Consider the following 55,662-nt stretch of genomic DNA (forward strand, 5'->3'; position numbering starts at 1 on the left):
ATCCACCCTCTTGAATGCCCTCAGCGGCCGAGACGTTGCGATCGTCACCGACATTGCCGGCACGACGAGAGATGTCTTGAGTGTCGACATCAATCTGGAAGGTTATCTGGTCCGGATCTTCGATACGGCAGGAATACGGGAAACACAGGATGTCGTGGAACTGGAAGGTGTTCGGCGTGCGGTTCTGACAGCGGAAACGGCAGATATTATTCTACTGCTGCAAGATAATGATTCGCCCCCGAAACAGCATCTCGAATCATTCAAAAATCGGAGCTATCTCCGGGTTAGAACAAAAGCTGCACTTCGTCCCACTACATTGGACGATCAATTTGATTTGTCTATCTCAGCCAAAGAGGGAATAGGCCTGAACGAATTGCGTTCGGTGCTCAAGCAGGAGATAGAAAAACGCGTCGGCGCCGGCCAGACTTTGTTTCCCGCCCGTGCCCGTCATAAAAAACGACTTGAAGAGACGCTGAACTATGTTAGTGATGCGCTCGATTCCGCGACCCCTGACCTTGCTATAAGGTCGGAATATTTAAGGCTCGCCGCGACATCGCTCGGACGGATCACTGGCCGTGTTGATGTGGAAGATTTGCTGGGCGTGATCTTCTCGGAATTCTGCATAGGAAAATGATTCACGTGAAACATCGGCGGCTGAGACCGGGATGTTGATGCTGACGGAACAGGGCGCAAGGATATGCACCAGTCATTCGATGTCATTGTAATTGGTGGTGGTCACGCGGGCAGCGAAGCCGCAGCCGCAGCTGCAAGGCATGGCGCAAAAACCGCCCTTGTAACCCACAAGCGCGAGACGATTGGCGTGATGTCCTGTAACCCCGCTATTGGCGGCCTCGGCAAGGGGCATCTCGTCCGTGAGATCGATGCGCTGGACGGTTTGATGGGCCGCGTTGCCGATGCGGCGGGTATCCAGTTCCGCATGCTCAATCGCAAGAAGGGTCCCGCTGTTCGCGGGCCGCGCACACAGGCCGATCGACGGCTTTATCGAGAGGCGATGCAGCGTGAAATCGATGCGATTGAAAACCTGACGATTATTGAGGGTGATGCTTTCGATATTGAAATGGCCGATGATCGGGTCGCGGCGGTTGTCATGAAAAACGGTAGCCGGATTCCTTGCAGCGCCGTTGTGCTGACGAGCGGCACTTTCCTGCGTGGTCTCATTCATATCGGTTCCGAAAAGATTCCGGCGGGGCGCGTAGGAGAAATGCCGTCTCTAGGTCTCTCGGATACGCTCTCGCGGCTCGGTCTTGTTATGGGTCGTCTGAAAACAGGGACCCCTGCCCGACTGGACGGACGTACGATTGACTGGAATGCGGTGGATCGCCAGGCGGCTGATGAGGATCCCGTACCGTTTTCCTTCATGACGGATCATATTGTTAATCCCCAGATCGAGTGTGGCGTCACTCGCACCACGCCTGCTGGTCACAGGATTATCAAGGACAATATTCATCTATCGGCAATGTACTCCGGTCAGATCGAAGGGGTTGGTCCGCGTTATTGCCCGTCAATTGAAGACAAGATAACCCGTTTCGGCGAGCGGGACGGTCACCAGATATTTCTCGAGCCGGAAGGCCTCGATGATCACACCATCTATCCGAACGGCATATCGACTTCCCTGCCCGCTTCCGTGCAGGAGCAATTTATCAGGACGATACCCGGGCTTGAACAGGTTACAATTCTCCAGCCTGGCTATGCGATCGAATATGATTATGTCGATCCGCGCGGGCTGAAGCCGTCTCTGGAATGCCGCAAGATTCCGGGGCTGTTTCTTGCCGGCCAGATCAACGGCACGACCGGTTATGAAGAAGCGGGTGCCCAGGGCCTCGTGGCCGGTCTGAACGCTTCGCTTTATGCGGGCGATGCTGATCCAGTCTATTTCAGCCGCACCGAGTCCTATATCGGTGTCATGATCGATGACCTGACGTCAAAGGGTGTCAGTGAACCCTACCGGATGTTTACATCAAGAGCGGAGTATCGCCTCTCGCTGCGCGTGGATAATGCGGATCTGCGACTTACACCCGTCGGCCAGATGGTGGGCATTGTCGGTCGTGAGCGGCAGGAACGGTTTGCAAAGTTCATTTCCGATCTGGATCGTGGTCGTGAGTTGATGAAGGCAATCTCCATCAGTCCGTCCCAGGCGGCAAAACAGGGATTGAAACTCAATCAGGACGGCCAGCGCCGTTCCGTTTATGAATTACTCGCCTATCCTGATATGACGTTGGAGACCCTCACCGGACATTGGCCTGAATTGGGCGCGCTTGACAGGAAAGTCGCCGAAGTCTTGCAGATCGAAGCGAGCTATGCGGTCTATATGCAGAGGCAGAGCGCTGATATCGTTGATATCAAACGGGATGAAGACAGGAAAATTCCCGACGATTTCGACTTTAAGGACCTCTCCGGCCTCTCCAATGAGCTTAAACAAAAGCTGGAAAAAGCCCGTCCCGAAAATATTGCGCAGGCCGCCCGTGTTGACGGCATGACACCGGCTGCGATATCGCTGCTGCTCGCGCTTCTGCGGAAGGACTCCGCAACGCGAAATGAAAAATTGCGCATGCACCAATAGCGAGTCGGATTATGAAGATAAACGGCCAGAGTGTTTCACGTGAAACACAGGAGAGGCTCGAACATTTTGTCGAGCTTTTTAAGAAGTGGAACAGAACCACAAATCTGGTCGCGCCCTCCACTCTCACCGAGCTTTGGAGCCGGCATGTCGCCGACAGCGCGCAGATATTTCAGCTCTCCCCTCGGCCAAAAAACTGGATTGATCTTGGAAGCGGCGGCGGATTCCCTGGCGTCGTCACTGCAATTTTTCTGGCTGAGCTTGGCGATGGCTGGGTCGATCTCGTTGAAAGCAACAATAAAAAAGCGGCATTCCTGCGAATTGCACTGAAGGAAACCGGTGCAAGAGGTGCGGTACATCCTGTCAGAATCGAGAGGGCACCCGAAGTCATCAAGAATTGCGACGCCGTTTCAGCGCGCGCGCTCGCCGAACTGGACCTGCTTTTCGATTATATTCACCCCTGGGCGCGGAATAATCCAAATCTGAAGGCCTATTTTAATAAAGGCCGGGATTATGATTCCGAAGTGCAGAAAGCACGTGGTCGCTGGGAGTTTGATCTGGTAAAACATCAGAGTGCCATTGAGGCAGATTCTGTTGTTCTTGAAATCAGCAACCTCGTTTTGAGGCGCTGACGAACTGGCCAGGTGCGGTATGACTTTTGAAAAAAACCGGATTATCGCAGTTGCTAACCAGAAAGGCGGCGTTGGTAAAACAACCACCGCCATTAATCTGGCTACCGCGCTGGCGGCTATTGGTGAGCGGGTGCTGATCGTGGATCTGGACCCGCAGGGTAATGCGAGTACCGGCCTTGGAATCGACCGCAAGGAGCGCAAGCTTTCGTCTTATGATCTTCTGGTGGGAGATCATGGAGTCGCGGAAGTTGCTGTTCCCACGGCAGTTCCCAATCTCGATATCGTGCCTTCCACGATGGATCTGCTCGGTTTCGAGATGCAGGTCGCGAATGTTTCCAACCGCGTTTTTCTGTTGCGCGCAGCCATGGAAACACAAGAAGCCAGAGGCTATTCCTATATTCTTGTTGATTGCCCCCCTTCTTTCAATCTTCTGACCATGAATGCGATGACGGCGGCGCATTCTGTACTCGTGCCACTGCAATGCGAGTTCTTTGCGCTGGAGGGCCTTAGTCAGCTGCTGGACACGGTCAGTCAGATTCGAGGGTCGGTCAATCCGCAGCTTGATATACAGGGCATCGTTCTGACGATGTTCGATGCGCGGAACAATCTTGCGCAACAGGTTGTGTCAGATGTGCGCACGCATCTTGGAGAAAAGGTTTACCACACGCTCATTCCACGCAACGTGCGTGTTTCCGAAGCGCCTTCTTATGGTAAACCGGCAATTCTTTACGATCTGAAATGCGCCGGCAGCCAGGCCTATTTGCAGCTGGCGTCCGAAGTGATCCAGAGAGAGCGTCTGCGTAAAGCCGCCTGACGTTTGCCGGAATGTATGGAGTAATATCTTATGAGTGATGATCTTTCCAAGCGTCGGCTGGGGCGCGGTCTTGCTGCATTGATCGGAGAAATGGATCAACCAGTGCCGGTGGGTGAGCCTCAGCGCGCTGTTAATGCTGACCGTACCATTCCGATCGAATTCATCGCTCGCAGCCAGAGAAACCCCCGTCGTCATTTCGATGAGAATGAGCTGCAGGATCTGGCCGCCTCCATTCGTCAGCACGGAATTGTTCAGCCTGTGGTCGTGAGAACAGTTGGAGTCAACCGCTACGAGATTATTGCGGGTGAAAGACGCTGGCGCGCGGCGCAGCTGGCGGGCTTTACCGATGTCCCTGTCATCGTTCGCGACGTGGATGATCGCACGGCGCTGGAATTAGCGATTGTCGAAAACGTACAGCGTTCAGATCTCAATCCGCTCGAAGAAGCGATGGGATATGAACAGCTGATCGCCGAACACGGCTATACGCAAAATGATCTCGGCGAAATCATCGGCAAGAGCCGAAGCCACGTTGCCAATAGCCTTCGGCTTCTCAAGCTTCCAGATTCGGTACGTGATATGCTGGCGGATGGTTCGCTTTCCGCAGGTCACGCGCGTGCGCTTGTTTCCACATCCGATCCGGCGACGCTTGCCAAAACAATCGTGTCCAAGGGACTTTCGGTGCGTGATGCCGAGCGTCTGGCGCAGAACGATATCAAGTCGCAGGGTGATGTAGCGGAGAAGCGACCTGCTGCGGAAAAAGATTCCGACACGATCGCGCTCGAACGCAGCCTGTCCGATGCTCTCGGACTCGATGTGAAGATCAGCCACAAAGGTGGATCCGGGCAAATCCGCATCGGTTACCGGACGTTGGAACAGCTTGAAGCGGTATGCCGCCTTCTGGAGCAGAAGTAGTAACTAATTGTTTTTAATTATAAAATACCCGCCAAAGGCGGGTATTTTTATTTGTGGGCTCAAAAATCGATGGCCCGGCCTTTTATTTCGTAATCACCGAAACGCACGGGTTCAGCGCCACCGCGACCGCCCGTTTCCGGCGGCAATTGAAGATCGGCCTGTTGTCTGCGCCGTTCTTCTGCTTCCTTCAAAGCCCGTTGCGCCGCCGGCGAAAGCTGCTTGGCCCTTTCGGCGTCGTCCGTGGCATTGTCATTATCCGCATTCTGCATGAAATCCTCCCTATGACGGGATATTGAAATACGTTTGCCGCTTACCAGATTATATAATCTGATGGGCTTTATAAACCCCGGAATATTCCCGGTGAGTGAGAAGGAGAGTTTAACGGATGAACATGATGCGCACGGCAATGCTTCTGGCCTTCATGACCGCATTGTTCATGGGTGTCGGTTTTCTGATTGGCGGCAAGGGCGGCATGATGATTGCGCTGCTTATTGCGGCCGGTATGAATCTTTTCTCCTACTGGAATTCTGACAAGATGGTCCTCTCCGCCTATCATGCGCGGGAGATTGATGAGGCCAATGCGCCTGAGTTTTTTGATATGATCCGCGATCTGTCGCAGAATGCCGGTCTGCCAATGCCAAAGGTCTATATTTACGACAGCCTGCAGCCCAATGCCTTCGCGACTGGACGAAATCCGCAGAACGCCGCTGTTGCGGCTTCGACCGGGTTGCTGGAGCGCTTGACCCCTGAGGAAGTGGCCGGTGTCATGGCGCATGAACTCGCACATGTGCAGAACCGGGATACGCTGACCATGACAATCACCGCCACGCTGGCGGGGGCCCTTTCCATGCCCGGCAATTTTCCCTCCTTCTTCGGCGGCAACCGGGGGGACAACAACAACCCCTTGGGCTTTTTCGGTGGGCGGGTTGCGATGATTGCCGCGCCGCTGGCGGCAATGCTGGTGCAGATGGCGATCAGCCGCACGCGTGAATATTCCGCCGACCGCCGCGGCGCGGAAATCTGTGGCAACCCGCTCTGGCTTGCCTCCGCCCTGCAGAAGATTTCGGGCATGGCGCAGCGCATTCACAATGATGATGCCGAGCGCAACCCGGCGACGGCGCATATGTTCATCATCAATCCGCTTTCCGGCGAGCGCATGGACAATCTCTTTTCCACGCATCCGAACACGGAAAACCGCGTGGCGGCGCTCCACGCCATGGCGCAGGAGTTTTCTCCGCGAGGATCGACGCCGCCGTCATCGGGTGATAGACCTCTGCGCAAATCAAGCTCTGTTCCCAAAACAGGCTGGGGACGAGGCAATGAAAACGAGCGCAAGGGGCCGTGGTCTTGACATCCGATATTCAGAATAAGCCGGCGCGGTCCAGAAAACCGAGACCTGCAAATGGGAGGGGCCGTGAAGACGGCCCTTCGTCTTTCCAGGATAAGCCAGGCCTTGCCGCGCGCATTGCCGCCACCCGCATTCTGGCGGCCGTTCTGGAAAAGAAGACCTCGCTGGACGGGATGCTTGATAGCGAAAACGGCAATCCCGTCTATCGAGCCCTGTCGCTTGCCGACCGGGCGCTGGTAAGGGCCATCGTCAACAGCGCGCTTCGCCACCTGCCCCGGATTGAAACGGCATTGTCGATGCTGCTCGATGGGCCGCTGCCGCAGGGCGCGCGATCGCTGCACCACGTCCTTGTCGTCGGTGCAGCCCAGATGCTCTACCTCGATGTGCCGGATCATTCCGCTGTCGACCTCGCCGTGGAGCAGGCTCACCGCGATCCGCGCAACAAGCGTTTCGTCAAGCTGGTGAATGCCGTTCTCAGAAGGCTCGGTCGTGAAAAAGCGGAGATCGAAAAGGCTGTCGCCGATGTTCCCGTGCTGCCGGACTGGTTCTATGCGCGGCTTGTTTCGGCTTACGGAAATGAGGCAGCTCAAAGGATTTCGCAGGCGCAGCTGACACCCTCCTCCATTGATCTCACGATCAAGGCGGATCCCGCTCTTTGGGCGGAGAAACTGGGTGGTACGCTCATGCCGAACGGCAGCGTGCGACTGGGTGAATTCGAGGGACAAATCCCATCGCTCGAAGGTTTCGCCGAGGGTGCATGGTGGGTGCAGGATCTTGCGGCGAGCATGCCTGTCAGGTTACTGGGCGATATCTCCGGCAAGCGTGTCGCCGATCTCTGCGCGGCCCCGGGCGGCAAGACCGCCCAGCTTGCGCTGGCGGGTGCCAAGGTGACGGCGCTGGATCAGTCCGGCAACCGTCTTCGTCGCCTCAGGGAAAATCTCGATCGACTTGGCCTAAATGCCGAGACGGGGGAGGCGAATATGCTGAAGTACCAGCCGGAACAGCTTTTTGACGCGGTTCTCCTTGATGCGCCATGTTCTTCCACCGGGACACTTCGCAAACATCCTGATGTCTGCTGGACCAAGGATGAGAACGATATCGCCAAATTGGCCGCTCTTCAGGGCCAGATGCTGCGGCAGGCGCTGACCCTTGTTGGTCCCGGCGGTCTCGTGGTCTTCTCCAATTGCTCGCTTGATCCTTCCGAAGGGGAAGAGATGATTGCCGAGGTTCTGGCGGAAAATCCCGGCGTGGAGCGTGTTGCCGTCCGCCGCGAGGATTGGCCCGGAATGGAAGCGGCTATCAGCGCCGATGGCGATCTTCGTACGACGCCTGATATGTTCGGCGGCGTCGATGGGTTTTTTAGCAGTGTCTTGCGTAAGAAGTAGAAAAAAGCCAAGCTCTCGCGAATCATTAGATATTTATCGAAAACGTTCCGGTCGTCGCGGTTCACTGATAAAAACAAAACATGTGAAACGGGAAACACAGCTTGTTAGGGTCCTTTGCAGGCAGCATGAATGCCGCCGGTCTTCTTTCGCGGATGGCGTATCGTCATTTGTGTGTCGGCCTTACGCCCTTGCGCCTGCATGTGTCGCGATTTGCCAATCGTGTGCCCGATGGTCTGGTGGCGGCGCCGACCGATCTCAGAGCGATCGATCCCTATTTCGCCGAGGAATTGTTGCGGGGCCGCATCGCGTTGGCCGGGCGTGTCGTCGAAACCGGCGGAGCTTCGCCCTTTCAGGTGGACTACCCCTCGGCGGTTTTTGAAGAACGGCTGCATGCATTCACTTGGCTGCGGCATATTCGTTCCGATAAATCGAGCGAGGCCTGTAAGCGGGCTCGCCGCATCGTCGCCGAATGGATGGTGATCCATGGCAGACGGCTTGCGGGTATCGCCTGGTCGCCGGAAATCGCGGCGCAGAGGTTGATAGCCTGGCTCTCGCACTCTCCCGTGGTTTTATACGAGGCTGATGCCGGTTTTTACCGCCGTTTCCTGAAAAGCCTTGCCTTTCACGTGCGGTATCTCGAAAGAATCGTCAGACATGCGCCTGACGGCGAAGCGCGGCTGAGGGTTAGGATCGCGCTCGCCATGGCCTCTATCGCCATGCCTACCCGCCTGTCGCGCATCAACCGGAACGGAATGAAGCTGGCTCAGGAAATGGAACGCCAGATTCTACCCGATGGCGGGCATGTTTCCCGCAACCCACGGGTCATGCTGGATTTGCTGCTCGATCTCCTGCCGCTGCGACAAAGCTATATCAATCTGGGCCATGATCTCCCCTCCGGTCTGGTGCCGGCGATAGACCGCATGTTTCCGGCGATCCGGTTCTTCCGGCATCAGGGCGGCGATCTCGCGCTGTTCAACGGCGCCACGGCCACGCTGGCCAATGAGCTTGTTTCCGTGCTGCGCTACGACGAAACGGCTGGCCGGCCCTCCAAAGTCCTGCCGGATGTGAACTATCACCGGCTTGCGACGGACGATACGGTCATCATCGTCGATACAGGGTATCCCGGTTCGGCGGAGCTTTCACGCAATGCCCATTCGGGTTGCCTTTCGTTTGAAATGTCCTGTGGCAAGAACCGCTTCATCGTCAATTCCGGTTTTCCGCGCAATGCCGCGCCGGAATATCAGCGGGCCAGCCGTTCGACGGCCGCGCATTCCACTGTCACGCTTGCGGATACATCATCCTGCAGACTGTCGCGCTCGAGGCTGCTTGGTCCGATCATGGTATCAGGTGTCAGCCAGGTTGACAGCCGACGTGGAACGGACGCAAACGGCAATGACATCCTGTGGGCGTCTCATGACGGTTATTTGCAGAATTTCGGCTGTTATCATGAGCGGGAAATAGAATTGAATGCGGCCGGCACCAAGATAAAAGGCCGGGATCTGCTTCGGGCTGATGAGAATGCCGCAAAAACGCAATTGCAGTCGATCTCCGCGGTTTCGCGTTTCCACATTCATCCTCACATTCAGCTGCACCAGCGGGACGAAGAGTCGGTCTACCTGGAGGCGGCGGATGGAACCGTCTGGCTGTTTTCGGCACCCGGGCTGGAGCTTTTCGTCACCGAGGATGTGTTTATGGCCGATGCGTCCGGCATGCGGCCCTCTCAGCAGATCGAGCTCCCCTTCAATCTTGCGAATACGCGGGAAATCCGCTGGCTGATTGAACGCCAGGCCTAGGAAATTTCCGGCGGCGCGGGGCAAAAACCGCCATAGTTTACGCCGTTCAGCATCCCCGCTGTTTATTAATCCGGTAAGCTGTGTTAACGCGGCGGCAATTGCTGGATCAATCCCATTCCAGCCTGTCCTCCCCGTTTAACGGAGTATGCCTGATGGCCGTCGTGTCCAAGAAAATCCCCGCCCCCGACAAGGTCAAAATCCGCACGGCGCTTCTTTCCGTGTCTGACAAGACTGACATTATAGAGCTGGCGACGGTTCTGTCGAAGCTTGGCGTCAAGCTCCTGTCGACCGGTGGTACGGCGAAAGCCATTGCGGAAGCAGGCCTGCCGGTGACGGATGTCTCCGACGTGACGAATTTTCCTGAGATCATGGACGGCCGCGTCAAGACTCTGCACCCCAATGTCCATGGTGGGCTGCTGGCTATCAGGGATGACGCGGAGCATGTCGAGGCGATGAAGGCGCACGGCATCGAGGCGATCGATCTCTCGGTCATCAATCTCTATCCCTTCGAGGAAGTTCGCGCCAAGGGCGGCGATTATCCGACGACGGTCGAAAACATCGATATTGGTGGCCCGGCAATGATCCGCGCTTCCGCCAAGAACCATGCCTATGTCACTGTTGTTACCGATCCGTCCGATTACCCTGACCTGGTTGAAGCCCTGCAGGCTGATGACGGCCAGACCTCCTATGCGCTACGCCAGCGTTTTGCCGCCAAGGCCTATGCCCGCACGGCTGCCTATGACGCGGTGATTTCCAACTGGTTTGCCCAGGCGCTCGCGATCGAGACGCCGGATTACCGCGCCATCGGCGGCGTGCTGAAGGAAAAGATGCGCTATGGCGAAAACCCGCACCAGAGCGCAGGCTTCTATCTGACGGGTGAGAAGCGCCCCGGCGTGGCGACCGCCACTCTGCTTCAGGGCAAACAGCTTTCCTACAACAACATCAATGATACGGACGCAGCTTACGAGCTTGTGGCGGAATTCCTGCCGGAAAACGCGCCGGCCGTTGCCATCATCAAACACGCCAATCCCTGTGGCGTTGCGACCGGCCCGACGCTTGCCGAAGCCTATCGGCGCGCGCTGGCATGTGATTCCGTTTCCGCCTTTGGCGGTGTCATCGCCTTGAATCGCACGCTTGATGCGGAAACGGCGGAAGAGATCGTCAAGCTCTTCACGGAAGTCATCATCGCACCTGACGTGACGGAAGAAGCCAAGTCCATCATCGCCCGCAAGCCGAACCTGCGCCTGCTGACCGCCGGTGGCCTGCCTGATCCGCGCGCGGCCGGGATTACGGCGAAGACCGTTTCGGGTGGCCTGCTGGTGCAGAGCCGCGACAATGGCATGGTCGAAGATCTGGACCTCCAGGTGGTCACCAAGCGTGCGCCGACGCTGCAGGAACTTGAAGATATGAAGTTCGCTTTCAAGATCGCCAAGCATGTTAAGTCCAATGCCGTTATCTATGCCAAGGACGGGCAGACCGCAGGCATCGGTGCCGGCCAGATGAGCCGTGTGGATTCCGCCCGCATTGCCGCCCAGAAGGCGGAAGATGCCGCCAAGGCTCTTGGTCTTTCCGAGCCGCTGACACGCGGCTCTGCCGTCGCTTCGGAAGCATTTTATCCCTTTGCTGACGGGCTGCTCGCCGCGATCGCCGCAGGTGCTACCGCTGTTATCCAGCCGGCTGGCTCCATGCGCGATCAGGAAGTGATCGACGCTGCGAACGAGCACAATGTGGCAATGGTCTTTACCGGCATGCGTCACTTCCGCCACTAAGTGCGGAACAGGCAGAAATGACAAAGGCCCGGAAAGTGATTTCCGGGCCTTTTGTTTCACGTGGGACAGTCTGGTGTCGCAGGTTCAGGTCACAGCCCCAACCTGCCAAGGCACAAATTCGTTGTCGCCGTAGTCGTAAATCTCGCTGACGGTCTTGTCGCCGGATGCGACGGCCAGAATATGCTCGAAAATTCGTTTGCCGGATTCTTCGATGGTTTCGTTGCCGGTGACGATCTCGCCGCAATTGATATCCATGTCTTCCTTCATGTGTTCATACATTTCGGAATTGGTGGCGATCTTGATGCAGGGAGCCGGCTTGAAGCCCGAGACCGAGCCGCGGCCGGTGGTGAAACAGATGACGTTGCAGCCGCCCGCGACCTGGCCGGTGACGGCAACGGGATCATAGCCTGGTGTATCCATGAAGACGAAACCCTGCTCCGTCACGGTCTCGGCAAATTCATAAACCGCCTTCAGCGGCATGGAGCCGCCCTTTGCGACTGCGCCGAGTGATTTTTCCAGAATGGTGGTCAGGCCGCCGAGCTTGTTGCCGTGGGAAGGGTTGTTGTTGAGTTCGTCACCGTTGCGGGCGGTATAATCCCGCCACCAGTCGATACGCTGCAAGAGCTTTTCGGCCACAGCAGGGGTGACTGCGCGCTTCGTCAACAGATGCTCGGCGCCGTAAATCTCCGGCGTTTCGGATAGGACTGTGGTGCCGCCGTTGCGGACGATGAGGTCGGAGGCATAACCCAAAGCGGGGTTGGCGGAAATGCCGGAATAACCATCCGAACCACCACATTCCAGCGCCACCTTCAGCTTGGAGAGCGGTTGCTCGGTGCGGCGGGCGGCGTTGACCATTGGCAGCATGGCCTTGATCTCGGCAATCGCCGCATCGATCGTCTTGCGGGTGCCGCCATGCTGCTGGATCGTCATGGTACGCAGCCGCTCACCCTCTTCCATCTTGTAATGTTCGAGGATGGGGGCGATCTGGTTGGTTTCACAGCCGAGGCCGATCAGCAGAATGCCGCCGAAATTAGGATGACGGGCATAACCCTGAATGGTGCGGATCAGCAGGCGGTAACCTTCCGATTTTGTGTTCAGCGCACAGCCGCCCCCATGGGTCAGCGCCACGACGCCATCGACATTGTCGAAACCATCAAGGCCGCCCTGCTTGTTGAAATAATCAGCGATGTAACGCGATACCGTGGCGGAACAGTTCACCGAAGCGATGACGCCGATATAGTTTCTCGTTCCGACGCCACCGAGGCCGCGGTCATACCCCTTGAACGTCCGGCGCTCGGCTTCCGGCAGCATGCCCTTTTCTTCAATATCGACACTGAACTGATGGGCGTGTTCGGACGGCACCATGGCAAGATTGTGCAGGTGAACATGCCGGCCGGGCTCGATATCCTGTGTGGCGATGCCGATCACCTGTCCGTATTTCAGTACCTCGTCTCCGGATTTGATGAGTTTGAGGGCCACCTTATGCCCGCGCCCGATCAGCTCGAGCGCCGCCAGATCTCCCCTGCCCGTTGCGCCGCCGGCCGGAATGGACCGACGCGCCACCGCGACATTGTCGTTGGCGTTCAGCAAAATGGTTGCCTCGGAATTCTCACTCACGGGTTATCCTCCTCCCGATATATATTGTCTGCTATGTTTCGAAATTAGCTTTCCACCCAGCGTCTCTTCGAACCTTCCAGATGGGTATGCATGGCTGCCTGCGCCAGCAGCGGGTCTTTAAGCTCAAGCGCCGCCAGAATGGCTTCATGTTCCTGAAGCGCATGGGTCCAGGTATCGCGGTCTTCAAATTTCACGCGAAGCTGGGCCGAAATCGGGCTGTGGCGCTCGTCGAAAAGGTTCGCCACCATTCGGGCCAGAACGCTGTTACCGGATTGCTCGGCTATGGTGACGTGAAACAGCCGGTCCTGATCCAGAGGTTTGCGACCGGCCTCGATTTCCCTTTGCATGGTGTTGAGTATCTGGCGGAGGGTCGCGATCGTCTCATCGGTCATCCGGCTTGCCGCCAGCACGATGGTCGCGCCCTCCAGCGCGGCCCGCGCCTGCATCAGTTCGGAGGGGCTGTCGCCAAGCGATTTGGTATGATGGGTCGTCTGCAGAGCTTCCGCCGACACATAGACGCCGGAACCCATGCGAATCTCGACGGTGTTGTCAATTTCAAGCGCAATCAGCGCCTCGCGCAACGAAGGCCTTGATACACCGAGCTTCTGGGCCAGTTCCCGTTCGGCGGGAAGCCGCGTACCGGGCAGGAATTCACCTATATCGATGAGTTCACGTATCTGATCCGCAATCTGCTGATAAAGCCTGCGCGGTTCCGCTATTTTGGCCTGACCACTCATGTGTTTTCCGACGAGCCCTCTCTGCAATCCGTATTTGGCCTTACCGTAACGCCAAGCGTATCAATGCGCAAGGAATTACTTAATCATATGAAAATACATACTTATTACCGATACGATTTCGATACGCTGTTTCCGCTTCGGATGCAGGATAGCAAATTTTGACCTAATTGGCTTGACCATTCTGAAAAACCGGCCTAACCATTCGACCTGTTCATGAACCCCGGTGGAGCGGGGATACGGGTGGGAGGTTTCCAGATGTCGCAGGGCGCATCGACAATTCGGGGCGATTTTTCGCCTGAGGAGATGGCGCGCGCGGAGCGTTCGGCCCTTCTGCGTCTCGACAATATCAGCAAGGAATTTCCGGGCGTCAAAGCGCTGTCCAACGTGCATTTTGATTTGCGCGGCGGTGAAGTGCATGCCGTCTGCGGCGAGAATGGTGCGGGAAAATCGACGCTGATGAAAATCATCAGCGGCGTTTATCAGCCGAGCGACGGCACGATCCTGCACAAGGGCGTGAAGGTGCAATATGCATCACCGCTGGAATCCGAAGCCGCCGGCATCGCCATCATTCACCAGGAACTCAACCTCGTTCCGCATCTTTCCGTTGCCGAGAACATCTATCTTGCGCGCGAACCGCGTCGCGGTTTCCTCGTTGACCGCAAGAAGCTGCGTCTCGATGCCAAGCGCTGTCTCGACCGGCTGGGTGTTGATATCAACCCCGACCAGATGGTCCGTGGCCTCTCCGTCGCCCAATGTCAGATGGTGGAGATTGCCAAGGCGCTGTCGCTTGATGCGGAAGTGCTCATCATGGATGAGCCGACCTCTTCGCTGACCGAGCAGGAAACCCGCCTTCTTTTCAAGGTTATCCGGGACCTCAAGGCCTCCGGCGTCGGCATCGTTTACATTTCCCATCGTCTCGATGAAATGGCCGAGATCGTCGACCGTGTGACGGTCCTGCGTGACGGACGTTATATCTCGACAGACGATTTCGCTTCGATTACCGTCGATGACATCGTCACCCGCATGGTCGGGCGTTCACTGGAAGACAAATTCCCCGAGCGCACATCGCGCCCGACGGAAGACGTCATCTTCTCCGTTGAAGGTCTGGCCCGCAATGGCGTGTTCAGCGATGTGAGCTTTTCACTGCGGCGCGGTGAAATCCTCGGTTTTGCCGGACTTATGGGCGCGGGACGAACGGAAGTCGCGCGGGCGATCTTCGGGGCCGATCCGCTTGATGCCGGCAAGATCACCTTCAATGGGCGCGAGCTTTCGATCAACTCGCCGCAGGACGCGATCGAAGAAGGCATTGCCTATCTCTCGGAAGACCGCAAAAGCGATGGCCTCGCCATCAAGATGTCGGTGGCGGCCAATACGACGCTTGCCAATCTCGGCGAGGTTTCCAACCGTTTCGGGCTGATCGACTTCAAGAAGCACGACGATGTCGCCAGGCGCTACGTCGACCTTCTGAATATCCGCACCCCTTCGATCGATCAGACGGTGCGGCTGCTTTCGGGTGGCAATCAGCAGAAAATCATCATCGGCAAATGGCTGTTCCGCCAGTCGCGCGTGCTGTTCTTCGATGAGCCGACGCGCGGCATCGATGTCGGCGCCAAATTCGCGATCTACAAGATCATGGACGAGTTGGCCGCACAGGGCATCGGCGTCGTTCTCATCAGTTCGGAACTGCCGGAAATTCTGGGGCTGACGGATCGCATCGCGGTCTTCCATCAGGGCCGCATCACGGGCGTACTCGAAACCGCCAAGACCAATCAGGAAGAAATCATGCGGTATGCGTCCGGTTACGGCCGGGCCGCGCAGTGAGGAACGACATGGCCAATATTGCAGAACCCAAGAAGAGCTTTGCTGTCAGCGACCGCCAGAAGGACATCATCCAGAAGTTTGCTGCGCTCGGCAGCCTGTTCGCCCTCGTCGCGGTCTTCTCCGCCACCAGCAGCGCCTTCTTCACCGTCAATAACGGCATGACGATTGCGTTGCAGGTCACGTCCATCGCTCTGCTCGGCATTGGTGCCACCTGCGTCATCATCACCGGCGGTATCGATCTTTCTGTCGGTTCGGTGCTGGCGCTCGCCGGTGTGGTTGCCGCCCTTGCGGTGAAGGAACTCGGCATGCCTGTGCCGATCGGCATGTTGCTCGGCATTCTGACGGGATCGCTCTGTGGTTTCATCAACGGCCTTCTGGTCACGCGTTTCAAGCTGCCGCCCTTTATCGCCACTCTCGGCATGATGCTGATCGCGCGCGGCGTGGCGCTGCAGATTACCGGTGCGCGCGCCGTTTCGGGCCTTGGTGAATCCTTTGGCGAACTCGGCAACGGCGCTCTCTTCCGCATCGTTAATATCGGTGACGACGGTTTTCCGAATGTCGTTTTCCCCGGCATTCCTTACCCCGTCATCCTGATGGTGGTGATTGCGCTTGCGGTTTCCTTCATGCTCAACCGCTCGATCCTCGGCCGCCACATCTACGCCGTGGGCTCCAATGCGGATGCTGCACGCCTTTCCGGTGTCAACGTCGCCCGCGTCACCAATTTCACCTACATCCTGTCCGGCACGCTCGCCGGGCTGACGGGCTGCGTGCTGATGTCGCGCCTCGTCACTGCCCAGCCGAATGAGGGCGTGATGTATGAGCTGGATGCGATTGCCAGCGCCGTTATCGGCGGCACATCGCTGATCGGCGGCGTCGGCACGATTTCCGGTACGGCCATCGGTGCCTTCGTCATCGGCATCCTGCGCAACGGTCTCAATATGAATGGCGTCTCCGCCTTCACGCAACAGATCATCATCGGCCTCGTCATTCTGGTCACCGTCTGGATCGACCAGCTGCGCAACCGCCGCTGATCAAAGGGCTGCGGACCCTTTCCGCAAAAAAGATCGGCAGGGGAGGCCCGGTATGCCGACATCACGGAGGAAGAAATGAAGAAAATTGCGACTGCCCTTCTGACATCCGCAATCGCGCTGTGGAGCGTTTCCACCGTGCAGGCCGGTGAAATCGCCGTCATCGTCAAGACCGTCAACTCCACCTTCTGGCAGAACGTCCAGAAGGGCGCTGACGCGGCGATGAAGAATTCTTCCGGCAACACCATGACCTTCCAGGGTCCGGCTGCTGAATCGGCGATTGCCGACCAGGTCAACATGGTTGAAAACGCCATCAACCGTAAGGTTGCTGGTATTGTTCTCGCACCTTCCGATCCGGACGCGCTGGTGCCTGCCGTCAAGAAGGCCTGGGAAGCCCGTATTCCCGTCGTCCTGATCGACTCGCAGCTCGCCAAGGGCTCGGAGCAATATTCCCAGTCGTTCCTGGCGACCGATAACAAGAAAGCCGGCGAACTGGCAGCGCAGGCGCTGATCGACAAGGTGGGCAAGGAAGGCAAGATCGCCGTCATGTCTTATGTCGCTGGTGCCGGTTCCGAAATCGGCCGTGTCGGCGGTTTCACCGACTATATCCAGATGAACTCCAATCTGAAGATTGTCGGACCGTTCTACTCGCAGTCGCAGATGGCCACCGCGCTGAACCAGACGACCGACGTTCTGGCCGCCAATTCGGACCTCAAGGGCATTTTCGGCGCTAACGAGCCGACGGCAATCGGCGTTGGCCGCGCTCTCGCCCAGAGCGGCAAGGCCGGCAAGGTCGTCGCCATCGGTTTCGACGGCAATCAGGACCTTCAGAGCTTCGTCAAGGATGGCACGCTGGGCGGTATCGTGGTTCAGGGTTCCTACCAGATGGGTGAAAAGGGCGTAGAGACCATTTCCAAGCTCATCAACAAGGAAAAGGTCGAGAAGTTCGTCGATACCGGCGTCGTTGTTGTCACCAAGGACAATATCGAAAAGCCGGAAGCCAAGAACGTTCTTTACTGATGCATGATGGCGCGCCGCCCTGTGGCGGCGCGCCTTACCTGTTTGAGATGCGGTTTTCACCATCCCGCTCTAGCTAGAAATTCAGGAAGTCCCTGCGATGAAAGTCTCCGATACACGTAAGTTGCCGCACCGCGCCGTTGACGTCACCGTCATGGGCCTCGGTTGCGCCCAGATGGGCAATCTCTACCGCGTCACCCCCTATGAAGAGTCCAAGGGTGCGTTCGACAAGGCATGGGAAAGCGGCATGCGTTATTTCGATACCGCGCCGTTTTATGGCTATACGCGGTCGGAGCGTCGTCTCGGCACCATGGTTACGGAGCATGACCGGAGCGAATATACGCTCAGCACCAAGGTCGGCCGTGTGATGGTTCCTGACGAGACCGTCGGTCCGGAGGAGGATGCCTATATAGCGCCCCTGCCCTTCCGCCCGGTCTATGATTATTCCTATGACGGTATTCTGCGCTCCTTCGAGGCAAGCCAGCAGCGGCTAGGCGTCCTGAAGCCGGATATTCTTTATGTCCACGATATCGGTTCCTACACCCATGGCGAAAAGCACCAGCATTATCGGGAGCAGTTGACCACGGGCGGCGGCTTCCGGGCGCTTGGCAAGCTCCGCGAGGAAGGATCGACGGGGGCCATCGGCCTTGGCGTCAACGAGTGGGAAATTGTCAGCGACGCGATGGATGTCTTCGACATCGACGTTGCCATGCTTGCCGGCCGTTATACGCTGCTGGAACAGCAGAGCCTTGGTTTCATGAATCGCTGCGCTGAAAGCGGCGTCGGTATCGTTGTCGCCGGTGCTTTCAATTCCGGCATTCTCGCTGGCAACCGCAAATTCAATTATGCTGACGCGCCTGCCGATATTCTCACGCGTGTCGATGCGCTGCAGGGTGTTTGCGAGGAACTCGGCGTATCGCTGCAGGCCGCCGCATTGCAGTTTCCGCTCGCCCATCCGGCTTCGGTCACTGTTGTCTCAGGTGCGCGTAATGCGCAGCAGCTCGCTTCCAATATCGAATGGTTCGAACAGTCGATCCCGGATGAATTCTGGTCCGAGCTGCACAGACGTGGCCTGATTGCCGAAGGTGCGCCTACGCCTGTCGGGAAGGCTTGAGGCATGATTATCGACGCCCACCAGCATTTCTGGCTGATGAAGGATCGTGCCGGGCAATGGCCGCCGCCGTCGCTCGCCGCCATCTACCGGGATTTTCTCCCCGCCGATCTGTCGCCCTTGCTGGCCGCTGCCGGAGTTTCCGGCACCGTGCTGGTGCAGACGATGGAGACACGGGCCGACACGGATTTCATGCTGGAACTGGCGGAAAAGACCGATTTCATCAAGGGCGTGGTTGGCTGGGTGGACATGAAGTCTCCCGAGGCGGCGAGTGAAATTGCTCGCCGGGCAAAACATCCGGCCTTCAAGGCTGTGCGTCCGATGTTGCAGGGCATGGAGGATGTTGCCTGGATCGATGATCCGGCACTCGATCCAGCCGCGGCGGCTTTGGTAAAGCACGGTCTGGCGTTCGATGCGCTGGTCCTGCCGCCCAATCTGCCGCATCTGCTGTCGTTCGCCCGCCGCCATCCGCAGTTGCCCATCGTCATCGACCATGGCGCGAAGCCCATGATTGCCATCGGTCACTACAGCGACTGGCGCAAGGATATGGCCGCTCTGGCGGCTCTTCCCAATGTCCATTGCAAACTCTCCGGTCTGCTGACCGAGCGCGGTGAACAGCGACCGGAAGCCGTGCGGCCTTATGCCGAGACCATTCTTGAACTCTTTGGTGGCAACCGCGTGATTTTCGGCAGTGACTGGCCGGTGTTGCGGCTGGCCGGCGATTATCAGGCATGGCTGGATTTCTGCCGCGATATCGTGCCGGCAGAGGACCATGCGGCAGTCTTTGGCGGTAATGCCATTCGTTTTTATTCCCTTTCCCACAGGTGATGCATGCTGGCGATTTTCTGCGAAACCCCAGGTCAACTCGTCCCCAAGGAACTGCCGAAACCAGCGCGTGGCGAAGGTGAAGTGCTGGTGCGCATCCGCCGCATTGGTGTTTGCGGCACGGATCTGCACATCTTCACCGGCAACCAGCCTTATCTTTCCTATCCGCGTATCATGGGTCATGAGCTTTCCGGCACGGTGGAAGAGGCGCCGCAAGGCAGCCATCTGTCCGTGGGCGACGTGGTCACCGTCATTCCCTATATCTCGTGCGGCAAATGCAGCGCCTGCCTTAAGGGCAAGAGCAATTGCTGCCGCAATATCGGTGTGCTCGGCGTTCATCGTGACGGCGGCATGGTCGAATATCTGAGCGTGCCGCAGCAATTTGTACTGAAGGCGGAGGGGCTAAGCCTCGACCAGGCGGCGATGACCGAATTTCTGGCTATTGGTGCGCATGCGGTGCGCCGTGGCACAGTCGAGAGGGGGCAGAAGGTTCTGATCGTCGGTGCCGGCCCGATCGGCATGGCCGTTGCGGTTTTCGCCGTTCTCGATGGTGGCGAAGTGACGATGATCGATGGACGTACCGACCGATTGGATTTCTGCAAGGAGCATCTTGGCGTTGCGCATACGGTGACACTCGGGGAAGGCGACAAAGATCGTCTTTCCGAAATCACTGACGGCGATTTCTTCGATGCGGTCTTTGATGCGACCGGGAATCCGAAAGCCATGGAGCGCGGCTTTTCCTTTGTTGGCCATGGCGGTTCCTACGTGCTGGTCTCCATCGTCGCCAGCGATATCAGCTTCAACGATCCGGAGTTCCACAAGCGTGAGACGACGCTGCTCGGCAGCCGCAATGCCACGCCTCAGGATTTCGAGCGCGTCCTGCAGGCGCTGCGGGAAGGCAAGGTGCCGGAGGCACTGATCACCCATCGCATGACGCTTGCCGATGTGCCCTCCAGATTCGCCGGCCTGACCGATCCGAAGGCCGGAGTGATCAAAGGCATGGTGGAGGTCGCATGACGTCCGATACGCCCATCCTGCAATTCGGCACCAGCCGCTTTCTTCTGGCGCATGCGGATCTCTTTGTTTCGCAGGCGCTGGACAAGGGCGAAGCGCTCGGGCGCATTGCGATTGTCCAGACGACCGGCAATGCGGAGAGCCTGAAGCGTGTTGCGGCGCTAAACAGCGGCGCGCCCTATCCCGTGCTTATTCGCGGTATCCGTGATGGGCATGACGTGGATGAGGAAATTCAAGGCAGGGCTGTCGCGCGGGCACTGACCGCTGCGACCGACTGGGCCGATGTGCGCCGTCTTGCCTGCGGGGCCGAGGTTATTCTGTCCAATACGGGCGATCGCGGTTATGAGCTGGATTCGGCCGACAATGCTGGGCTTGCTGGCGATTTTACGATCGTGCCGAAGAGCTTTCCGGCGAAACTCTGCATGTTGCTGCTGGAGCGTTTTCAGAGCAATCCGGAAGCGACCGTGTCCATCTTCCCCTGTGAGCTTGTGCCGCGTAACGGCGAAAGGCTGAAGGAGGTCATTCGCCGGCTTGCCGATGAATGGCAATTGCCGGCGGGTTTTACCTTTTATCTGAACGAGAAGTGCCGTTTCGCCAATAGTCTGGTGGATCGCATCGTCTCCGAACCTATCGACCCGGTGGGTGCGGTGGCGGAGCCCTATGCGTTATGGGCGATCGAGAAGCAGGACGGGCTTGTCCTTCCCTGCACGCACCCTGCCGTGGTGCTCACGGACGATCTCGATCACTATGAAAAGCTGAAGCTTTTCCTGCTCAATCTCGGCCATTCCTATCTGGCGGAACGCTGGACGCAGGATGCGCGCGGGAAAGACGAGACGGTGCGTCAGGCAATGGCCGACGATGCTCTCGTCGCGGATCTGGAGATGCTCTGGCGGGACGAGGTTCTGCCGGTCTTTGCGGCTGAAGGCATGGGAGACGAAGCGCAGGCCTATATCGGTCAGTTGCGGGAGCGTTTGCGCAATCCCTTTCTCGCGCATCGGCTGGCTGATATCGCCGGCAACCACGACGAAAAGAAGCGTCGCCGCTTCGCTCCGGTCATTGCCGCGGCGGAACGGCTGGGATTAAGCCTACCGCAGACAAAGCTGCGCGCTGCGCTCGCCACCATCAAGCAATAACGGAGTTTTTCATGCAGCGTATGGGCATGGTCATAGGCGTCAAACCTGACATGATCGCGGAATATAAAAGGCTGCACGCCGCCGTCTGGCCTGAAATTCTGGCGCTTATCAGCGACTGCAATATCCGCAATTACACGATCTTCCTGCGCGAGCCGGAAAATCTGCTCTTCGGCTATTGGGAATATCACGGCACCGATATCAGCGCCGACATGGCGAAGATGGCCGAAAGCCCCAAGAACCAGGAATGGTGGTCCTTCACGATTCCCTGCCAGCAACCACTCGAAAGCCGCAAGGAAGGCGAGTGGTGGGCGATGATGGAAGAGACCTTCCACCACGATTGAACGATTTCCTTTGACACTGACCGCGAGTGACCGGCCATGACCAAAATTACTGATCTGCGTGTTTTCGACCTGCGTTTTCCGACCTCCCAAAGTCTCGACGGTTCGGATGCGATGAACCCCGACCCGGATTATTCGGCGGCTTATGTCATTCTCGATACCGATGAGGCGGGTCTCAAAGGCCACGGGCTGACCTTCACCATCGGCCGCGGCAATGACATCTGCTGCATGGCCATCGAAGCGATGCGTCATCTGGTGGTCGGCACCGATCTTGCCACCGTTACCGAGAACCCCGGCAAATATTGGCGGCATCTGACGAGCGACAGCCAGCTGCGCTGGATCGGCCCGGACAAGGGCGCGATGCATCTCGCCACCGGCGCCGTTGTGAATGCGGTATGGGATCTGCTGGCAAAGAAGGCGGGCAAGCCGGTGTGGCAGCTTGTCGCCGATATGAGCCCGGAAGAAATCGCCGATATCGTCGATTATCGCTATCTGACCGACGTGCTGACCCGTGATGATGCGCTCGCGATCCTCAAAAAAGCCGAAAGCGGCAAGAAGGAACGTATCGAGACGCTGAAGAACGAAGGTTACGCCTGCTATACCACGTCGGCCGGCTGGCTTGGCTATGACGACGCCAAGCTGCGCCGTCTTTGCCAGGAAGCCATCGATGCCGGTTTCAACCATGTGAAGATGAAGGTCGGCCGTGATCTGGAAGACGACATTCGCCGTCTAACCATAGCCCGCGAGGTGATTGGTCCCGACCGTTACCTGATGATCGATGCCAATCAGGTGTGGGAAGTTGATCAGGCAATCGAGTGGGTGAATAAGCTCGCCTTTTCCAAGCCCTTCTTCATCGAAGAACCGACCAGCCCGGATGATGTCGCTGGCCATCGCAAAATTCGTGCTGCCATCGGCTCGGTGAAGGTGGCGACGGGCGAAATGTGCCAGAACCGGATCATGTTCAAGCAGTTCATCGCTGAAGGCGCGATCGATGTGGTGCAGATCGACAGCTGCCGCATGGGTGGCTTGAACGAGGTGCTGGCGGTTCTCCTGATCGCCGCCAAATACAATTTACCGGTTTGGCCGCATGCCGGCGGCGTCGGCCTTTGCGAATATGTGCAGCATCTGTCGATGATCGACTATCTGGTGGTATCTGGTACGAAGGAAGGCCGCGTGATCGAATATGTAGATCATCTGCACGAGCACTTCATCGAACCCTGCGATATCAGAAACGCCGCTTACATGCCGCCGAAACTGCCGGGCTTCTCCATCGAAATGAAGCCGGAGTCGATCGAGACCTACACCTTCGAGGAATAACCGAGGGATGACAGCGCCTCCTTAAGGCGCTGCCACTCCGTTTCGCTCCCGGGAAGGCCGAAACGCACGTCGTTCGGCCTTTCATCAAAAATGCGGACCAGAATGCCGTGTTGGCCAAGATGGCTGAACAGTTCGGTGGCCCGGGGGGTGCGCACCAGAGTGAAAAGGGACGTGCCGCCGGCAATCGCCTGTCCCGCTTTTTCCAGCATGTCATTCATGCGCCGAGAGTCTTCGGCAAGGCGCAGACGCATGGAAGATTGCCATTTCTTATCCGCCAGAGCCTGCGTCGCGATATGAAGCGCCGGGCCAGAAACCGCCCAGGGGCCGAGCCTTGCTTCAAGTTCAGCGGCGATATCGGGCTGTGCAATGGCGAAACCCAGCCGAACGCCCGCCATGCCGTAAAATTTGCCGAATGAGCGCAGGACCACCAGCGCTTCCTGACCGGTGGCATTCGCGAGGCTTTCGGCAAGTCCCGTCTCGGTGAAGGCTTCGTCCACGACGAGCAATCCGCCCTTGAGGCGCATGGCTTCGGCTAGCGACAGCAACGCTGCGCGATCTGTGATGCGGCCATCGGGATTATTGGGATTGACCACCACGGCATAATCGTGAGCCGATAGCTCCCGGGTGTTTTCCACCTCGGTCACGGCCAGTCCGGCCATCCGCGCGGTCCGGGCATGTTCCGCATAAGCGGGCGAAAGCACGGCGCCGCTATTGGCCCCGCGAGCAAGTGCAATCTGAGCCAGCAATGGCATCAGCATCTGGGTGCCGGGTGAAAGCACCACATGCCGGGCGGAAGGCGCGTCGAAATGGGCTGCAGCCAGCTGTTTCAATTCTTCGGCGGCATCCGGTTCCGGCAGGCGGGTGAATGCGCTGGCGGGAACGGCCGAATGCGGATAGGAGTGCGGATTGATCCCGGTCGAAAGGTCGATCCACGGTGCCGGCGCTTCAGGAAACATCAGACGCGCCCTGCCGAGATTGCCGCCGTGACGGATCGCAGCCCGCGCCTTTTCTGGTACTGTTTCACCCATGTTCTTTGCTCTCGCTTTCCTGTCGCTCTTGATCGAACGCCTGACCGGTTATCCGGACTGGCTGTTCAAACGCATCGGCCATCCCGTAACCTGGGTCGGTTCGCTTATCGCGCTGCTGGACAAAAAATGGAACCGGGAGAACGCGTCATTTTCACAGCGCAAGGCGGCAGGTGTGGCGGCTCTGGCCGGTTTCGTCGGGCTGACGCTGCTCCTTGCATGGTTTGCGCAATCCACCCTGCTTTTTCTGCCCTTCGGCATTTTGCTGGTTGCCGTGCTGGGCGCTTCGCTTCCGGCGCAGAAAAGTCTTGAGCAGCATGTGGAGGCTGTCGCCACTGCTCTGGAGCGCGAGGGCGTGGGCGGTGGCCGCAAGGCGGTATCGATGATCGTCGGGCGCGATCCGCAAAAGCTTGATGAGGCGGCGATCTGCCGGGCGGCGATCGAAAGTCTGGCCGAGAATTTTTCCGACGGCATCGTTGCACCCGCCCTGTGGCTCGGTCTCCTGGGCCTGCCGGGCGGCGCGGCTTACAAGGCGATCAATACGGCTGACAGCATGATCGGCCATCGCTCACTCCGCCATGAGGCCTTCGGCTGGGCCTCGGCCCGGCTGGACGATCTGGTCAATCTGCCGGCGTCGAGACTGAGTGGCGGCCTTTTCGTGGCTGCTTCGTTTTTCGTGAAGGGCGCATCACCCGGCGGGGCCATTGCCGCGATACGTCGCGATGCCCGTCATCACCGTTCCCCCAATGCCGGCTGGCCGGAGGCGGCGCTGGCCGGCGCCCTGGGCTTCGCGCTTGCAGGGCCGCGCTCCTATGGCGGGCAGATGATCGAGGCGCGCTTCATGGGCGAAGGCGGGAGGGCGACGCTGGTTGCGGGGGATATTCGCAGGGCGCTGGAGCTGGCGCGGGTTGCCGACCTGCTGTTGATCGGCCTGTTCGGACTTCTGGCGATCCTTATCGCGCTATAGCCAGCAGACGGTCGAGATCGAGGTGCTGCTCCATATGCGCCGCAAGATGATCGAGGACGGCCTCCACCTGCGCATCATAGTTCAGGTCCGCGCCCTGCCCGCCGAGCCGCTCCAGCCATGCGCCGCGTTGGCGATCATCCGCGAAAAGACCGTGAATATAGGTGCCGAAGACGCGGCCAGAGGCCGAGATGGCGCCATCATTATGCCCATCGAGCGTCGAGAACGGCAGATGGTCCGTCATGCCTGTGGTTTCGCCGACATGCATTTCGTAGCCGGATAAATCTATGCCGTCGAAACTCGTGCCGCGAACGGAAATGAGCCGCTTGTCGCCCGTCAGAACCGTGTCCACATCCAGCAGGCCCATTCCCTCGACCGTCGCTGGCGATCCTTCGATACCGTCAGGATCGGCAACTGTTTTTCCAAGCATCTGGTATCCGCCGCAGAGACCCAGAACATAGCCGCCGCGTCTTACATGCGCCTTGATATCAATGTCCAGGCCAGCATTCTTCAGCACGGCAAGGTCGGCGATAGTGGATTTCGAGCCGCACAGCAGGATCAGCCGGCAATCGGCGGGAATGGTTTCGCCCGGCCGCACGCGGATCAGTTCGACATCGGGTTCCATGTCCAGGGGATCGAGATCATCGAAATTGGAAATATGCGGCAGGATCGGCACGGCAATGCGCATCTTCGCGCCAGGTTTCCGTTCAGCCGGGCCGGAAAGCCCGAGAGCATCCTCCGCCGGCAATTGTGCGGCGTCGGCAAAATGCGGCAGAAGCCCGATGGAGGCCCAGCCGGTCTTTTCCGCAATTATCCGCATGCCGTCCGAAAACAGGGCCGGATCACCGCGAAAGCGGTTGACGATAAAACCTTCGATCATAGCCGCGTCTTCAGCTTCGAGCACGGCTTTGGTGCCGACGAGGCTGGCGATGACGCCGCCGCGGTCGATATCGCCGATCAGGATCACGGGTGCATCAGCAGCTCTCGCAAAACCCATATTGGCGATGTCATTGGCACGCAGGTTGATTTCGGACGCGCTGCCTGCCCCTTCCACCAGCACCAGATCGGCCTGCTGTTTCAGGAGCTCGAAGCTTTCCAGCACGCGCGGCATCAGTCCGGCCTTCATGTGCTGGTAATCGGCCGCTTTGGCATTGCCGGCGATCTTGCCCTGCACCACCACCTGTGCGCCGGTTTCGCTCTGCGGCTTCAGGAGCACCGGGTTCATGTGCACGGAAAGCGGCACGCCCGCCGCCCGCGCCTGCAGCGCCTGCGCGCGGCCAATCTCGCCGCCATCGGCGGTCACGGCCGCATTGTTCGACATGTTCTGCGGCTTGAACGGCATGACAGACAGGCCGCGCCTGACGAAGGCACGGGCAAGGCCGGCCACCATCAGCGATTTGCCGACATCCGAGCCGGTTCCCTGAAACATCAGCACGCGTGCAGCCATGTCAGAATTCTATCCCCGCCTGCGCCTTCACACCCGCCTTGAAGTGATGTTTGACGAGGGTCATTTCCGTCACCATGTCGGCGGCGTCAATGAGCGGTTGCTTGGCGTTGCGGCCGGTAACGATGACATGCAGATCGGGCCTGCGGCTGGAAAGCGTTTCGACCACCTCCTTCAGCGGCAGGTAATCGTAACGGAGCGCGATGTTCAGCTCATCGAGGATCAGCAGGCCGATGGTTTCGTCTGCCATCAGGATCTTGGCTTCTTCCCAGGCCTTTGCCGCCGCTGCGACATCGCGTTTCAGATCCTGCGTGTCCCAGGTGAAACCCTCGCCCATGGTGCGCCAGACGACCTTGTCGCCGAACAAGGTCAGCGCCTGCTGTTCGCCCGTCGACCATGCCCCCTTGATGAATTGCACCACGCCGACCCTGCGTCCGGTGCCGAGCATGCGCAGGGCAAGGCCGAAAGCGGCGGTGGATTTGCCCTTGCCCGGGCCGGTATTAATCATCAGCAGACCCTTTTCAATGGTCTTTTCCGCAACTTCGGCATCCTGCACCGTCTTGCGGTTGACCATTTTCTGCCGGTGGCGTTCGGCCTCGCTGTCGCTGATGTCGCGTGTCATTGCATTTTCCTTTTCATCCAGCCGTGCGGGATCCAGTGCCCCCGACATTCGGAGCGGCGACTATACCCAATTTGCCGCACCCGGCAATGTGCCGCCGCAGGGCCCGCAGCATTGACCCTCACGCCCGTTCAGCCTAAGGGTAACGGACTGACGGTCTTTTCCCGGCAACGGGAAAAGCTAAGAGGGAACACGGTTCCAACCCGATTACCGGGTCATTCCGTGGCTGCCCCCGCAACTGTAAGCGGTAAGCCCGCACCGTAAAGCCACTGGACCCTTGAAGATGGTTCGGGAAGGCGGTGTCAGGGTGTAAAGCCGCGAGCCAGGAGACCTGCCGTTTCAGGAAAAACGTCTGCCGGGCGGGGTGCTCCGGTCAGTCGGTTAGATCGAACATCCGGTTTGCGCCTGTCCGCATGCCGTTTTCGACATCCGCACCCCGAGATTTTTTGCAAGGCGCGGGAAACGATACGGTTTGGATATTTCAGCGACATCTTCTTCTACGAGTGGAAACACGCAGGACGAAACGGCGTCCGGCGTGACCGTCTTCATTTGCAGAAGCTGCCGCGATGAAGCCGACGCCAATGCCGAACCGCGCCCCGGTTCGCGTCTCGCCGATGCCGTCATGGCAAAGGCGGAGGAAACGGGTGTCACCGTTCGTTCCGTCAACTGTCTTGCCAATTGCAAGCGTGGCCTCAGCGCCGTGCTGCGCAGCGCCAATGGCTGGTCCTATGTATTCGGCGGGCTGACGACCGGTGATGCGGAAGATTTGCTGACCGGCGCGCGGCTGCTGGCTGCCGCCCCCGATGGCCTGATGCCCTGGCGCGGCCGCCCCGAACCATTAAAGCGCGGCATGGTGGCGCGCATTCCCCCATTCGATTTTACCGAGGAGAGATCATGAGCACCCTTCTGGACCGCGTTCCCTGCACCATCGTTACCGGTTTTCTGGGGGCCGGCAAAACCACGCTGCTGCGCGGTCTTCTCGAAAAGCTTGACGGCAAGCGGCTGGCGATCATCGTCAATGAATTCGGCGATATCGGCATCGATGGCGAAATTCTGAAAGGCTGCGGTATTGAAAGCTGCCCGGAAGAAAACATCGTCGAGCTGGCCAATGGCTGCATCTGCTGTACAGTGGCGGATGATTTCCAGCCCGCCATCGAACAGATTCTGAGCCGCCAGCCGAAGGTGGAGCATATCCTCATCGAGACCTCTGGCCTTGCCCTGCCGAAGCCGCTTGTGCAGGCTTTCCAGTGGCCGGCCATCAAGAGCCGCGTGACGGTGGATGCCGTCGTGGCCGTGGTGGATGGCGCTGCCCTCGCCGAAGGGCAGGTGGCGCATGACATGGAAGCGCTAGCCGCTCAGCGCGCCAATGACGAGGCGCTCGATCATGATGACCCGGTCGAAGAGGTTTTCGAGGATCAGGTCGCCTGCGCTGATCTTATTGTGCTGACCAAGGCCGATCTTCTTGACGATGCCGGCCTGGACAAGGCCAAGGCGCATATTCTCGAACATCTGCCGAAGGCAGCAAAGATCGTCGTGGCCTCCAATGGCGCTATTGATCCCGCCGTGCTGATCGGTCTTGGCCTTGCGGTGGAAGAGGATATCGAAAACCGCCGCACCCACCATGATGGCGAGCTTGACCACGAGCATGACGATTTCGACAGCTTCGTCATCGATTTGCCGGCCGTCACCGACCCGGAAGCACTGGCTATCCGTATCGCCGAGACGGCTGCTGCGGAAAATGTCTTGCGGATCAAGGGCTTCATCGAGGTTTCCGCAAAGCCGATGCGCCTGCAGGTGCAGGCTGTCGGCAGCCGCGTCAACCACTATTACGACCGGCCCTGGGCCGCGGGTGAAGAACGCCGCAGCCGTCTCGTCGTCATCGGTGAAAAGGGCTTGAACCGCGAAAAGATCGAGCAGATGCTGGCCGCCTGACGATGCATATTCTCGCCACCACATCCTCGTCTCTGGACGACCTGATAGAGCCGGTTGATCTCAACCAGCCCCGGTCGGATGTGGTGATGCTGTCGTTTTCGGCCAGTGATCTGGCCGGGCTGGAACAGGCCTGGCGGCGAACCGAGGGTACACCACCCTCCCTGTCCGCCGCCAACCTGTCCGAGCTTCGGCACCCCATGTCGGTCGATCTGTGGATTGAAAAGACGACGGAACACGCCAAGGTTATTCTTATTCGGATTCTCGGCGGTGCAGAACGCTGGCGCTACGGTGTCGATCAGCTTTCCATTCTGGCGCGCAGGCGCGGCATAAGGCTGCTGCTCCTGCCGGGAGAATGCAGCGACCGAGATGAAAAGCTTGAAGCGGCATCAACCGTCGACCGGCGGACTTTAGCCTCTGCCCTCTCCTTCTTTCGTGAGGGTGGGGAGGAGAATATGGGCCGGCTTGCCGGTGGTCTCACCGCTCTTGCAAAGGGTGAGACATGGCCGGATATCGAGGCTGAACCGCTGCCGAAAGCCGGTTTCTACCGACCCGGCAGGGGCGTCATGGATCGGGCGGAAGCCTGCGAGGGGTTTCCCGCCGGTGCGCCCCTTTTGCCGATCCTCTTTTACCGCTCCATGCTTCTGGCGGCAGATGCTGCACCTGTGGATGCGCTCTTCGAAGCGCTCGAGCAACGCGGTTTTGCACCTTTGCCGATTTTTGTCAGCGGCCTGAAGGATGGCGAGGCGATCCGCTTCCTCGAAACGGTGCTGCCCGATCTCAAACCCGCCGCCATCATTGCCGCCACCGCCTTCGCCAGCCAGACGGATGACGAGGGCACAACCCTGTTCGACCGGCTCGGCGTGCCGGTGTTTCAGGTGGTGATGGCGACGACGCGACGGGACGGCTGGGCGGAAAATGCGCGCGGCCTCAATCCCTCCGATCTTGCCATGCATGTCGTTCTGCCGGAACTGGATGGCCGGATTCTTGCCGGTGCGATCTCGTTCAAACAGGCGCGAATGGATGGTGGCGCGAGTTTGCTCAATGTACCCGAGGCCGATCGCGTCGAGCAGGTGGCAAATCGCATCGCCGCTTTCCTGCGGCTGCGGAATGCCGCTCCACGGGATCGCCGGATCGTCATTCTGATGCCGGATTATCCCGGTGCGGCGCCCGGGCGAACCGGTTATGCCGTCGGTCTTGATGTGCCGCAAAGCGTTCTCGAAATGCTGCGCGATCTCGCTGGCGCAGGTTATGCGGTCGAGGATATTCCTAAGACCGCGCGGGCGCTGCTCGACCGCGTCGAAAAGCAGGAAGCGACGATTGGTCTTTCCGTCTATGAAAGTTTTTTTTCCGCCCTGCCACCTATAGCTGCCGCATCCGTAAATGCGACATGGGGCGCAGCAACCGACGACGACGCATTGGTTGATGGTGCATTCCGGTTTCGTGTCGCCCGTTTCGGCGAAGTATTCGTGGCGCTTGCGCCCGACCGGGGCCGCAACGAGGATCGCCGGGTGGATTACCACGACCCTGCCCTGCCGCCGCGTCACGCGTTAGTCGCTTTCGGTGCGTGGATGCAGCGGGTCGCAGATGCGCATGCCATCGTGCATGTGGGCGCGCACGGCACGCTGGAATGGCTGCCGGGCAAAACGGTTGCGCTTTCCCGTGATTGTTTTCCCGAAATCGTCACCGGCTCGCTGCCCGTAGTCTATCCGTTCATTGTTTCCAATCCAGGCGAAGCGGCGGTCGCCAAGCGGCGTATCGCGGCCGTGACCATCGGCCATGTTCCACCGGTGCTGGTCAATGCCGGGCTTTCCCCGGAACAGTCGGCGCTGGAACAGCTCGTTGATGAATATGCGCAGGCGGATGGGCTGGATCGCCGTCGCCGTGACCGGCTGGCGAAACTGATTGTCGAAAAGGCGCTGGAGACTGGGCTTGCAGCTGAGGCGGGCGTGGGTGTGAAGGATGATGCCGATGCGGCCCTGTCGCGCATCGACGCCTTTCTGTGCGACCTCAAGGATTTCGCCATCAAGGACGGCCAGCATGTTTTTGGCCGCTGTGCCGAAGCCGAGACCGATCTTCTGAGGCTTGAAAGCGCCAAATCGGAAAAAGCTGCCCTGCTGGCTGCGCTTGATGGCCGGCATATCGCCCCCGGCCCCTCCGGCGCACCTGCGCGCGGACGGCTCGATGTGCTGCCCACGGGCCGCAATCTCTATGCCGCCGATCCGCGCACCATGCCGACGCCGACGGCGTTCGAGCTCGGCAAAATGGCGGGCGAAGAGGTGCTGCGCCATCATCTGCAGTCCCACGGCGACTGGCCGAAACATCTGGTCTTCGATCTGTGGGGCAGCGCCGGTCTGCGCCATGGCGGTGAGGATGTGGCCCAAGCGCTGCATCTGATGGGGGCGAGACCGATCCACGATCTCGCCACCGGCCGGGTCACCGGCATCGAGGTTCTGCCGCCGGCGAGCTTGGGGCGGCCGCGTGTCGACGTCACCTTTCGCATATCCGGCCTTTTCCGCGATATGTTTCCGGCACTGATCGCGCTTCTCGACGCTGCCGCCAAGGCTGTTGCGAGGCGGGAGGAAGCGCCGGGCGACAATCCTCTCGCGGAAGAGGCCGTCGCGCCCGGGCATATTCCGGCGCGCATTTTCGGCTCCGCGCCCGGCACCTATGGTGCCGGCATCGAAGAAAAGCTTGCGAGCGGGAAATGGGAAGAACGCGAGGAGCTTGGGCAGGCCTATCTCGAGGCGGCGAGCCACGCTTTCGGTGGTGCAGACGGGCTGGAGATTTTCGAAGATACCGGTTTTGTGGAGCTCGTCAGGCGGGCCGACCTTCTGGTTCATACTGGCGATGATCCGGGTCGTGACCTTCTCGATGGTTCTTCCGATGTCGCCTTTATCGGCGGCTTTTCCGCTGCGAAGGCCGTGCTTGGCGGGGTCGCTGACATCGTGGCGCTGGATACCACAGATCCGGCACGCCCGCGTGCAAGGTCAATGACGCAGGCGCTGACGCGGGTGGTGCGCGCGCGCGCCGTCAATCCACGCTTCATTGCAGGCCAGATGCGGCATGGTCCGCGCGGGGCGGCGGAGTTCGCCGAGACGGTGGACCGGCTGATCGGCTTTGCCGAAACCACACATGCGGTGTCCTCCTCGTTGATCGAGGCGCTTTACGACGCCTATTTCGGCAATGAGGACGTGCGCGATTTCATTCTGCTGGAAAATCCGAAAGCGGCGCAAGTGATGGCCGAACGGTTTTTATCCGCCCGCCGTCGTGGATTGTGGCATAGCCGCCGCAATGCTGTGGATGCGGAACTTGAAATGCTCATCATGCCGCGGCCCCAAAGGGTGGAGGCGTGATGATGGCCGCTGCCGATCCCGTTCAGCCCTTTGGCCGCCGTGGCCTCTGCCCGGCCCTCTCCGTTCCCATGCGCACCGGAGACGGGTTTTTGTCGCGGATCGCTTTCGAGGCGGATATTGCCCCGCGTGATATGGCGGCGCTTTGCCATTTTGCCGAACTGCATGGCAACGGATTGATCGACATTACCGCACGCGGCAGCCTGCAATTTCGCGGCCTGACGCCGGAAAGCGCCCGCGCCCTGGAAAAAGATGTTCTGGCGCTGGATTTGCCGCTGCGTGAGGGACTGGCAGTTGAGACCTCGCTTCTCGCCGGTCGGGATGACGCGGAAATCGCTGATGGCCGCCCACTCGCCGCAGAGATTCGAAAAGAGGCTGACAGGCTCATTCTCCATGAGAAGCTTGCCGCTAAAATGTCTGTCGTCATTGATGGCGGCGGGCTCCTCCCCATGGGAGATTTGCTGGCCGATATTCGCCTGAAAGCACTGTCGCTTGATGGTCGGACCTTCTGGCGATTGCTCGTTGGCGGGCCGGAAAGCAGGGCGCTGAATGCGGGACTGGTCGAGACGGGCGCGGCGGCGGGCGTCGTCGTGTCGCTGCTCGCCTTTCTGGCCGGCAAGGGACCGCTTGCGCGTGGCCGCGATCTGGACCATTCGACCATAAAGACAGTTTGCGGAGATCGCCTGCTCGATCGGGTGATTGCGGACGAAGCCAGGGTGGCTTCTGCACCTTTGGGATTGATGACGACAGGAAATGATTGCTTCGCAGTTGCTGTCGCGCCTGCTTTCGGGCAAATCCGGGCTTGCGATTTGTCCCATCTCTGCGAACGGGCCGGTACGCTCGGCATCAAGGCTCTACGGCCATCCCCAAACCATAGCCTGCTATTTTTCGGATCGTCATCCGCTTGCAACGCCTTGCTTGAGATCGCGCGGGCGGCCGGTTTCATAACGATGGCAGGTGATGCACGCTCTTCCATCGCCGTCTGTCCCGGCGCGCCGGGCTGCGCTTCGGCTTTTCTTCCCACCCATGAACTGGCCGCCTTTGCGTCCGAGGAATGCGCGTCATTGCTGGATGGCTCCTTCACGCTGCATATTTCCGGCTGTGGCAAGGGTTGCGCTCATCCCGCGCCGTCGCTTCTCACTTTTTCCGGCACTGCCGATGGCCTGGTCTTTTCTATTGCAGGCCGCCCCGGCGACGTGCCCGATGGCATTTTACCTTTCCCGCATCAGAGGACGGCGCTTTCGCGGCTTGCCCGTCTTTACGAAAAAGAACATAAGCCCGGGGAAAACGCCGCTACCCTGTTTGCCCGGCTGGGCAAACAGGCGATCGGTGCGGCGCTTCGACAGGATGACCGATGACCGACTATGACTATATTCGCGACGGCAATGCGATCTATGAGCGCTCCTTCGCCATCATTCGCGAAGAAGCGGATTTGTCCGCCTTTACCGAAGAGCAGGCGGATATCGCCATTCGCATGATCCACGCCTGCGGGCAGGTGGAGGCGGCCAGCCATTTCCGATTTTCGCCGGATTTTGTTGCCGCTGCACGTGGTGCTCTACGAGCCGGCAAGCCCGTTCTCTGTGATGCTGAAATGGTGGCCCACGGCGTGACGCGTGCCCGTCTTCCGGCTGATAATGATGTGATCTGCACCCTTCGCGATCCGCGCACGCCTGAGATAGCGCAAAAGATCGGTAATACCCGTTCCGCCGCCGCACTCGATCTCTGGGCCGAGAAGCTGGATGGCGCGTTGGTCGCCATCGGCAATGCGCCGACGGCCCTGTTTTATCTTCTGGGAATGCTGGAAAAAGGCGCGCCGCGCCCCGCCGCCATCATCGGCATGCCCGTTGGTTTTGTCGGTGCGGCGGAATCGAAAGACGCGCTGGAGGCAAGTTCGCTCGGCATCCCCTATGCCATCGTCAAGGGACGCATGGGTGGCTCGGCGATGACGGCTGCCGCCATCAACGCGGTTGCGAGGGCTGGCCTGTGAGCGCGGCTCTTTTTGAAAACCCCAGGGGTAAACTCGTTGGCGTCGGCACCGGCCCCGGTGATCCCGAACTTCTGACGCTGAAAGCCGTTCGTGCCATCGAAAATGCCGATGTGCTCGCCTTCTTCTGCAAAAAGGGTGGCAGCGGTAACGGTCGTGGCATTGTCGAAGCCTTCATTCGCCCCGGTACGCTGGAAATGCCGCTGGTCTATCCGGTAACCGTCGAAAGCGACAAAAACGGCAGCGATTATCGCGATGCGATCGCCGCCTTTTTCGATCAGTCGGCGAAGGATATTGCCGTGCATATCGAGGCCGGGCGCAATGTTGCCGTGCTGTCGGAAGGCGATCCGCTGTTTTACGGTTCTTATATGCACCTTCATTTGCGGCTTGCTCCGTCCTACCCGGCGGAGGTCGTTGCGGGTATCACGGCAATGTCCGGCTGCTGGTCCATGGCCGGTCTGCCGCTGGTGCAGGGCGATGATATTTTGAGCGTCCTTCCCGGCACGCTTAGCGAAGATGTTCTGACGGAACGTTTGTCCGGCACGGACGGTGCGGTGATCATGAAGGTGGGGCGCAACCTGCCAAAGATTCGCCGGGCGCTGGAAAAGGCCGGTAAGCTTGAAGAAGCGCTTTATGTCGAGCGCGGCACGATGGCCAACAGCCATGCGGTGCGGCTCATCGAACGTGATGCATCGCCTGCGCCCTATTTTTCACTGGTTCTGGTGCCGGGCTGGAAAACGAGGCCCTCTGCAGGTGAAAAGCCATGACCGGCAGGCTCGTCGTTGTCGGCCTCGGCCCGGGTAGTGCGGCGCAGGTGACGCCGGAGGCGCTTGCCGCTGTCGATGCCTCGGAGGATTTCTTCGGTTATATTCCCTATCTCGATCGCCTTTCGCTTGGGCCGCACCAGCGTCGCCATGCGTCCGACAATCGCGAGGAGATTTCCCGCGCCGAGCAGGCTTTGCGGCTTGCGGCTTCCGGCGGCAAGGTCTGCGTGGTGTCCGGCGGTGATCCCGGCGTTTTCGCCATGGCGGCGGCAGTTTGCGAGGCGATCGAAAGCGGTCCTTCCGAGTGGCGCGAGATCGATTTTTCCGTCGTGCCCGGCGTGACCGCCATGCTGGCGGTCGCTGCGAGGGCCGGCGCGCCGCTTGGCCATGATTTCTGCGCCATTTCGCTGTCGGACAATCTGAAGCCCTGGAGCATCATTGAAAAACGGCTGATTGCGGCGGCGGATGCAGGGTTTGTCATGGCTTTCTACAATCCCGTCAGCAAGGCGCGTCCGCACCAGCTCGGTACCGCTTTTGATCTGTTGCGGGCGCATTTGCCCGGTTCTGTGCCGGTGATCTTCGGTCGGGCAGCAGGCCGGGCGGATGAGCGTATCCGGGTGATACCTCTTTCGGAAGCCTCGAGCGACATGGCTGACATGGCCACCTGCATCATCGTCGGTTCGGTTGAAACCCGTCTGATTGAACGATCCGGCAAAGAACCGCTGGTTTATTCGCCGCGTTTTTCGAGAAGAGAGAGCTGATGTTGGATGGCGGTGAGCGCAGCTGCAATATCCGGCACCGTCACATCATTCATGGACGCGTCGTTTCGCTTTCGCGGCCGCTCGATCATGATGACCGGCAGGCGGAGCCGTCTTGCGGCCTCGATCTTTCCATAGCTGGCGCTGCCACCGGAATTTTTCGAGACCAATGTCTCGATGCGGTTTTCTTCCAGCATGCGGATTTCATCATCCAGCGCAAAAGGACCACGCGCGGTGATGTAGCGCGCATGCGGCAGTTTCAGTGGCGGCTCCACGGGGTCAACGCTGCGGATGAGATAGCTGTGCTGGGGCGCGGCTTCGAAAGGAAGCAGCTCCTGCCGTCCCAAAGCCAGAAACACGCGCCGGCCTTCGCTGCCGAGCGCAATAACAGCCTGCTCGACGCTGTCGACACCATGCCATGTGTCATCCGGCTGGCACTGCCAGGCGGAACGCGAAAGCGCCACAAGCGGGACCTTGGCAAGCCGCGCCGCCTCAACGGCATTGGTGGAAATCTTCGCCGCATAGGGATGCGTGGCGTCCACCAGAATATCGAAACCCCCGGTGCGAATGAAATCCGCAAGACCTACGGCACCGCCAAAACCGCCACTGCGCATCGGCACCGGCTGTTCGACCGGCGAGAGTGTGCGACCGGCCATGGAAAGCAGAATTCGGTAGCCGGAGTCTTCTGCCAGCCTGCCGGCCAGAATGCGGGCATCCGCCGTGCCGCCAAGGATGAGTATGGAGCGTGTCATGACGTCTGAATATTCCGGAACGGGCGATGCTTCCACAGAAAAGAAAGAGAAGCCGTGGCTTTCCATCGTCGGCATTGGTGAGGATGGGCTCGCGGGGCTGGGCCGGAACGCGATCCAGGCGATAGAGGCGGCCGAGATCGTTTTCGGCGGTAAACGCCATCTGGAACTGGCGGCTGCGGCTGTTCGTGGTGAAGCACGGCGCTGGCCGGTGCCGTTCGACACGGATATGAGTGATGTCGTGGCGCTGCGTGGCAAGCGGGTTTGTGTGCTCGCCTCCGGCGATCCGTTCTTTTATGGCGTCGGCGTCACGCTTCTGCGGCATGTCGAGGCGGATGAGACGGTTTGTCATCCCTCGCCTTCCGCCTTTTCCCTGGCGGCGGCGCGGCTTGGCTGGGGGCTGCAATCGGTCGAATGCGTTTCGCTACACGGCCGTTCCATCGATCTCTTGCGGCCGTATCTCCATGCCGGTGCGCGCATCATTGCGCTTACCTCGGATGCTCACGCCCCGGCTTTGATTGCGGAATTGTTGTCCGATTTGGATTTCGGTCAGTCGGAATTCGTTTTGCTCGAAGCCCTAGGCGGAGAGCGGGAAAAGCAGCGGCAGGTCAGGGCGGCTGATTTCGCCTTTGAAGACATCGACCCGCTGAATGTGGTGGCGATTGATGTCGTCGCGGCTGAGGGTGCCCGTATCCTGCCTTTTGCACAGGGACTGGATGACAGCCTGTTCGAACATGACGGGCAGATCACCAAACGCGAAATCCGCGCCGTGACACTTTCCTCTCTCGCGCCACGGCGGGGCGAATTGTTGTGGGATATCGGTGCCGGTTCGGGTTCGATCGGTATCGAATGGATGCTGTCGCATCCCTCGCTTCGTGCGATCGCCATAGAGCAGCATCCGGAAAGGGCGGAGCGTATCGCCCGCAATGCCGAAGCTTTCGGTGTACCGGGGCTTGAGGTCATGATCGGCGCGGCCCCCGCAGCTTTTGAAGGCTTGCCTCAGCCGGATGTGATTTTCATTGGCGGCGGCGGTAGTGAAACGGGCGTGCTGGAGGGGGCCATGGAGGCCCTGAAACCGGGTGGGCGGCTGGTCGCCAATGCGGTGACGCTGGAAATGGAGGCGGTACTGCTTGCCGCCCATGCGCGGCTTGGCGGTTCGATGATCCGTCTGGATGTATCGCGGGTGGTGGCTGTCGGCTCCATGTCGGGCTGGCGTCCGGCAATGCCGGTGACGCAGTGGAGCTGGGTCAAGCCATGGTGACAGTGGCTGGCATAGGCTGTCGCAAGGGCACGGGTCCGGATGCTGTCATGGCCGCCGTGCGTGCTGCGGAGCATGCTTTTGGCATGACCGCAGAATGCCTGGCGACTGCGCCGCTCAAAGCCGGTGAAGCCGGTCTTACGGCAGCGGCAAAAAGCCTGTCGCTGTCGCTGGAAATCGTATCGCAGGAGCGGCTCGATGCGGTCGCTTCGAAAACAATGACATTTTCACAGGCAAGCCTTGATCATGCCTGCTCGCCAAGTGTCAGCGAAGCGGCGGCGCTTGCCGCCGCCGGAGAGAATGCAAGGCTGGTCGCGCCGCGTCTTGTGGTTGGCGATGTGACGGTAGCCATCGCAACGACTGACGATGCCCCACGTGATAGCGGCTGTGCCATCGAACATGGAGAACAACAATGACGGTTCATTTCATCGGCGCCGGTCCGGGTGCCGCCGATCTCATTACGGTGCGCGGGCGCGATCTTATCACCGCCTGCCCGGTGTGCCTTTATGCGGGTTCACTGGTTCCGAAGGCGCTCATCGATTATTGCCCGCCGGGTGCACGCATTGTCGATACGGCAGCGCTTTCGCTTGACGAGATCGAGGCGGAGTTTGTGGCTGCAGCAGAGGCCGGCAAGGATGTGGCGCGGTTGCATTCCGGCGACCTTTCCGTCTGGAGCGCCATGGGTGAACAGATTCGCCGACTGGAGCGGCTGGGTCTCGATTATACCGTCACGCCCGGCGTGCCCTCCTTTGCCGCTGCAGCCGCCACTTTGCAGCGGGAACTGACGGTGCCGGAAGTGGCGCAGAGCCTTGTACTGACCCGCATTTCCGGTCGAGCATCGAAGATGCCTGACGGTGAGACGCTGAAGGCTTTCGGTGCGACGGGTACGACGCTCGCCATTCATCTCGCCATTCATGCCATCGGCGAGGTGGTGGAAGAACTGGCGCCACTTTACGGCTCCGATTGCCCGGTTGCCATCGTGGTTCGCGCCTCCTGGCCGGATGAGCGGGTTATCAGGGGAACGCTGTTCGACATTGAAGGAAAGCTCGCAGCCGAACCGGTGGAGCGGACGGCCCTGATCTTCGTCGGACGTGGACTTGCCTCGACGGATTTTCGTGAAAGCGCGCTTTATAGCACCGACTATGTCCGGCGGTGCCGATCTCCGAAAGAAGATGCGACGGGCTGATGCGACGGCGTGGAGGCGGTGCGCCCCTTGAGCGTGCCCTGACGATCGAACCCCAGAATATCAAGCGCAATGGCGGGCGTCTTCAGCGCTGTCGCTGCGGTCACCCAGGCTTTTTCCGCCACGACCGCACCGAGGTCTATCCCCGCGCGTTCGGCCAGCTCAAAGGCGTGCGCCACCATGTTGGCCTGACGGATGGCAATGGCGAGGCTTCCGTCTCCTCCGGCTTCCGTCGCCAATCCCGCCAGCGCATCAAGATCGGCCAGTCCCTTCTTGGAGTGCACGTCGAGCATTCCCTGCGCGAGCTTGGTCATCTTGGCGACGCCGCCGGCAATTGTCACCCGCTCGACCGGATGACTGCGCAGGTATTTCAGCATGCCGCCGATGAAATCGCCCATGTCGATCAGCGCGGTTTCCGGCAGATCGTAAAGCGCCTGCCCGGCTTTTTCGGAGGTGTTGCCGGTGGCGCCCAGCACATGGGCGCAGCCGGTCGCGCGCGCCACATCAATGCCACGCCAGATGGAGTGGATCCAGGCGGAGCAGGAAAAGGGAATAACGACGCCTGTTGTGCCGAGGATGGAAATGCCGCCAACAATGCCGAGCCTGCCGTTCAGGGTTTTCTCCGCCAGTTTCTCGCCGTCGCGGACGGAAATCTCGACTTCGAAATCGGCACTTTCTCCAGCCACCTCTCGAATCGCTGTTTCGATCAGCTTGCGCGGTACGGGGTTGATGGCGGGTTCCCCCGGCGGCAGGGGCAGGCCCGGCCGTGTGATGGTGCCTACGCCCTTGCCGGCCTTGAAGGTGATGCCGCTTCCCGTTTGACCTCGTCGCACCGTGCTTTCGATCAGCGCACCATGGGTTACGTCGGGATCGTCACCCGCATCCTTGACGACACCGGCGCGGGCGAAGTTTTCACCCTTTTCCTCGGTGGCGAGGGAAAATGCAGGCCTCGCGCCGCTTGGAAGTTCGACCTCCACAGGGTAAGGAAATTCGCCGGTCAAAAGGGCAGCGCAGGCCGCCTTCGTGGCGGCCGCCGCGCAGGTGCCCGTGGTCCAGCCGCGGCGAAGGGTCTTTCCATCTGTTTCCATATGAATTTCTATAGCCGGGACGGCTTTTTCCGTCATCGTTAAAAAGCAGCCAAGAAGAATGTCGATACCGCAGATTTTGAACAGCATTGCCGCAAAAGGTCCGGTCTTCCAGGCCGGTCACGTCTGGCTCGCGGGCGCAGGGCCGGGCGATGTGCGTTATCTGACGCTGGAAGTGGCGCTCGCGCTGTCTCAGGCCGACGTCATCGTGCGCGATGCTTTGGTGAGCGACGATGTCGTCGCTTTGGGTCCGCAGGCAGAGATTGTTTTTGCCGGTAAAAGGGGCGGCAAGCCTTCCGCAACGCAGGATGACATTACCGCTTCGCTGATCGATTTCGCCGGCCAAGGCAAAAAGGTGCTGCGGCTGAAGGGCGGTGATCCCTTTATTTTCGGGCGTGGCGGTGAAGAGGCGGAGGCGCTTGTCCATGCCGGCATTCCGTTTCGCATATTGCCTGGCATGACATCGTCGTTCACAGCGCTTGCTTCAGCCCGTATTCCCGCCACCATGCGCGGCATCAGCCGTGCCGTAACTCTTGCCACGGGCCACGCAGCGGGCACGGAAGAGGATCTTGACTGGCTGGCGCTGGCGAAAACACGGGAACCCATCGTCGTTTACATGGGGCTGAAGAATATCGGCACGATCGCCGGTCTTCTGATGCAGGGCGGCCGTTCCGGCGAAACGCCCGTCGCCGTCATCATGTCGGCAACGACTGCGCAGGAGCGGATTTTCATCGGTACGCTGGAAAGCATAGCTGACGATGCAATCAGGGAGAATTTCGAAGCGCCGGCTTTGATCGTTATCGGCGAGATTGTTTCGATGCGGGCGCGTCTTGGAGTCTCCGGCTCATGACGGCGCGGGCGATCATCATCGGTGCACCACGCTCCGGCTCCGGCAAGACCAGCGTGACCATCGGCCTGCTCCGGGCCTTTGCCCGACGCGGTATCAAGGTGCGCGGTATCAAGACGGGGCCGGATTACATCGATCCCGGTTTCCACACCTTCGCCACCGGCACACCGGGTCTTAATCTGGATAGCTGGGCCATGCGGCCAGACTTGCTGCGACATCTGTTTTCGCAACAGACCGATGGTGCGGAGCTTGTTCTTATCGAAAGCGCCATGGGCCTGTTCGACGGCATTCCGGTTGCGGAAAATCGCACGGGTTCGGCGGCGGATCTGGCGCGGCTGTTCGGCATTCCCGTGCTGCTCGTGCTGGATGTGTCCGGTCAGTCGCAGACGGCCGCTGCCGTCGCCCACGGTTTTGCTCACTACGATCCGGCCGTTACCATGGCGGCGGTTGTGTTGAACCGGGCGGGCAGCGAAAGACATCGGACGCTGTGCACGGAAGCGATCGAAAAAATCGGCCTTCCCGTTGCCGGCTGCGTGCTGCGTGATCCTTCGCTCATCCTGCCCGAAAGGCATCTGGGGCTGGTGCAGGCCAGCGAACATCCGGAGATCGATGCACATATAGAACGACTGGCCGATGCGATGGAAAAATCCATCGATCTCGATGCCTTGCTTTCACTCGCCGCGCCGGTGGACGTGCCTTCAGGCTCGGTGGATGCGGCAATCGCACCGCCCGGTCAGCGTATCGCGCTGGCGGAGGATGCGGCGTTCACCTTCCTTTACCCGCATCTTAGGAAGCATTGGCAGGCGGCCGGGGCCGAGATCGTGCCGTTCTCACCGCTCGCGGATGAGGCGCCCGACGACAGCTGTGATATCTGCTGGCTACCCGGCGGATATCCCGAGCTTTTCGCCGGGAAGCTTGCGGATGCGGCTGGTTTCAAGGCAGGTATTGCCCGCTTTGCCGCGACAAAGCCTGTGCACGGCGAGTGCGGCGGTTACATGGTGCTCGGCGAGGCGTTGGAAGATGTGGATGGGGTGACCCACGCAATGACCGGGCTTCTGTCGCATGCCACCAGCTTTGCGACGCGCAAGATGAATCTAGGCTACCGGCAGGCAACAATTGCGGCAAGCGGCCCGCTCGGCACGGCGGGGGATGTTCTGCGCGGCCATGAATTCCATTATGCGCGGGTTACTGATGCCGGCAGCGATGAGCCCTTCGCCCAGATTGCTGACGGGCAGGGTCGTCCGCTGGGGCCATCGGGCGGCAGGAGAGGATTTGTCTCAGGCACCTTTTTCCATGCCATCGCCAGAGGCGGTTGACCGTTAACGGCTTTGGTCCGTGGGACCTGCGGCAAAGTGGAGCAAGCTGCGAAAGTTTGTAGGCTTGGATAACGGGAAAGTGCTATAGATCATTTTATAGGGCATGGAAGAGCGGAGTTGTCTGCCGTGATCCATGTTCGGTGAAGCGCAGCCGGACCGAAAGCCGCTTCATATTTCCTGGTCCGAACCTGCCCTCGCGCATTCATATCGAGCGTGCCTACCGATGATGAAACCCGGATTTTTTGTCTCTGCCGCTCTCGCTGCGACCATTTTGCTGGCCCCTTTGGGAACCGACGGCACGGCCGCCCACGGCGGTGAAGATTACGCAACGCTGGAAAAGCTGGGTGCGGCGCTGTTCGACGATCCCAACCTTTCGATGAACCGCACCATGGCCTGTTCCACCTGCCATATGCAGGCTGCCGGTTTTTCCGATGCGCGGGAGAGCGAAAAGGTCGGGCGGGACGTCTCTCTCGGCGACGATGGGATTTCGCTGGGCGACCGCAATGCGCCGACTGCAGCTTATGCCCGCTTCACGCCGCCTTTCGGCAGGAATGCGGCGGGCGAGTATGTCGGCGGGCAATTCTGGGATGGCCGCGCCTCTCTGCTCGAAGATCAGGCGGGCGGTCCGCCGCTTAATCCCCTCGAAATGGGCATGCCGGACAAGACCTCGGTCGTCAAACGGCTCCGGGAAAACCCGGATTATGTCGCGGCTTTCGGCACGCAGTTCGGCAAGGATGTTTTTGAGAGCGACGACACTGCCTATGCCGCGATGACGAAGGCGCTGGCGAGCTTCGAGCGCTCCGATGAATTTTCCACCTTCGATTCCAAATATGATCGTTTCCTGCGTGGTGAGGAGAAGCTGACCGAGCAGGAAGAGCTGGGTCGGGTCCTGATCTCCTCGACGCAATTCACCAATTGCAATACCTGCCACGAAATCCGCGGCGCCAAGGGGCTGGAAGACGGCCTCTTCACCAACCACAAATATTTCAACATCGGCGTTCCAGCCAACACGGCGGTGAGAGCCGCCAACGGCTCGAAGCCGGATGCGGTCGATCTCGGGCTCGCGCAAAATCCTGTTGTGGCCGGCGATCCGGCTGAGCGCGGCAAGTTCAAGGTGCCGACATTGCGCAACGTCGCCGTTACCGCTCCCTACATGCACAACGGGGTGTTCAGAGACCTGCGCACGGTGGTGCTGTTTTATGTAAAATACAAAAGCAAGAAACCCAGCCGCCAGATCAACCCGGAAACCGGCAAGACGTGGGATGCGCCGGAAGTGCCTGAAAATATCGCCATGACGGAACTGACATCCGCACCGGCGCTGGACGACAAGCGTGTGGACGCCATTGTCGCATTTCTGAAGACGCTGACTGACAAAAGATATGAGCATCTTCTGCCGAAAGAAGATGGACAGGCGAACGTGCCGCCTGCCCAGCCGGTTTCGTCAAGCGTTACGCCGAAAGCGCCTTGAATTCGGCGAGAACCGCGTCGCCCATTTCGGAGGTGCCGACCTGGCGGCTGCCCTCGGCCATGATGTCGGCGGTGCGGATGCCCTTGTCGAGCACGTTTGCGATTGCGGTTTCGAGCTTTGTCGCCTCATCCACCATGTTGAACGAGTAGCGAAGGCACATGGCAAAGGACGCGATCATGGCGATGGGGTTGGCGATGCCCTTGCCGGCAATGTCAGGGGCCGAACCATGGACCGGCTCATACATGGCCTTGCGCTTGCCGGTCTTGGCGTCAGGTGCGCCGAGAGAGGCGGACGGCAGCATACCGAGCGAGCCGGTGAGCATGGCGGCGACGTCGGAGAGCATGTCGCCAAAGAGATTGTCGGTGACGATCACGTCGAACTGCTTGGGCTTGCGCACCAGCTGCATGCCGCCGGCATCGGCCAGCATATGTTCCAGCTGAACATCCCTAAACTTGGCGGAATGGGTTTCGGTGACCACCTGGTTCCACAAAACGCCTGATTTCATAACGTTGCGCTTTTCCATCGAGCAGACGCGGTTGTCACGGGTGCGGGCCAGTTCGAAAGCAACGCTGGCGATGCGCTCGATTTCGAACGTATCGTAGATCTGCGTGTCGATGCCGCGCTTCTGGCCGTTGCCGAGATCGATGATCTGCTTCGGTTCGCCGAAATAAACGCCGCCCGTCAGTTCACGGACGATGAGGATATCGAGACCCTCGACCAGCTCCGGCTTCAGCGAGGAAGCGGCAGCGAGCGCCGGGTAGCAGATGGCGGGACGCAGATTTGCGAAAAGTTCGAGATCCTTACGCAGGCGCAGCAAGCCGGCTTCCGGGCGGTGCTCGTAGGGCACGCCATCCCATTTCGGGCCGCCAACGGCGCCGAACAGGATCGCATCGGCGGCAAGCGCCTTTTCCATATCCGCATCGGAAATAGCCACGCCATGGGCGTCGTAGGCAGAGCCGCCGACGAGGCCTTCCGAGACAGTGAAGCCGGCATTGTGCGCGCTGTTCATATAATCGATCAGCTTGCGGACCTCGGCCATGGCTTCGGGGCCGATACCGTCACCGGGCAGCAGGAAAAGCGAACGGACTGTCATGAGAACCCTCCTTGGGCGGCGCGCCGGAAAACATCACGAAGGGTTTTCGGTTGCGGCGAGCGCGGCGTCAAACTCGTTTCCGTCCTGCAGATGCAAAGTCTTATCGCAGCCGGACGGTATCGTGGGCTTCTTATCTCTGCCTCAACGGCTTTTCAAGCAAAGCAAAAGCCGATCCGGTACGGTTTGGTACGGGATCGGCTTTTTTGAAGAGCGGAAATGTCGTCAGGCCCAGGGGCGGACCGAGGCGTTCGCCTTTTCGAACGTGTCGATGGCGCTGGAATGTTCGAGCGTCAGGCCGATATCATCAAGCCCGTTCAGCATGCAGTGACGCTTGAACTCATCGATCTCGAAGGTAATCGTGCCGCCATCGGGGCCGCTGATTTCCTGGCGTTCCAGATCAATCGACAGAACGGCGTTCGATCCGCGCGACGCATCGTCCAGCAGCTTTTCGAGGTTCTCGGGGCTGACGACGACAGGCAGAATGCCGTTCTTGAAACAGTTATTGTAGAAGATGTCGGCGAAGCTGGTGGAGATCACGCAGCGGATGCCGAAATCGAGAAGCGCCCATGGCGCATGTTCGCGTGAGGAGCCGCAACCGAAATTGTCGCCGGCGACAAGGATCTGGGCGTTCTGATAAGCGGGTTTGTTCAGCACGAAATCCGGATTGGGCGAGCCATCCTCAAGATAACGCGACTCGGCAAAGAGGCCCTTGCCAAGGCCGGTGCGCTTGATGGTCTTCAGATAGTCTTTCGGAATGATCATATCGGTGTCGATATTGACCACCGGCATGGGCGCGGCAACGCCCGTCAGCTTGGTGAATTTTTCCATCTATCGCTTCCCGTGTTTCCCTTGAACATAATCCGGCGCGGACAGGCCTGCCGGATATTTTCAGCCGGGAAATACCGCAAAATTAAGCGCTTTAGAAGCGCAAACCCGCGTTCTTCGGTACGCCGTGTGTGGCGCGCTGGCATTTTTGCCGATTTGAGACGATCTCAGAGATCGATAATCGTGCCCTTACCGTCGTTCCAGACGCGCATATCACGCTGGTTACGGGGCTTGACCGGAATGGGGGCCGGCTTCAAACGCGCAGAAAGCAGGCGGGCAGTGCTGAGAACCGCGAGCACGCCGACAAAAGCGACCGTAAGCGACGCGGTGAAAAGGGCGACTATCGCCAGAACTGCAATGCCGGATGCGGCGATGAAAAACGAACGTATGCCTTGCATGATCCAAACCTTTCTATCCAGACGAATGTGGGCCTTCTTCTTCCGGCTTGCAAGAGGATTCAGTGGATTGTCAGCTTGCAGATGTCACAAAAGCTTGACACAAGTGCGGCATGGTCGATTTTTCCGAAAATATTCTTGTGAGACCGCGCCGTTCGCTGCTGTCAGTTCCGGCCATTAATGTCCGGGCGCTGGAAAAAATCCGCGATCTCGATTGTGACGGGGTGATCCTCGATCTGGAGGATTCCGTCGCGCCCGATATGAAGGGCAAGGCGCGGGACAATCTGGAAAAGCTGTTTTTGGGGCAGCCTTTTAGCGGGCGGGAAACCGTTATCCGCATCAATCCGCTTTCGACGCCCGATGGAAAGGCGGATCTGCAGCTCGTGCTTTCCTGCCGGCCGGATGCGGTTCTTTTGCCGAAGGTGGAACAGCCGGCCGATATCAATGAAGTGGCCGATCTTCTGGCCGAAATGGATGCACCGGAGCGCCTGAAAATCTGGGCGATGATCGAAACGCCGCTTGGTGTGCTGAATGCCGCCTCGATTGCTGACGCGGCCCATACGCCGGATGCGCGGCTTGCGGCTTTTGTCATCGGGCTCAACGACCTGCGCAAGGAAACGCGGGTTCCGGCCCTCCCCGGACGCACCTATCTCTTACCGTGGATGATGCAGGTGGTGCTTGCCGCCCGCGCCTACGGGCTCGACGTCATCGACAGCGTCTCGAACGACTTTCGCGATATCGCCGCTTTCGAAGCCGAATGTGAGCAGGGTCGCGCCATGGGGTTCGATGGCAAGATGTTGATCCACCCGGCCCAGATCGAGCCGGCCAACGGGCGCTTCGCGCCGGACGAGGCGGCGGTCGCGGAAGCGCGCGAGATCATTGCCGCTTTCGCAAAACCGGAATCTGTGGAATTGAACGTCATCAACATGAACGGTCGCATGATCGAGCGGCTGCATGTGGTTGAGGCCGAAAGGCTGGTCGCCATGGCCGATATCATCGCACAAAGAAAGGCAAACAGGACGTGAAGGTCTATCGTTTCATAACCGGTCCCGACGACGCGAAATTCTGTCACCGGGTGACCGAGGCGCTGAACAAGGGTTGGGAACTCGCGGGTTCGCCGAGCTATGCCTTCAACGCCGCAAGCGGCGTCATGCATTGCGGCCAGGCCGTGACCAAGGTGGTCGAGGGCAAGGAATACCATCCGGACATGAAGCTCGGCGAGCAGTGAGCGGCGCTAGCCGCCCCGATCAGCGATCGGCGGCGGCCTCGTCTGCGCTTTCTTCGATCCGTTCCATGTCGTCATCCGACAGGCCGAAATGATGGCCGATTTCATGGATCAGGACATGGGTGATGATATCGCCCAGCGTCTCCTCATTTTCGGCCCAGTAGTCGAGAATGGGGCGGCGATAAAGCGTGATGCGGTTCACCATCTCGCCCGTTTCCATGGTGAAACGTTCGGAGATGCCGCGTCCTTCGAATAATCCGAGAAGGTCGAAAGGTGTTTCGAGAGCCATGTCCTCGAACACGTCATCGGTCGGAAAATCGGCGATCTCGATGATGAGATCCTTCGTTAATGCGCGAAATTCTTCCGGCAGGTGGCCATATGCCTCGATCGCAAGCGACTCGAAGGCGGAAATTGTCGGCGCATGGCGGTCCCGCCAATCGTCGGTCTGGTCTATGCGGGCCATTTCTGCTCCTTGTTGGAAGGCCCATATAAACACTTGCTGGGCAAATTTCGAGACCTGACTGCTTCACCCGCCGAAAAAGCATGAAATTCTTGGCGTTACAGTTACTTTTCGGGCCGTCGTCATCTTGACATAAACTGGCGTCTCGCGTAATCGGCACCCAAATTGATGGCGTAATGCGCCTTCCGTTTATTCCGCCCCTTAAAAGGCGGCTTCACCGGCAGACATTCAAAGGGGCATTCTGTTCCCAAGGGTTTCTACCAAATTCCGACTGATAAAAAGACGGCCAGCTTGCATTTGCGAGCAGAGCCGGAACGAACATGAAAGGATAAAAAATGTTCGCAGTCATCAAGACCGGCGGTAAGCAGTACCGCGTAGCGGCCGACGCCGTGCTGACCATCGAAAAGCTGGAAGCAGAGGCAGGCGCAACTGTAGAATTCACCGAAGTTCTCGTTGTTGGCGAAGGCGCCGACGCCAAGTTCGGTGCTCCCTTTGTCAAGGGCGCCATCGTCAAGGCTGAAGTTGTCGAGCACAATCGCGGCAAGAAGGTCATCGCCTTCAAGAAGCGTCGTCGTCAGAACTCCAAGCGTTCGCGCGGCCATCGTCAGCATCACACTGTCGTCCGCATCACGGACATCGTTGCTGCCTGATCGGCGCGACACGGGAAACAAGGTTTAAAGGAGAACTCCAATGGCACACAAAAAAGCTGGCGGTTCCTCGCGTAACGGTCGCGATTCCGAATCCAAGCGCCTTGGCGTAAAGAAGTTCGGCGGCGAAGCTGTCATTCCAGGCAACATTATTCTGCGTCAGCGCGGCACACAGTGGCATCCGGGCGCCAATGTTGGCATCGGCAAGGACCACACGATTTTCGCACTGACCGCAGGTAACGTGAACTTCCGTACGAAGGCCAACGGCCGCGTATTCGTATCCGTGGCTCCGAAAGCGGAAGCCGCAGAATAAGCCGGTAAGCGTCATATGCAGCCGGTGTCCCATCGACCCGGCTGAGACGTATCAGGTTCAGTCAAGAAAACAGGGGAGATGGGGCACCACCCAACTCCCCTTTTTCTTTAACCTCATGGAGGGACTGAACCATGCAAGCTGAATTGTTGAGGGTTGACCAATCACGGTCACCCGAAGAGCGGCCGAGGCCCGATCGGTCAAGGAGCGATTGCCCCGTTTTACTGTCGCAGAGGCTGGTTTTACGCAAGCCTCACGAAGAAGACATCGACGCCCTTGCCCATCTTGCCAACAATGCCAATATCGCGACCATGGTGTCGCGTATGCCGCACCCTTACACGGCCAAAGACGCCGCGGATTTTGTGCGACGCTCCAAAGCTGGCGAGATTGGCAAGTGCGTCTATGCGATTACCCGCATGGACAATGGCGAGTTTCTGGGCTGCTGCGCGCTCGAACCCCAGGAAGACGAAAAGACGCTTGAGATCGGTTACTGGCTGGGGGAACCCTACTGGAACCGGGGCTACATGACGGAAGCCGCGCATGCGCTGATCGACATGGCCTTCCGCACGCGTGAAATCGACCAGATCGATGCCCGCTGCCGGGTTACCAACATCGCTTCGCGCCGCGTCATCCAGAAGTGCGGTTTCCAGTTTCAGGGTTCCGGCATGGTCGGTTCGCTGGCGCTCGGCGGCATGGTGCCGGTCGAATGGTACCGGCTGGACCGCAAGACCTGGGTTTCGCTGAAGAGCTGGGGGGACATGGGATGAGTGCGCTAGAGCTTACCCGTCGCCGGGCTGCTGCCACTGTGGCTCCGCCCGGCCCCTGCCCTGTCATCGAGACGCGGCGTCTGGTGCTGCGCCCGCAGCGGCTTTCCGATGCCGGCAGCATTGCGGAATCGCTTGGCGATTTTGCTGTGACGAGGATGCTCGCTCGTGTTCCGGCACCCTATCACAAGCAGGATGCGCTGGAATGGTTGGTCCTGCGCACCTCAGGCACCCTGCCCGACTGGGATTTCGCCATTACCAGTGGCGACGATACCCTGATCGGCGTCGTTTCGGTGGAATTGCGGCACGGCGAGTGGCATCTCGGCTACTGGCTCAACCGCTTCTACTGGGGCAAGGGTTACATGACCGAGGCGGTGGCCGGCGTGGTCGAGCGGTTCTTCCGCCGCATGCCGGGCGTGACCCTTCATTCCGGCGTGTTTGCGGATAATCCCGCTTCGCTGCGGGTGCAGGAAAAACTCGGCTTCCGGGTGACCGGCTGCCACCAGATCTACGCCACGGCGCGCGCCGCCATGGTGGCGCATATCGACACGATGATCACGGCTGAGGATTTTGTCCGGCCGCATCGCTGACAATCAAAACAAGGCCGGTTTGCACCAAACCGGCCTTGTCTCGCACATGGGCTTCCCGCACGATAGTCTTTGACCTTGTGAAGAAGCGCTTGTATTCGAAACGACGATATTTTTGTTTGGCGCAACGCGATTGGCGGCCGCGCCCGCAAACCGATAGAACGGCAGTCCGATGAAATTTCTCGATGAAGCAAAAGTCTATATCAAGTCCGGTGATGGCGGCGCAGGCGCGGGGTCTTTCCGGCGCGAAAAATTCATCGAATTTGGTGGTCCCGACGGTGGTGATGGCGGACGCGGCGGCGATGTCTGGATTGAGGTCGTCAACGGTCTCAACACGCTGATCGACTTCCGTTTTCAGCAGCATTTCAAGGCCTCGATCGGGCAGCACGGCATGGGCAAGACCCGCAACGGCGCCAAGGGCGCGGATGTGGTGCTGAAGGTGCCTGTTGGTACCCAGATATTTGAGGAAGACAATGAGACGCTGATCATCGACCTCACCAAGGAAGGCCAGCGCTTTCGTCTTGCCGCCGGCGGTAATGGCGGTTTCGGCAATGCCTATTTCAAGTCTTCGACCAATCAGGCGCCCACCCATGCCAATCCGGGTCTTGCAGGCGAAGAAAAGACGGTCTGGCTTCGCCTGAAGCTGATCGCCGATGCCGGTCTTGTTGGATTGCCGAATGCGGGTAAATCCACATTCCTCGCGACCGTGACCCGCGCGCGGCCGAAGATCGCCAACTATCCCTTTACCACCCTCCATCCGAACCTCGGCGTGGCGACCATCGACGGACGCGAATTCGTGCTGGCCGATATTCCCGGCCTCATCGAAGGCGCGCATGAGGGCGTGGGCATTGGTGACCGCTTCCTCGGCCATGTAGAGCGCACTCGCGTGCTTCTGCATCTGGTTTCCGCACAGGAAGAAAAGGTCGGCAAGGCCTATAAGACTGTCAAGGCCGAGCTGGACGCTTATGGTGGCGGGCTGACCGACAAGCCGGAAATCGTGGCGCTGTCACAGATCGACGTGCTCGATGAAAAAGAACTGAAAAAGAAGGCGAAGGAACTGGAAAAGGCCTGCGGCCGTCCGCCGCTTCTTCTGTCTGCCGCCGCGCATATAGGCATGACGGAAGCGCTGCGCGCCCTTCGCGACATCATCGTTTCGGCAAGCGAGGGCGGGGAGACTGCCCTGCCCGACAGGTCCATGCCGCATGAGGATAGCGAGGCCGAAGAAGAGGACGACCGCCTATGAGCCTGACGCGCAAGCCGCTGGCGAGCCACCATCGGATCGTGATCAAGATCGGGTCGGCGCTTCTGGTGGACCGAAAGACCGGTCTGAAGAAAGACTGGCTGGATGCCATCTGCGAAGATATCGCTGCGCTGAAGAAAAACGGCGCGGATGTCCAGGTCGTGTCTTCGGGCGCCATCGCGCTTGGGCGTACCGTGCTTGGCCTGCCTTCTGGTGCATTGAAGCTGGAGGAAAGCCAGGCGGCGGCGGCGGTTGGTCAGATCGCGCTGGCGCGGGCGTGGTCGGAAAGCCTGTCGCGGCATGAAATCGTTGCAGGCCAGATTCTGCTGACGCTGTCCGATACCGAGGAGCGTCGCCGTTATCTCAATGCGCGCGCCACCATCAACCAGTTGCTGAAGATCGGCGCTATCCCGATCATCAATGAAAACGATACGGTTGCGACCACCGAAATCCGTTATGGCGACAATGACCGTCTGGCAGCGCGTGTGGCGACCATGACGGGTGCCGATCTTCTGGTGCTGCTTTCGGATATTGACGGACTTTATACGGCTCCGCCGCATCTCGATCCGGACGCGAAATTCCTTGAGACGATCGCTGATATCACCCCCGAGATAGAAGCCATGGCAGGTGGTGCGGCCTCCGAGTTGTCGCGCGGTGGCATGCGCACCAAGATCGATGCGGGCAAGATTGCAACCGCTGCCGGTTGCGGCATGATCATTGCGTCAGGCAAAACGTTCAATCCGCTGAAGGCCATCGAAAACGGCGCGCGCTCCTCGTGGTTTGCACCATCAGGCACGCCGGTGACGGCACGCAAGACCTGGATTGCCGGGCAATTGCAGCCGGCCGGTGAAATCCATGTGGATGCCGGCGCGGAAAAGGCGCTCTATGCCGGAAAAAGCCTGCTTCCCGCGGGTGTGAGACTGGTGAAGGGCAATTTCGGCCGTGGGGATGCAATCGCCATTATCGGTGCGGAAGGCCGGGAAGTCGCTCGTGGTCTTGCGGGCTACGATGCGGAAGAGGCGCGCCTTATCATCGGTCACAAGTCCAACGAGATCGAGGCGATCCTCGGTTATGTCGGGCGCGCGGCCATGATCCATCGCGACGATCTCGTGATGACCGGCGCCGCCGTCAAAATTAAACATGCAAAGAAGGATGAGGTCCATGCCTGAACAGGCCGTGAAGCAGAGCCATGACATCGATGCGCTGATGATCACCATCGGCGCTCAGGCGAAAGCTGCTTCACGACCGTTGTCCATCGCCGGCACGGACCAGAAGAACCGTGCGCTGCTCGCCATGGCCTCCGCCATCGAGGCGTCGAAGGAGGCGATCCTTGCCGCCAACAGGAAGGATCTGACCGCAGCCGAGAGCGCCGGTCTTGCTGCTTCTTTCGTTGACAGGCTCACGCTCAACGATGCCCGCATCGCCGGCATTGCTGAAGGTATTCGCTCGGTTGCGGCGCTGTCCGATCCGGTCGCCGAAGTCATTGCCGCCTGGGATCGCCCCAACGGGCTTAAGATCGAGCGCGTGCGTACGCCGCTTGGCGTCATCGGCGTGATCTACGAAAGCCGCCCGAATGTGACGGCGGACGCCGGTGCTTTGTGCCTCAAGGCGGGCAATGCCGTCATCCTGCGCGGCGGCTCGGATTCGCAACATTCATCGCGTGCTATTCATGCCTGCCTCGTGGAGGGGCTGAAGATTGTCGGTCTTCCCGAGCATGCCATTCAGCTGGTGCCGGTGACCGACCGTGCCGCCGTCGGCGCGCTTCTCAGCGGCCTGAACGGCACTGTTGATGTCATCGTGCCGCGCGGTGGCAAGAGCCTCGTGGCTAGGGTGCAGTCGGAAGCCCGCGTGCCGGTCTTTGCGCATCTGGAAGGCATCTGCCACATCTATGTCGACAAATCCGCCGATCTCGACATGGCAAAACGTATCGTCGTTAACGCCAAGATGAGACGCACCGGCATTTGCGGCGCGGCTGAGACGTTGCTGGTGGATGCCGTTGCCGTTTCCACGCATCTCGAGCCGCTCGTCAAAGCCTTGATCGAAGCTGGTTGCGAAGTGCGCGGTTCGCAAGCTGTTCGTGATGTGGTGGCGGGTCTGGTGCCGGCAACGGAAGAGGACTGGCGCACCGAATATCTCGACGCAATCATTTCGGTTGCTGTGGTGGAGGGCATTTCCGGTGCGATAGAGCATATCGGCACCTATTCGTCCAACCATACCGAGGCGGTGATCGCCGAGGACCCTGATGTGGTCGAGCGGTTCTTCAACGAACTCGATTCGGCCATTCTGCTGCACAATGCCTCGACGCAATTTGCCGATGGCGGCGAATTCGGCATGGGTGCGGAAATCGGCATCGCCACCGGCAAGATGCATGCGCGGGGCCCGGTTGGTGTCGAGCAGCTCACCTCGTTCAAATACCGGGTGCATGGCACCGGCCAGACACGGACCTGATATTTGCCCGCTGATAAGCGCCTCGACAGACGTTATCTCACCATGCCGCATGTCGAACGCGGCATGGTCGTCGGGCTTTTCGGCGGCTCCTTCAATCCCCCCCATGCAGGCCATGCGCTTGTGGCCGAGATTGCGCTGCGCAGGCTGGGTCTCGATCAGCTCTGGTGGATCGTCACGCCGGGCAACCCGCTGAAAAGCCGTTCGGAGCTGGCGTCCCTGGAAGATCGCATCGCGGCCTGCGAAAAGCTGGTCCACGATCCACGCATCAAGGTGACGGCTTTCGAGAAAACGCTGGGGATGAGCTATACGGCCAATACACTCGCGAAGGTGAAGGCAAAAAATCCGCACGTCCGCTTCATCTGGGTCATGGGTGCCGACAATCTGAAGAGTTTTCACCATTGGCAGAAATGGCGCACCATAGCCGAGACTTTTCCAATCGCGGTGATCGATCGACCGGGTTCGACCCTGTCCTACCTCTCCTCCACCATGGCGCAGGCCTTCAGCCAGGCGCGGATAGATGAGGACGATGCCGGGGTTCTGTGGAAAAAACGCGCTCCCGCCTGGGTTTTCATTCACGGACCGCGTTCTACGCTCAGTTCCACGGCGCTGCGCAACGGCCGTAAATGACAGCTCCGATCACAAATGATGTATGCGGCTGATGTTGAAGTGCCCATATCTTGAAAAGTTAATGCTTTGATGCCACCTTCATTGTGTGACGCAGAGAATCGCGTCGCGCAGTGCCTGTTTTGTCATTCTTGGAAAGGAAAACCTCTGACAACAGTACACGCCAAGGGAAAAGCATTTGTTGCTATCCCGAAGGGTCAGGACAGTGGCGCCGATGCCGCCGGCCATGCCCTCGAAACCGTCCTCGCGAGCCTCGAGGACTCCAAGGCTGAAGATATCGTCTCTCTCAACATTGCCGGAAAATCGGCGCTTGCGGACTACATGGTTGTGGTCTCCGGGCGATCGAACAGGCATGTCTCGGCGATTTGCGAGCATCTTCTGAAAGACATGAAGGATGAAGGGTTCGGAAACGCCCGCGTTGAAGGTCTCGAGACCGGAGACTGGGTGCTGATCGATACCGGCGACATCATCGTTCATGTGTTCCGCCCGGAAATCCGCGCCTTCTACAACATTGAAAAAATGTGGGCGACGCCGGATATGCCGGAAGAGACGCTGCATTGATGCGATGAGCCTTTGAGCGAGTGCATCGTTTCTGCCGAAGATCAATCTGACTTCGGAAACGGTGCCTCTGGCCGGAAATCAGACCGGCCGCATAGGAATCCGCAGGCTATGCTGTTAAGAGCGGGACCCTGTTGGGTCACGACGAATGCAGGTTTGCGATGCGGATTTCAATTTTTGCGGTGGGACGGCTGAAATCCGGCCCTGAAAAGGATCTTGCGGCCCGTTATATCGAGCGTCTGGCAAAGACCGGCCCGGCGATCGGGCTGGAGTTTTCGCGGGTGATCGAGGTGGGTGAAAGCCGTGCTTCCAATGCCGAGACCCGCAAACGCGAAGAAGCCGCGATGCTGGAGAAACATCTGGCCGATGGCGCTGTCCTCGTCCTGTTGGACGAGCGCGGAAAGGCACTTGATAGTCCCGCCTTTGCTTCATTTTTTGGCGATCTGCGTGATAGCGGCAAACGTGACCTTGTGATCGCCATTGGCGGGGCAGATGGGCTTGACCCCGCGCTTTACGACAGGGCGGCGGCCGTTCTCAATCTCGGCAAGCTG

The 55,662-nt window shown here is 59.4% G+C and carries 56 protein-coding genes and 1 riboswitch (2 of these 57 running past the window's edge); of the genes, 44 read left to right on the forward strand and 12 right to left on the reverse strand.

Features of this window, described 5'->3' with window-relative positions; all coding sequences use genetic code 11:
* From mnmE to ASB65_RS21360, 5 genes are all read left to right on the forward strand, one after another.
* Positions 1 to 634 carry the final stretch of a tRNA uridine-5-carboxymethylaminomethyl(34) synthesis GTPase MnmE gene (gene mnmE, locus ASB65_RS21340; protein WP_060725298.1) on the forward strand. 698 nt of this gene lie to the left of the window's left edge, so the window shows 634 of its 1,332 coding nt (coding positions 699–1,332); its start codon lies beyond the left edge, outside the window; the stop codon is at positions 632 to 634.
* Between the two features lie 63 nt (positions 635 to 697).
* Entirely contained in the window at positions 698 to 2,581 is a 1,884-nt protein-coding gene (gene mnmG, locus ASB65_RS21345; RefSeq protein WP_060725299.1) for a tRNA uridine-5-carboxymethylaminomethyl(34) synthesis enzyme MnmG, read from the forward strand.
* Between the two features lie 11 nt (positions 2,582 to 2,592).
* Positions 2,593 to 3,210, forward strand: a complete 618-nt coding sequence (gene rsmG, locus ASB65_RS21350; RefSeq protein WP_060725300.1) for a 16S rRNA (guanine(527)-N(7))-methyltransferase RsmG — start codon at positions 2,593 to 2,595, stop codon at positions 3,208 to 3,210.
* Between the two features lie 19 nt (positions 3,211 to 3,229).
* The gene (locus ASB65_RS21355) at positions 3,230 to 4,024 is read left to right on the forward strand and encodes a ParA family protein (protein ID WP_003505322.1); all 795 of its coding nucleotides are present in this window, start codon (positions 3,230 to 3,232) and stop codon (positions 4,022 to 4,024) included.
* A 30-nt stretch (positions 4,025 to 4,054) separates the two neighbouring features.
* A complete protein-coding gene (locus ASB65_RS21360; protein ID WP_060725301.1) occupies positions 4,055 to 4,936 on the forward strand; it encodes a ParB/RepB/Spo0J family partition protein in 882 nt (293 codons plus the stop codon).
* Positions 4,937 to 4,995: 59 nt separating this feature from the next.
* On the opposite strand, the gene ASB65_RS21365 is transcribed toward ASB65_RS21360, so the two are convergent.
* On the reverse strand, positions 4,996 to 5,205 hold the full coding sequence (locus ASB65_RS21365; RefSeq protein WP_060725302.1) for a DUF1674 domain-containing protein: 210 nt from the start codon (positions 5,203 to 5,205) through the stop codon (positions 4,996 to 4,998).
* Between the two features lie 116 nt (positions 5,206 to 5,321).
* Between ASB65_RS21365 and htpX the strand changes: the two genes are divergently transcribed.
* From htpX to purH, 4 genes are all read left to right on the forward strand, one after another.
* Positions 5,322 to 6,287, forward strand: a complete 966-nt coding sequence (gene htpX / locus ASB65_RS21370; protein ID WP_060725303.1) for a zinc metalloprotease HtpX — start codon at positions 5,322 to 5,324, stop codon at positions 6,285 to 6,287.
* Positions 6,284 to 7,669, forward strand: a complete 1,386-nt coding sequence (locus ASB65_RS21375; RefSeq protein ID WP_060725304.1) for an RsmB/NOP family class I SAM-dependent RNA methyltransferase — start codon at positions 6,284 to 6,286, stop codon at positions 7,667 to 7,669. Before htpX ends, ASB65_RS21375 begins: the two co-directional genes overlap by 4 nt.
* 125 nt (positions 7,670 to 7,794) lie before the next feature.
* The gene (locus tag ASB65_RS21380) at positions 7,795 to 9,462 is read left to right on the forward strand and encodes a heparinase II/III family protein (protein WP_003505317.1); all 1,668 of its coding nucleotides are present in this window, start codon (positions 7,795 to 7,797) and stop codon (positions 9,460 to 9,462) included.
* 152 nt (positions 9,463 to 9,614) lie between these two features.
* Positions 9,615 to 11,231: a bifunctional phosphoribosylaminoimidazolecarboxamide formyltransferase/IMP cyclohydrolase gene (purH, locus tag ASB65_RS21385; protein WP_060725305.1), complete on the forward strand. Its 1,617-nt coding sequence runs from the start codon at positions 9,615 to 9,617 to the stop codon at positions 11,229 to 11,231.
* An 84-nt stretch (positions 11,232 to 11,315) separates the two neighbouring features.
* On the opposite strand, the gene ASB65_RS21390 is transcribed toward purH, so the two are convergent.
* Together ASB65_RS21390 and ASB65_RS21395 are read right to left on the reverse strand one after the other, a co-directional pair.
* Positions 11,316 to 12,848: a UxaA family hydrolase gene (locus ASB65_RS21390; protein WP_060725306.1), complete on the reverse strand. Its 1,533-nt coding sequence runs from the start codon at positions 12,846 to 12,848 to the stop codon at positions 11,316 to 11,318.
* Positions 12,849 to 12,892: 44 nt separating this feature from the next.
* Positions 12,893 to 13,585 (reverse strand): FadR/GntR family transcriptional regulator, encoded by a 693-nt coding sequence (locus tag ASB65_RS21395; RefSeq protein WP_020809701.1) that lies wholly within the window; start codon positions 13,583 to 13,585, stop codon positions 12,893 to 12,895.
* A gap of 255 nt (positions 13,586 to 13,840) precedes the next feature.
* Between ASB65_RS21395 and ASB65_RS21400 the strand changes: the two genes are divergently transcribed.
* The 9 genes from ASB65_RS21400 (at position 13,841) to ASB65_RS21440 (ending at position 23,189) form a co-directional block, all read left to right on the forward strand.
* Entirely contained in the window at positions 13,841 to 15,406 is a 1,566-nt protein-coding gene (locus ASB65_RS21400) for a sugar ABC transporter ATP-binding protein (protein ID WP_060725307.1), read from the forward strand.
* An 8-nt stretch (positions 15,407 to 15,414) separates the two neighbouring features.
* On the forward strand, positions 15,415 to 16,437 hold the full coding sequence (locus tag ASB65_RS21405) for an ABC transporter permease (protein WP_003505311.1): 1,023 nt from the start codon (positions 15,415 to 15,417) through the stop codon (positions 16,435 to 16,437).
* A 75-nt stretch (positions 16,438 to 16,512) separates the two neighbouring features.
* Positions 16,513 to 17,454 carry an ABC transporter substrate-binding protein gene (locus ASB65_RS21410; protein ID WP_060725308.1) on the forward strand — a complete coding sequence of 314 codons (942 nt, stop codon included), beginning with the start codon at positions 16,513 to 16,515 and terminating at the stop codon, positions 17,452 to 17,454.
* A 97-nt stretch (positions 17,455 to 17,551) separates the two neighbouring features.
* On the forward strand, positions 17,552 to 18,565 hold the full coding sequence (locus ASB65_RS21415; RefSeq protein ID WP_060725309.1) for an aldo/keto reductase: 1,014 nt from the start codon (positions 17,552 to 17,554) through the stop codon (positions 18,563 to 18,565).
* Positions 18,566 to 18,568: 3 nt separating this feature from the next.
* Positions 18,569 to 19,390, forward strand: coding sequence for an amidohydrolase family protein (locus ASB65_RS21420; RefSeq protein WP_003505307.1), 822 nt, complete (start codon positions 18,569 to 18,571; stop codon positions 19,388 to 19,390).
* A gap of 3 nt (positions 19,391 to 19,393) precedes the next feature.
* On the forward strand, positions 19,394 to 20,404 hold the full coding sequence (locus tag ASB65_RS21425) for a zinc-binding alcohol dehydrogenase family protein (protein WP_060725310.1): 1,011 nt from the start codon (positions 19,394 to 19,396) through the stop codon (positions 20,402 to 20,404).
* Entirely contained in the window at positions 20,401 to 21,534 is a 1,134-nt protein-coding gene (locus tag ASB65_RS21430; RefSeq protein ID WP_060725311.1) for a mannitol dehydrogenase family protein, read from the forward strand. Before ASB65_RS21425 ends, ASB65_RS21430 begins: the two co-directional genes overlap by 4 nt.
* A gap of 11 nt (positions 21,535 to 21,545) precedes the next feature.
* Positions 21,546 to 21,875, forward strand: coding sequence for an L-rhamnose mutarotase (locus ASB65_RS21435; protein WP_020809694.1), 330 nt, complete (start codon positions 21,546 to 21,548; stop codon positions 21,873 to 21,875).
* 36 nt (positions 21,876 to 21,911) lie between these two features.
* On the forward strand, positions 21,912 to 23,189 hold the full coding sequence (locus tag ASB65_RS21440) for an L-fuconate dehydratase (RefSeq protein ID WP_060725312.1): 1,278 nt from the start codon (positions 21,912 to 21,914) through the stop codon (positions 23,187 to 23,189).
* Here ASB65_RS21440 and cobD read toward each other — a convergent pair.
* On the reverse strand, positions 23,171 to 24,217 hold the full coding sequence (cobD, locus tag ASB65_RS21445) for a threonine-phosphate decarboxylase CobD (RefSeq protein WP_060725313.1): 1,047 nt from the start codon (positions 24,215 to 24,217) through the stop codon (positions 23,171 to 23,173). The two genes, ASB65_RS21440 and cobD, sit on opposite strands and share 19 nt — an antisense overlap.
* Between cobD and cbiB the strand changes: the two genes are divergently transcribed.
* Positions 24,216 to 25,181, forward strand: a complete 966-nt coding sequence (gene cbiB, locus ASB65_RS21450; protein ID WP_060725314.1) for an adenosylcobinamide-phosphate synthase CbiB — start codon at positions 24,216 to 24,218, stop codon at positions 25,179 to 25,181. The two genes, cobD and cbiB, sit on opposite strands and share 2 nt — an antisense overlap.
* On the opposite strand, the gene ASB65_RS21455 is transcribed toward cbiB, so the two are convergent.
* Positions 25,168 to 26,625, reverse strand: coding sequence for a cobyric acid synthase (locus tag ASB65_RS21455; RefSeq protein ID WP_060725315.1), 1,458 nt, complete (start codon positions 26,623 to 26,625; stop codon positions 25,168 to 25,170). The two genes, cbiB and ASB65_RS21455, sit on opposite strands and share 14 nt — an antisense overlap.
* A 1-nt stretch (position 26,626) precedes the next feature.
* Complete coding sequence (gene cobO / locus ASB65_RS21460; protein ID WP_060725462.1) at positions 26,627 to 27,244, reverse strand: cob(I)yrinic acid a,c-diamide adenosyltransferase; 618 nt, start codon at positions 27,242 to 27,244, stop codon at positions 26,627 to 26,629.
* 134 nt (positions 27,245 to 27,378) lie between these two features.
* Positions 27,379 to 27,595, forward strand: a riboswitch (cobalamin riboswitch).
* A gap of 118 nt (positions 27,596 to 27,713) precedes the next feature.
* Between cobO and ASB65_RS21465 the strand changes: the two genes are divergently transcribed.
* From ASB65_RS21465 to ASB65_RS21495, 7 genes are read left to right on the forward strand one after another with little or no spacing between them, the layout of a single operon-like run.
* Positions 27,714 to 28,139 (forward strand): DUF1636 family protein, encoded by a 426-nt coding sequence (locus ASB65_RS21465; protein WP_060725316.1) that lies wholly within the window; start codon positions 27,714 to 27,716, stop codon positions 28,137 to 28,139.
* Entirely contained in the window at positions 28,136 to 29,173 is a 1,038-nt protein-coding gene (cobW, locus tag ASB65_RS21470; RefSeq protein WP_003505281.1) for a cobalamin biosynthesis protein CobW, read from the forward strand. Before ASB65_RS21465 ends, cobW begins: the two co-directional genes overlap by 4 nt.
* A 2-nt stretch (positions 29,174 to 29,175) precedes the next feature.
* Entirely contained in the window at positions 29,176 to 32,526 is a 3,351-nt protein-coding gene (gene cobN / locus ASB65_RS21475; RefSeq protein ID WP_060725317.1) for a cobaltochelatase subunit CobN, read from the forward strand.
* Positions 32,526 to 33,881 carry a precorrin-3B synthase gene (gene cobG, locus ASB65_RS21480; RefSeq protein WP_060725318.1) on the forward strand — a complete coding sequence of 452 codons (1,356 nt, stop codon included), beginning with the start codon at positions 32,526 to 32,528 and terminating at the stop codon, positions 33,879 to 33,881. The genes cobN and cobG overlap by 1 nt, the downstream gene beginning before the upstream one ends.
* On the forward strand, positions 33,878 to 34,510 hold the full coding sequence (locus tag ASB65_RS21485) for a precorrin-8X methylmutase (protein WP_060725319.1): 633 nt from the start codon (positions 33,878 to 33,880) through the stop codon (positions 34,508 to 34,510). The genes cobG and ASB65_RS21485 overlap by 4 nt, the downstream gene beginning before the upstream one ends.
* Positions 34,507 to 35,274: a precorrin-2 C(20)-methyltransferase gene (locus tag ASB65_RS21490; protein WP_060725320.1), complete on the forward strand. Its 768-nt coding sequence runs from the start codon at positions 34,507 to 34,509 to the stop codon at positions 35,272 to 35,274. The genes ASB65_RS21485 and ASB65_RS21490 overlap by 4 nt, the downstream gene beginning before the upstream one ends.
* Entirely contained in the window at positions 35,271 to 36,032 is a 762-nt protein-coding gene (locus tag ASB65_RS21495; RefSeq protein WP_060725321.1) for a precorrin-3B C(17)-methyltransferase, read from the forward strand. The genes ASB65_RS21490 and ASB65_RS21495 overlap by 4 nt, the downstream gene beginning before the upstream one ends.
* On the opposite strand, the gene ASB65_RS21500 is transcribed toward ASB65_RS21495, so the two are convergent.
* On the reverse strand, positions 35,999 to 36,781 hold the full coding sequence (locus ASB65_RS21500) for a cobalt-precorrin-6A reductase (protein WP_060725322.1): 783 nt from the start codon (positions 36,779 to 36,781) through the stop codon (positions 35,999 to 36,001). The genes ASB65_RS21495 and ASB65_RS21500 overlap by 34 nt on opposite strands.
* Between ASB65_RS21500 and ASB65_RS21505 the strand changes: the two genes are divergently transcribed.
* The 3 genes from ASB65_RS21505 to cobM are packed head-to-tail and all read left to right on the forward strand — an operon-like array spanning position 36,780 to position 39,222.
* Positions 36,780 to 38,039 (forward strand): bifunctional cobalt-precorrin-7 (C(5))-methyltransferase/cobalt-precorrin-6B (C(15))-methyltransferase, encoded by a 1,260-nt coding sequence (locus ASB65_RS21505; protein WP_060725323.1) that lies wholly within the window; start codon positions 36,780 to 36,782, stop codon positions 38,037 to 38,039. The two genes, ASB65_RS21500 and ASB65_RS21505, sit on opposite strands and share 2 nt — an antisense overlap.
* The gene (locus tag ASB65_RS21510; protein ID WP_060725324.1) at positions 38,033 to 38,452 is read left to right on the forward strand and encodes a cobalamin biosynthesis protein; all 420 of its coding nucleotides are present in this window, start codon (positions 38,033 to 38,035) and stop codon (positions 38,450 to 38,452) included. The genes ASB65_RS21505 and ASB65_RS21510 overlap by 7 nt, the downstream gene beginning before the upstream one ends.
* On the forward strand, positions 38,449 to 39,222 hold the full coding sequence (gene cobM / locus ASB65_RS21515; protein WP_060725325.1) for a precorrin-4 C(11)-methyltransferase: 774 nt from the start codon (positions 38,449 to 38,451) through the stop codon (positions 39,220 to 39,222). Before ASB65_RS21510 ends, cobM begins: the two co-directional genes overlap by 4 nt.
* On the opposite strand, the gene ASB65_RS21520 is transcribed toward cobM, so the two are convergent.
* Positions 39,177 to 40,307 carry a cobalt-precorrin-5B (C(1))-methyltransferase gene (locus ASB65_RS21520; protein ID WP_060725463.1) on the reverse strand — a complete coding sequence of 377 codons (1,131 nt, stop codon included), beginning with the start codon at positions 40,305 to 40,307 and terminating at the stop codon, positions 39,177 to 39,179. The two genes, cobM and ASB65_RS21520, sit on opposite strands and share 46 nt — an antisense overlap.
* Before the next feature lie 58 nt (positions 40,308 to 40,365).
* Between ASB65_RS21520 and cobA the strand changes: the two genes are divergently transcribed.
* From cobA to ASB65_RS21535, 3 genes are all read left to right on the forward strand, one after another.
* Positions 40,366 to 41,154 carry a uroporphyrinogen-III C-methyltransferase gene (cobA, locus tag ASB65_RS21525; protein ID WP_003505268.1) on the forward strand — a complete coding sequence of 263 codons (789 nt, stop codon included), beginning with the start codon at positions 40,366 to 40,368 and terminating at the stop codon, positions 41,152 to 41,154.
* Positions 41,151 to 42,467: a cobyrinate a,c-diamide synthase gene (locus tag ASB65_RS21530; protein WP_060725326.1), complete on the forward strand. Its 1,317-nt coding sequence runs from the start codon at positions 41,151 to 41,153 to the stop codon at positions 42,465 to 42,467. Before cobA ends, ASB65_RS21530 begins: the two co-directional genes overlap by 4 nt.
* 223 nt (positions 42,468 to 42,690) lie before the next feature.
* Complete coding sequence (locus ASB65_RS21535; RefSeq protein ID WP_060725464.1) at positions 42,691 to 43,935, forward strand: cytochrome-c peroxidase; 1,245 nt, start codon at positions 42,691 to 42,693, stop codon at positions 43,933 to 43,935.
* Here the strand turns inward: ASB65_RS21535 and leuB are convergent.
* From leuB to ASB65_RS21550, 3 genes are all read right to left on the reverse strand, one after another.
* On the reverse strand, positions 43,916 to 45,028 hold the full coding sequence (gene leuB, locus ASB65_RS21540) for a 3-isopropylmalate dehydrogenase (protein WP_020809681.1): 1,113 nt from the start codon (positions 45,026 to 45,028) through the stop codon (positions 43,916 to 43,918). The genes ASB65_RS21535 and leuB overlap by 20 nt on opposite strands.
* A gap of 222 nt (positions 45,029 to 45,250) precedes the next feature.
* Positions 45,251 to 45,856, reverse strand: a complete 606-nt coding sequence (leuD, locus tag ASB65_RS21545; protein ID WP_003505261.1) for a 3-isopropylmalate dehydratase small subunit — start codon at positions 45,854 to 45,856, stop codon at positions 45,251 to 45,253.
* Between the two features lie 164 nt (positions 45,857 to 46,020).
* Positions 46,021 to 46,251: a hypothetical protein gene (locus ASB65_RS21550; protein ID WP_060725327.1), complete on the reverse strand. Its 231-nt coding sequence runs from the start codon at positions 46,249 to 46,251 to the stop codon at positions 46,021 to 46,023.
* 110 nt (positions 46,252 to 46,361) lie between these two features.
* Between ASB65_RS21550 and ASB65_RS21555 the strand changes: the two genes are divergently transcribed.
* Together ASB65_RS21555 and ASB65_RS21560 are read left to right on the forward strand one after the other, a co-directional pair.
* Positions 46,362 to 47,273: an HpcH/HpaI aldolase/citrate lyase family protein gene (locus tag ASB65_RS21555; RefSeq protein ID WP_060725328.1), complete on the forward strand. Its 912-nt coding sequence runs from the start codon at positions 46,362 to 46,364 to the stop codon at positions 47,271 to 47,273.
* Positions 47,270 to 47,476, forward strand: a complete 207-nt coding sequence (locus ASB65_RS21560; RefSeq protein WP_003505258.1) for a DUF1737 domain-containing protein — start codon at positions 47,270 to 47,272, stop codon at positions 47,474 to 47,476. Before ASB65_RS21555 ends, ASB65_RS21560 begins: the two co-directional genes overlap by 4 nt.
* Positions 47,477 to 47,495: 19 nt before the next feature.
* On the opposite strand, the gene ASB65_RS21565 is transcribed toward ASB65_RS21560, so the two are convergent.
* Entirely contained in the window at positions 47,496 to 47,936 is a 441-nt protein-coding gene (locus ASB65_RS21565; protein WP_003505257.1) for a metallopeptidase family protein, read from the reverse strand.
* Positions 47,937 to 48,268: 332 nt separating this feature from the next.
* Here ASB65_RS21565 and rplU point away from each other — a divergent pair, with 332 nt between their 5' ends.
* The 10 genes from rplU to rlmH all read left to right on the forward strand — a co-directional run.
* Positions 48,269 to 48,583 (forward strand): 50S ribosomal protein L21, encoded by a 315-nt coding sequence (rplU, locus tag ASB65_RS21570; RefSeq protein WP_003492690.1) that lies wholly within the window; start codon positions 48,269 to 48,271, stop codon positions 48,581 to 48,583.
* 40 nt (positions 48,584 to 48,623) lie between these two features.
* Positions 48,624 to 48,893: a 50S ribosomal protein L27 gene (rpmA, locus tag ASB65_RS21575; protein ID WP_003492686.1), complete on the forward strand. Its 270-nt coding sequence runs from the start codon at positions 48,624 to 48,626 to the stop codon at positions 48,891 to 48,893.
* Between the two features lie 131 nt (positions 48,894 to 49,024).
* Positions 49,025 to 49,657 (forward strand): GNAT family N-acetyltransferase, encoded by a 633-nt coding sequence (locus ASB65_RS21580; RefSeq protein WP_003505256.1) that lies wholly within the window; start codon positions 49,025 to 49,027, stop codon positions 49,655 to 49,657.
* Positions 49,654 to 50,244, forward strand: coding sequence for a GNAT family N-acetyltransferase (locus ASB65_RS21585; protein WP_060725329.1), 591 nt, complete (start codon positions 49,654 to 49,656; stop codon positions 50,242 to 50,244). The genes ASB65_RS21580 and ASB65_RS21585 overlap by 4 nt, the downstream gene beginning before the upstream one ends.
* Positions 50,245 to 50,413: 169 nt before the next feature.
* Entirely contained in the window at positions 50,414 to 51,484 is a 1,071-nt protein-coding gene (obgE, locus tag ASB65_RS21590) for a GTPase ObgE (RefSeq protein WP_060725330.1), read from the forward strand.
* Positions 51,481 to 52,650, forward strand: coding sequence for a glutamate 5-kinase (gene proB, locus ASB65_RS21595; RefSeq protein WP_060725331.1), 1,170 nt, complete (start codon positions 51,481 to 51,483; stop codon positions 52,648 to 52,650). Before obgE ends, proB begins: the two co-directional genes overlap by 4 nt.
* Positions 52,643 to 53,929, forward strand: a complete 1,287-nt coding sequence (locus tag ASB65_RS21600; RefSeq protein ID WP_060725332.1) for a glutamate-5-semialdehyde dehydrogenase — start codon at positions 52,643 to 52,645, stop codon at positions 53,927 to 53,929. The genes proB and ASB65_RS21600 overlap by 8 nt, the downstream gene beginning before the upstream one ends.
* Before the next feature lie 42 nt (positions 53,930 to 53,971).
* Complete coding sequence (locus ASB65_RS21605) at positions 53,972 to 54,556, forward strand: nicotinate-nucleotide adenylyltransferase (RefSeq protein ID WP_050816429.1); 585 nt, start codon at positions 53,972 to 53,974, stop codon at positions 54,554 to 54,556.
* Positions 54,557 to 54,625: 69 nt separating this feature from the next.
* Entirely contained in the window at positions 54,626 to 55,114 is a 489-nt protein-coding gene (gene rsfS, locus ASB65_RS21610) for a ribosome silencing factor (RefSeq protein ID WP_003505248.1), read from the forward strand.
* Between the two features lie 158 nt (positions 55,115 to 55,272).
* Positions 55,273 to 55,662 carry the 5' portion of a 23S rRNA (pseudouridine(1915)-N(3))-methyltransferase RlmH gene (gene rlmH, locus ASB65_RS21615; protein ID WP_003505246.1) on the forward strand. The gene runs 93 nt beyond the window's last position, so 390 of the gene's 483 nt are visible here — the first part of the coding sequence; it begins with the start codon at positions 55,273 to 55,275; its stop codon lies off the right edge, out of view.

Origin of the sequence: Agrobacterium tumefaciens str. B6 (assembly GCF_001541315.1) — a bacterium.
Classification (GTDB): Bacteria; Pseudomonadota; Alphaproteobacteria; order Rhizobiales; family Rhizobiaceae; genus Agrobacterium; species Agrobacterium radiobacter.

Excerpts from the sequence above, each read along its gene's own strand:
- ASB65_RS21380 (WP_003505317.1), top strand. The coding sequence starts at position 7,795 with ATGAATGCCGCCGGTCTTCTTTCGCGGATGGCGTATCGTCATTTGTGT.
- leuB (WP_020809681.1), bottom strand. The coding sequence starts at position 45,028 with ATGACAGTCCGTTCGCTTTTCCTGCTGCCCGGTGACGGTATCGGCCCC.
- ASB65_RS21420 (WP_003505307.1), top strand. The coding sequence starts at position 18,569 with ATGATTATCGACGCCCACCAGCATTTCTGGCTGATGAAGGATCGTGCC.
- ASB65_RS21495 (WP_060725321.1), top strand. The coding sequence starts at position 35,271 with ATGACCGGCAGGCTCGTCGTTGTCGGCCTCGGCCCGGGTAGTGCGGCG.
- ASB65_RS21435 (WP_020809694.1), top strand. The coding sequence starts at position 21,546 with ATGCAGCGTATGGGCATGGTCATAGGCGTCAAACCTGACATGATCGCG.
- htpX (WP_060725303.1), top strand. The coding sequence starts at position 5,322 with ATGAACATGATGCGCACGGCAATGCTTCTGGCCTTCATGACCGCATTG.
- ASB65_RS21555 (WP_060725328.1), top strand. The coding sequence starts at position 46,362 with ATGGTCGATTTTTCCGAAAATATTCTTGTGAGACCGCGCCGTTCGCTG.
- ASB65_RS21440 (WP_060725312.1), top strand. The coding sequence starts at position 21,912 with ATGACCAAAATTACTGATCTGCGTGTTTTCGACCTGCGTTTTCCGACC.
- cobO (WP_060725462.1), bottom strand. The coding sequence starts at position 27,244 with ATGACACGCGACATCAGCGACAGCGAGGCCGAACGCCACCGGCAGAAA.
- ASB65_RS21550 (WP_060725327.1), bottom strand. The coding sequence starts at position 46,251 with ATGCAAGGCATACGTTCGTTTTTCATCGCCGCATCCGGCATTGCAGTT.
- rpmA (WP_003492686.1), top strand. The coding sequence starts at position 48,624 with ATGGCACACAAAAAAGCTGGCGGTTCCTCGCGTAACGGTCGCGATTCC.
- cobA (WP_003505268.1), top strand. The coding sequence starts at position 40,366 with ATGTCGATACCGCAGATTTTGAACAGCATTGCCGCAAAAGGTCCGGTC.
- ASB65_RS21365 (WP_060725302.1), bottom strand. The coding sequence starts at position 5,205 with ATGCAGAATGCGGATAATGACAATGCCACGGACGACGCCGAAAGGGCC.
- purH (WP_060725305.1), top strand. The coding sequence starts at position 9,615 with ATGGCCGTCGTGTCCAAGAAAATCCCCGCCCCCGACAAGGTCAAAATC.
- ASB65_RS21405 (WP_003505311.1), top strand. The coding sequence starts at position 15,415 with ATGGCCAATATTGCAGAACCCAAGAAGAGCTTTGCTGTCAGCGACCGC.
- ASB65_RS21425 (WP_060725310.1), top strand. The coding sequence starts at position 19,394 with ATGCTGGCGATTTTCTGCGAAACCCCAGGTCAACTCGTCCCCAAGGAA.
- leuD (WP_003505261.1), bottom strand. The coding sequence starts at position 45,856 with ATGGAAAAATTCACCAAGCTGACGGGCGTTGCCGCGCCCATGCCGGTG.
- ASB65_RS21485 (WP_060725319.1), top strand. The coding sequence starts at position 33,878 with ATGACCGACTATGACTATATTCGCGACGGCAATGCGATCTATGAGCGC.
- ASB65_RS21395 (WP_020809701.1), bottom strand. The coding sequence starts at position 13,585 with ATGAGTGGTCAGGCCAAAATAGCGGAACCGCGCAGGCTTTATCAGCAG.
- obgE (WP_060725330.1), top strand. The coding sequence starts at position 50,414 with ATGAAATTTCTCGATGAAGCAAAAGTCTATATCAAGTCCGGTGATGGC.
- ASB65_RS21430 (WP_060725311.1), top strand. The coding sequence starts at position 20,401 with ATGACGTCCGATACGCCCATCCTGCAATTCGGCACCAGCCGCTTTCTT.
- ASB65_RS21410 (WP_060725308.1), top strand. The coding sequence starts at position 16,513 with ATGAAGAAAATTGCGACTGCCCTTCTGACATCCGCAATCGCGCTGTGG.
- cobM (WP_060725325.1), top strand. The coding sequence starts at position 38,449 with ATGACGGTTCATTTCATCGGCGCCGGTCCGGGTGCCGCCGATCTCATT.
- ASB65_RS21355 (WP_003505322.1), top strand. The coding sequence starts at position 3,230 with ATGACTTTTGAAAAAAACCGGATTATCGCAGTTGCTAACCAGAAAGGC.
- rsfS (WP_003505248.1), top strand. The coding sequence starts at position 54,626 with ATGCCACCTTCATTGTGTGACGCAGAGAATCGCGTCGCGCAGTGCCTG.
- cobG (WP_060725318.1), top strand. The coding sequence starts at position 32,526 with ATGATGGCCGCTGCCGATCCCGTTCAGCCCTTTGGCCGCCGTGGCCTC.
- ASB65_RS21510 (WP_060725324.1), top strand. The coding sequence starts at position 38,033 with ATGGTGACAGTGGCTGGCATAGGCTGTCGCAAGGGCACGGGTCCGGAT.
- ASB65_RS21400 (WP_060725307.1), top strand. The coding sequence starts at position 13,841 with ATGTCGCAGGGCGCATCGACAATTCGGGGCGATTTTTCGCCTGAGGAG.
- cobN (WP_060725317.1), top strand. The coding sequence starts at position 29,176 with ATGCATATTCTCGCCACCACATCCTCGTCTCTGGACGACCTGATAGAG.
- proB (WP_060725331.1), top strand. The coding sequence starts at position 51,481 with ATGAGCCTGACGCGCAAGCCGCTGGCGAGCCACCATCGGATCGTGATC.
- ASB65_RS21600 (WP_060725332.1), top strand. The coding sequence starts at position 52,643 with ATGCCTGAACAGGCCGTGAAGCAGAGCCATGACATCGATGCGCTGATG.
- ASB65_RS21530 (WP_060725326.1), top strand. The coding sequence starts at position 41,151 with ATGACGGCGCGGGCGATCATCATCGGTGCACCACGCTCCGGCTCCGGC.
- rsmG (WP_060725300.1), top strand. The coding sequence starts at position 2,593 with ATGAAGATAAACGGCCAGAGTGTTTCACGTGAAACACAGGAGAGGCTC.
- ASB65_RS21585 (WP_060725329.1), top strand. The coding sequence starts at position 49,654 with ATGAGTGCGCTAGAGCTTACCCGTCGCCGGGCTGCTGCCACTGTGGCT.
- ASB65_RS21360 (WP_060725301.1), top strand. The coding sequence starts at position 4,055 with ATGAGTGATGATCTTTCCAAGCGTCGGCTGGGGCGCGGTCTTGCTGCA.
- ASB65_RS21520 (WP_060725463.1), bottom strand. The coding sequence starts at position 40,307 with ATGGAAACAGATGGAAAGACCCTTCGCCGCGGCTGGACCACGGGCACC.
- ASB65_RS21415 (WP_060725309.1), top strand. The coding sequence starts at position 17,552 with ATGAAAGTCTCCGATACACGTAAGTTGCCGCACCGCGCCGTTGACGTC.
- ASB65_RS21605 (WP_050816429.1), top strand. The coding sequence starts at position 53,972 with ATGCCGCATGTCGAACGCGGCATGGTCGTCGGGCTTTTCGGCGGCTCC.
- ASB65_RS21580 (WP_003505256.1), top strand. The coding sequence starts at position 49,025 with ATGCAAGCTGAATTGTTGAGGGTTGACCAATCACGGTCACCCGAAGAG.
- ASB65_RS21565 (WP_003505257.1), bottom strand. The coding sequence starts at position 47,936 with ATGGCCCGCATAGACCAGACCGACGATTGGCGGGACCGCCATGCGCCG.
- cbiB (WP_060725314.1), top strand. The coding sequence starts at position 24,216 with ATGTTCTTTGCTCTCGCTTTCCTGTCGCTCTTGATCGAACGCCTGACC.
- ASB65_RS21535 (WP_060725464.1), top strand. The coding sequence starts at position 42,691 with ATGATGAAACCCGGATTTTTTGTCTCTGCCGCTCTCGCTGCGACCATT.
- cobD (WP_060725313.1), bottom strand. The coding sequence starts at position 24,217 with ATGGGTGAAACAGTACCAGAAAAGGCGCGGGCTGCGATCCGTCACGGC.
- ASB65_RS21500 (WP_060725322.1), bottom strand. The coding sequence starts at position 36,781 with ATGACACGCTCCATACTCATCCTTGGCGGCACGGCGGATGCCCGCATT.
- ASB65_RS21455 (WP_060725315.1), bottom strand. The coding sequence starts at position 26,625 with ATGGCTGCACGCGTGCTGATGTTTCAGGGAACCGGCTCGGATGTCGGC.
- cobW (WP_003505281.1), top strand. The coding sequence starts at position 28,136 with ATGAGCACCCTTCTGGACCGCGTTCCCTGCACCATCGTTACCGGTTTT.
- ASB65_RS21505 (WP_060725323.1), top strand. The coding sequence starts at position 36,780 with ATGACGTCTGAATATTCCGGAACGGGCGATGCTTCCACAGAAAAGAAA.
- rplU (WP_003492690.1), top strand. The coding sequence starts at position 48,269 with ATGTTCGCAGTCATCAAGACCGGCGGTAAGCAGTACCGCGTAGCGGCC.
- mnmG (WP_060725299.1), top strand. The coding sequence starts at position 698 with ATGCACCAGTCATTCGATGTCATTGTAATTGGTGGTGGTCACGCGGGC.